Annotated in this window: 49 protein-coding genes and 1 riboswitch (2 of these 50 running past the window's edge); of the genes, 14 read left to right on the top strand and 35 right to left on the bottom strand. The window is 55.5% G+C overall.

All coding sequences use genetic code 11. The annotated features are described in order from the left end of the window. Nucleotides 1–895, bottom strand: the 5' portion of a protein-coding gene (locus AC27KL_RS20010; protein WP_487170816.1) for a sensor histidine kinase. 482 nt of this gene lie to the left of the window's left edge; only the first 895 of its 1,377 coding nucleotides appear in the window; the start codon lies at nt 893–895; the stop codon falls past the left edge of the window. Continuing rightward, a complete protein-coding gene (locus AC27KL_RS20005; RefSeq protein ID WP_487170771.1) occupies nt 895–1,572 on the bottom strand; it encodes a response regulator transcription factor in 678 nt (225 codons plus the stop codon). Before AC27KL_RS20005 ends, AC27KL_RS20010 begins: the two co-directional genes overlap by 1 nt. A 315-nt stretch (nt 1,573–1,887) precedes the next feature. Here AC27KL_RS20005 and AC27KL_RS20000 point away from each other — a divergent pair, with 315 nt between their 5' ends. The 5 genes from AC27KL_RS20000 to AC27KL_RS19980 all read left to right on the top strand — a co-directional run bounded on the left by AC27KL_RS20000 (nt 1,888) and on the right by AC27KL_RS19980 (nt 8,369). Further along, nucleotides 1,888–2,637, top strand: a complete 750-nt coding sequence (locus AC27KL_RS20000) for a VTC domain-containing protein (RefSeq protein ID WP_487170770.1) — start codon at nt 1,888–1,890, stop codon at nt 2,635–2,637. After that, nucleotides 2,634–3,314, top strand: coding sequence for a DUF4956 domain-containing protein (locus AC27KL_RS19995; protein WP_339323944.1), 681 nt, complete (start codon nt 2,634–2,636; stop codon nt 3,312–3,314). Before AC27KL_RS20000 ends, AC27KL_RS19995 begins: the two co-directional genes overlap by 4 nt. Before the next feature lie 19 nt (nt 3,315–3,333). Beyond that, on the top strand, nt 3,334–5,709 hold the full coding sequence (locus AC27KL_RS19990) for a carbohydrate-binding domain-containing protein (protein WP_487170769.1): 2,376 nt from the start codon (nt 3,334–3,336) through the stop codon (nt 5,707–5,709). A gap of 439 nt (nt 5,710–6,148) precedes the next feature. Beyond that, complete coding sequence (locus AC27KL_RS19985) at nt 6,149–6,724, top strand: TetR/AcrR family transcriptional regulator (protein ID WP_487170768.1); 576 nt, start codon at nt 6,149–6,151, stop codon at nt 6,722–6,724. An 85-nt stretch (nt 6,725–6,809) separates the two neighbouring features. Then, the gene (locus AC27KL_RS19980; RefSeq protein WP_487170767.1) at nt 6,810–8,369 is read left to right on the top strand and encodes a serine hydrolase domain-containing protein; all 1,560 of its coding nucleotides are present in this window, start codon (nt 6,810–6,812) and stop codon (nt 8,367–8,369) included. A gap of 237 nt (nt 8,370–8,606) precedes the next feature. On the opposite strand, the gene AC27KL_RS19975 is transcribed toward AC27KL_RS19980, so the two are convergent. The 4 genes from AC27KL_RS19975 to AC27KL_RS19960 all read right to left on the bottom strand — a co-directional run bounded on the left by AC27KL_RS19975 (nt 8,607) and on the right by AC27KL_RS19960 (nt 13,721). Next, on the bottom strand, nt 8,607–9,770 hold the full coding sequence (locus tag AC27KL_RS19975) for an iron-containing alcohol dehydrogenase (RefSeq protein ID WP_487170766.1): 1,164 nt from the start codon (nt 9,768–9,770) through the stop codon (nt 8,607–8,609). A 176-nt stretch (nt 9,771–9,946) separates the two neighbouring features. Continuing rightward, the gene (locus AC27KL_RS19970) at nt 9,947–11,533 is read right to left on the bottom strand and encodes a UDP-glucose--hexose-1-phosphate uridylyltransferase (RefSeq protein WP_487170815.1); all 1,587 of its coding nucleotides are present in this window, start codon (nt 11,531–11,533) and stop codon (nt 9,947–9,949) included. An 18-nt stretch (nt 11,534–11,551) separates the two neighbouring features. Beyond that, nucleotides 11,552–12,541, bottom strand: a complete 990-nt coding sequence (galE, locus tag AC27KL_RS19965; protein WP_487170765.1) for a UDP-glucose 4-epimerase GalE — start codon at nt 12,539–12,541, stop codon at nt 11,552–11,554. Between the two features lies 1 nt (nt 12,542). Continuing rightward, nucleotides 12,543–13,721, bottom strand: a complete 1,179-nt coding sequence (locus AC27KL_RS19960; protein WP_339323940.1) for a galactokinase — start codon at nt 13,719–13,721, stop codon at nt 12,543–12,545. 181 nt (nt 13,722–13,902) lie between these two features. Between AC27KL_RS19960 and AC27KL_RS19955 the strand changes: the two genes are divergently transcribed. Continuing rightward, a complete protein-coding gene (locus tag AC27KL_RS19955) occupies nt 13,903–14,784 on the top strand; it encodes a helix-turn-helix domain-containing protein (protein ID WP_487170764.1) in 882 nt (293 codons plus the stop codon). A gap of 62 nt (nt 14,785–14,846) precedes the next feature. On the opposite strand, the gene mgrA is transcribed toward AC27KL_RS19955, so the two are convergent. From mgrA to AC27KL_RS19935, 4 genes are all read right to left on the bottom strand, one after another. Next, entirely contained in the window at nt 14,847–15,851 is a 1,005-nt protein-coding gene (gene mgrA / locus AC27KL_RS19950) for an L-glyceraldehyde 3-phosphate reductase (RefSeq protein ID WP_487170763.1), read from the bottom strand. 86 nt (nt 15,852–15,937) lie between these two features. Then, nucleotides 15,938–16,681 carry an NAD-dependent protein deacylase gene (locus tag AC27KL_RS19945; RefSeq protein WP_036711296.1) on the bottom strand — a complete coding sequence of 248 codons (744 nt, stop codon included), beginning with the start codon at nt 16,679–16,681 and terminating at the stop codon, nt 15,938–15,940. A gap of 202 nt (nt 16,682–16,883) precedes the next feature. Continuing rightward, nucleotides 16,884–17,546 carry a bifunctional 2-keto-4-hydroxyglutarate aldolase/2-keto-3-deoxy-6-phosphogluconate aldolase gene (locus AC27KL_RS19940; RefSeq protein WP_036711292.1) on the bottom strand — a complete coding sequence of 221 codons (663 nt, stop codon included), beginning with the start codon at nt 17,544–17,546 and terminating at the stop codon, nt 16,884–16,886. A gap of 59 nt (nt 17,547–17,605) precedes the next feature. Then, nucleotides 17,606–18,574, bottom strand: a complete 969-nt coding sequence (locus tag AC27KL_RS19935; RefSeq protein WP_487170762.1) for a sugar kinase — start codon at nt 18,572–18,574, stop codon at nt 17,606–17,608. Nucleotides 18,575–18,897: 323 nt separating this feature from the next. On the opposite strand from AC27KL_RS19935, the gene AC27KL_RS19930 reads away from it, so the two are divergent. Together AC27KL_RS19930 and ilvD are read left to right on the top strand one after the other, a co-directional pair. After that, on the top strand, nt 18,898–19,929 hold the full coding sequence (locus AC27KL_RS19930) for an acyltransferase family protein (protein WP_487170761.1): 1,032 nt from the start codon (nt 18,898–18,900) through the stop codon (nt 19,927–19,929). Between the two features lie 263 nt (nt 19,930–20,192). Continuing rightward, a complete protein-coding gene (gene ilvD / locus AC27KL_RS19925) occupies nt 20,193–21,878 on the top strand; it encodes a dihydroxy-acid dehydratase (RefSeq protein WP_339323936.1) in 1,686 nt (561 codons plus the stop codon). Nucleotides 21,879–22,008: 130 nt separating this feature from the next. Here the strand turns inward: ilvD and AC27KL_RS19920 are convergent, their stop codons facing one another. Next, nucleotides 22,009–23,424, bottom strand: a complete 1,416-nt coding sequence (locus tag AC27KL_RS19920) for a polysaccharide deacetylase family protein (protein WP_487170760.1) — start codon at nt 23,422–23,424, stop codon at nt 22,009–22,011. 263 nt (nt 23,425–23,687) lie between these two features. Here AC27KL_RS19920 and AC27KL_RS19915 point away from each other — a divergent pair, with 263 nt between their 5' ends. Further along, nucleotides 23,688–24,845: an AI-2E family transporter gene (locus AC27KL_RS19915; RefSeq protein ID WP_339323934.1), complete on the top strand. Its 1,158-nt coding sequence runs from the start codon at nt 23,688–23,690 to the stop codon at nt 24,843–24,845. On the opposite strand, the gene AC27KL_RS19910 is transcribed toward AC27KL_RS19915, so the two are convergent. Together AC27KL_RS19910 and AC27KL_RS19905 are read right to left on the bottom strand one after the other, a co-directional pair. After that, complete coding sequence (locus AC27KL_RS19910; protein WP_487170759.1) at nt 24,814–26,592, bottom strand: peptidoglycan D,D-transpeptidase FtsI family protein; 1,779 nt, start codon at nt 26,590–26,592, stop codon at nt 24,814–24,816. The two genes, AC27KL_RS19915 and AC27KL_RS19910, sit on opposite strands and share 32 nt — an antisense overlap. 148 nt (nt 26,593–26,740) lie before the next feature. Further along, nucleotides 26,741–28,918 carry a methyl-accepting chemotaxis protein gene (locus AC27KL_RS19905; RefSeq protein WP_487170758.1) on the bottom strand — a complete coding sequence of 726 codons (2,178 nt, stop codon included), beginning with the start codon at nt 28,916–28,918 and terminating at the stop codon, nt 26,741–26,743. A gap of 311 nt (nt 28,919–29,229) precedes the next feature. On the opposite strand from AC27KL_RS19905, the gene AC27KL_RS19900 reads away from it, so the two are divergent. Next, nucleotides 29,230–30,063: a hypothetical protein gene (locus AC27KL_RS19900; protein ID WP_487170757.1), complete on the top strand. Its 834-nt coding sequence runs from the start codon at nt 29,230–29,232 to the stop codon at nt 30,061–30,063. Between the two features lie 99 nt (nt 30,064–30,162). On the opposite strand, the gene mltG is transcribed toward AC27KL_RS19900, so the two are convergent. The 11 genes from mltG to cymR all read right to left on the bottom strand — a co-directional run bounded on the left by mltG (nt 30,163) and on the right by cymR (nt 39,523). After that, nucleotides 30,163–31,239, bottom strand: a complete 1,077-nt coding sequence (gene mltG, locus AC27KL_RS19895) for an endolytic transglycosylase MltG (RefSeq protein ID WP_487170814.1) — start codon at nt 31,237–31,239, stop codon at nt 30,163–30,165. A 78-nt stretch (nt 31,240–31,317) separates the two neighbouring features. After that, the gene (locus AC27KL_RS19890) at nt 31,318–31,629 is read right to left on the bottom strand and encodes a DUF1292 domain-containing protein (protein ID WP_339323929.1); all 312 of its coding nucleotides are present in this window, start codon (nt 31,627–31,629) and stop codon (nt 31,318–31,320) included. Then, on the bottom strand, nt 31,622–31,933 hold the full coding sequence (locus AC27KL_RS19885) for a DUF1292 domain-containing protein (RefSeq protein WP_339323928.1): 312 nt from the start codon (nt 31,931–31,933) through the stop codon (nt 31,622–31,624). Before AC27KL_RS19885 ends, AC27KL_RS19890 begins: the two co-directional genes overlap by 8 nt. 12 nt (nt 31,934–31,945) lie before the next feature. Continuing rightward, on the bottom strand, nt 31,946–32,362 hold the full coding sequence (gene ruvX / locus AC27KL_RS19880) for a Holliday junction resolvase RuvX (RefSeq protein ID WP_212951753.1): 417 nt from the start codon (nt 32,360–32,362) through the stop codon (nt 31,946–31,948). Nucleotides 32,363–32,372: 10 nt separating this feature from the next. After that, nucleotides 32,373–32,633 carry an IreB family regulatory phosphoprotein gene (locus AC27KL_RS19875; RefSeq protein WP_036711271.1) on the bottom strand — a complete coding sequence of 87 codons (261 nt, stop codon included), beginning with the start codon at nt 32,631–32,633 and terminating at the stop codon, nt 32,373–32,375. 160 nt (nt 32,634–32,793) lie between these two features. Then, entirely contained in the window at nt 32,794–35,415 is a 2,622-nt protein-coding gene (gene alaS, locus AC27KL_RS19870; RefSeq protein ID WP_339323927.1) for an alanine--tRNA ligase, read from the bottom strand. A 384-nt stretch (nt 35,416–35,799) separates the two neighbouring features. Then, nucleotides 35,800–36,858 (bottom strand): AI-2E family transporter, encoded by a 1,059-nt coding sequence (locus AC27KL_RS19865; protein WP_373316246.1) that lies wholly within the window; start codon nt 36,856–36,858, stop codon nt 35,800–35,802. Between the two features lie 200 nt (nt 36,859–37,058). Further along, nucleotides 37,059–37,265: a hypothetical protein gene (locus AC27KL_RS19860; protein WP_036711266.1), complete on the bottom strand. Its 207-nt coding sequence runs from the start codon at nt 37,263–37,265 to the stop codon at nt 37,059–37,061. Between the two features lie 13 nt (nt 37,266–37,278). Beyond that, nucleotides 37,279–37,800 (bottom strand): PRC-barrel domain-containing protein, encoded by a 522-nt coding sequence (locus tag AC27KL_RS19855; RefSeq protein ID WP_339323926.1) that lies wholly within the window; start codon nt 37,798–37,800, stop codon nt 37,279–37,281. Between the two features lie 137 nt (nt 37,801–37,937). Continuing rightward, complete coding sequence (locus AC27KL_RS19850) at nt 37,938–39,089, bottom strand: cysteine desulfurase family protein (RefSeq protein ID WP_487170756.1); 1,152 nt, start codon at nt 39,087–39,089, stop codon at nt 37,938–37,940. Nucleotides 39,090–39,103: 14 nt separating this feature from the next. Further along, nucleotides 39,104–39,523 carry a cysteine metabolism transcriptional regulator CymR gene (gene cymR, locus AC27KL_RS19845; protein ID WP_339323924.1) on the bottom strand — a complete coding sequence of 140 codons (420 nt, stop codon included), beginning with the start codon at nt 39,521–39,523 and terminating at the stop codon, nt 39,104–39,106. 383 nt (nt 39,524–39,906) lie between these two features. Here cymR and mnmA point away from each other — a divergent pair, with 383 nt between their 5' ends. Then, entirely contained in the window at nt 39,907–41,043 is a 1,137-nt protein-coding gene (gene mnmA, locus AC27KL_RS19840) for a tRNA 2-thiouridine(34) synthase MnmA (RefSeq protein ID WP_339323923.1), read from the top strand. Between the two features lie 174 nt (nt 41,044–41,217). Here mnmA and AC27KL_RS19835 read toward each other — a convergent pair whose 3' ends face one another. The 11 genes from AC27KL_RS19835 to AC27KL_RS19785 all read right to left on the bottom strand — a co-directional run bounded on the left by AC27KL_RS19835 (nt 41,218) and on the right by AC27KL_RS19785 (nt 55,776). Beyond that, nucleotides 41,218–42,540 carry a replication-associated recombination protein A gene (locus AC27KL_RS19835; RefSeq protein ID WP_339323922.1) on the bottom strand — a complete coding sequence of 441 codons (1,323 nt, stop codon included), beginning with the start codon at nt 42,538–42,540 and terminating at the stop codon, nt 41,218–41,220. Nucleotides 42,541–42,628: 88 nt separating this feature from the next. Next, nucleotides 42,629–44,056: an alpha-L-fucosidase gene (locus AC27KL_RS19830; RefSeq protein ID WP_487170755.1), complete on the bottom strand. Its 1,428-nt coding sequence runs from the start codon at nt 44,054–44,056 to the stop codon at nt 42,629–42,631. 381 nt (nt 44,057–44,437) lie between these two features. Then, nucleotides 44,438–45,391 (bottom strand): aminopeptidase, encoded by a 954-nt coding sequence (locus tag AC27KL_RS19825; RefSeq protein WP_487170813.1) that lies wholly within the window; start codon nt 45,389–45,391, stop codon nt 44,438–44,440. A gap of 86 nt (nt 45,392–45,477) precedes the next feature. Continuing rightward, nucleotides 45,478–46,149 (bottom strand): AroM family protein, encoded by a 672-nt coding sequence (locus AC27KL_RS19820; RefSeq protein WP_487170754.1) that lies wholly within the window; start codon nt 46,147–46,149, stop codon nt 45,478–45,480. A 117-nt stretch (nt 46,150–46,266) separates the two neighbouring features. After that, nucleotides 46,267–47,211, bottom strand: coding sequence for a DUF1177 domain-containing protein (locus AC27KL_RS19815; protein WP_487170753.1), 945 nt, complete (start codon nt 47,209–47,211; stop codon nt 46,267–46,269). Between the two features lie 51 nt (nt 47,212–47,262). Then, nucleotides 47,263–48,321, bottom strand: coding sequence for an S-methyl thiohydantoin desulfurase family protein (locus AC27KL_RS19810; RefSeq protein WP_487170752.1), 1,059 nt, complete (start codon nt 48,319–48,321; stop codon nt 47,263–47,265). A 9-nt stretch (nt 48,322–48,330) separates the two neighbouring features. Next, on the bottom strand, nt 48,331–49,941 hold the full coding sequence (locus AC27KL_RS19805) for an OPT/YSL family transporter (RefSeq protein ID WP_487170751.1): 1,611 nt from the start codon (nt 49,939–49,941) through the stop codon (nt 48,331–48,333). Between the two features lie 238 nt (nt 49,942–50,179). Beyond that, nucleotides 50,180–50,827, bottom strand: a complete 648-nt coding sequence (locus AC27KL_RS19800; RefSeq protein ID WP_487170750.1) for an aspartate/glutamate racemase family protein — start codon at nt 50,825–50,827, stop codon at nt 50,180–50,182. 299 nt (nt 50,828–51,126) lie between these two features. Then, complete coding sequence (locus AC27KL_RS19795) at nt 51,127–52,671, bottom strand: PucR family transcriptional regulator (protein ID WP_487170749.1); 1,545 nt, start codon at nt 52,669–52,671, stop codon at nt 51,127–51,129. Between the two features lie 299 nt (nt 52,672–52,970). Continuing rightward, nucleotides 52,971–53,273 (bottom strand): CD3324 family protein, encoded by a 303-nt coding sequence (locus AC27KL_RS19790; protein ID WP_487170748.1) that lies wholly within the window; start codon nt 53,271–53,273, stop codon nt 52,971–52,973. Nucleotides 53,274–53,610: 337 nt separating this feature from the next. Beyond that, nucleotides 53,611–55,776: a HelD family protein gene (locus AC27KL_RS19785; RefSeq protein WP_487170747.1), complete on the bottom strand. Its 2,166-nt coding sequence runs from the start codon at nt 55,774–55,776 to the stop codon at nt 53,611–53,613. 298 nt (nt 55,777–56,074) lie between these two features. After that, nucleotides 56,075–56,191: riboswitch (TPP riboswitch) on the top strand. Nucleotides 56,192–56,334: 143 nt separating this feature from the next. Here AC27KL_RS19785 and AC27KL_RS19780 point away from each other — a divergent pair. The 3 genes in view from AC27KL_RS19780 to AC27KL_RS19770 are tightly spaced (each overlapping or abutting the next) and all read left to right on the top strand, a layout consistent with a single transcriptional unit that may run on beyond the window. Further along, the gene (locus tag AC27KL_RS19780; protein ID WP_487170746.1) at nt 56,335–56,991 is read left to right on the top strand and encodes a YkoF family thiamine/hydroxymethylpyrimidine-binding protein; all 657 of its coding nucleotides are present in this window, start codon (nt 56,335–56,337) and stop codon (nt 56,989–56,991) included. Next, nucleotides 56,988–57,581: an ECF transporter S component gene (locus tag AC27KL_RS19775; RefSeq protein WP_487170745.1), complete on the top strand. Its 594-nt coding sequence runs from the start codon at nt 56,988–56,990 to the stop codon at nt 57,579–57,581. The genes AC27KL_RS19780 and AC27KL_RS19775 overlap by 4 nt, the downstream gene beginning before the upstream one ends. Then, nucleotides 57,581–57,671 carry the start of an ABC transporter ATP-binding protein gene (locus AC27KL_RS19770; protein WP_487170744.1) on the top strand. 1,688 nt of this gene lie beyond the right edge of the window, so only the first 91 of its 1,779 coding nucleotides appear in the window; its start codon is at nt 57,581–57,583; its stop codon lies beyond the right edge, outside the window. The genes AC27KL_RS19775 and AC27KL_RS19770 overlap by 1 nt, the downstream gene beginning before the upstream one ends.

Raw genomic sequence — 57,671 nt, 5'->3', positions numbered from 1 at the left:
CGAGGTACAGCAGATCGTTGGTGAGCGCCTTCATGCGCTCGGTTTCCGATTTGATATGGTGCAGCCATTTGGATTGGGACTTGATGGAGTCTTCGCTGTTCGCCAGCAGCACCTCGGCGTTGGTGTTGATGACAGCCAGCGGCGTTTTAAGCTCATGGGAGGCGTCGGCAATAAACTGCTGCTGCTTCTCAAACGCTTTGCGGACGGGTTCGATCGAACGATTGGCAAAATAGCGGCTCGTCAAATAGATCACGGCCAGCATCACCAAGGCCACCGCCAAAAAGGTATAGATCAGATTGGTGGTGATTTTGAGCTGCGCCGTCACGTCCAAATACACGACGGAATATCCGCTTGGCGTCGGCTGTACGCTATAAGCCCAGCGCGTCCCGTCCATATTGAAGCGGCCGCTCCGGACCGGATTTTGGACGGCTTGGTTTTTGGCCGCGTCATAGAAGTCTTGGCTCATTTCGAAGCGGGAATTGGTCTTGATTAGATTCCATTCCCGATCCGTTTTCAGCTCGAAGGAAACCGAAAGTTCGGGAGGCGGCACTTGGCCTTTCTCCATGGGGCGGGAAGAGCCTTCTGCAGATGGCCCAGCAACGGCGGCGCCGCTCCCTTGCGGCGGCGAGGATGGATCCGGGCTGCCATCGCCTTTCGCCTCGGCTTCCAAGCTCCCTTCCTGCGCTGACGGCAGCGCCGAAGCTTTTGCCGGATCTTTTTTGCCCGGTCCTCCCCCCTTATGATAAAACTCCGATACGCGCTGCAGCTCCATGCCGATATCGCGGCGGACGTTTTGGTACGTGATCATGTAAATTGCCGTAAAAGCGACCAGCATGATGAATGTAATGATAGCCATGTTCATCAGCAGAAACCGGTTGCGCAGCTTTTTGAACATCACGAAACCGCCTCCAGTACGTAACCGACGCCCCGGATCGTGGTGATCCGCACCGACGCACCCAGAAAAGCCAGCTTTTTCCGCAAAAACGAAATGTACACTTCGACGTTGTTATGTTCGGCATCGGAATCAAAGCCCCATAATTTTTCGATGATTTGCTCTTTGGAGGTGACCGCCTGTTTTCTCAGCATCAGCAGCTCCAGCAGCTCGCTTTCCTTCAAAATCAGCTTCAGTTCCTTGCCCCTGCAGCTCAGCTTCAGCATGGACGTATTCAGCTCGATGTCCCCGAATTTCAGGCCGTCCTCAGGCACGACCTCTCCTTTTCGCCGCAGAACCGCGCGGATTCGGGCCAAAAGCTCGCCGGTGGAAAACGGCTTGGCGACGTAATCGTCGGCTCCGCAGTCGAGCCCCGCGATCGTGTCGGAAATTTCCCCTTTAGCCGTGAGCATGATGACCGGCGTGGCGATGCCTTCGGCCCGGATCGTCCGCAGCAGCGTGATTCCGTCCATCTCCGGCAGCATGATATCCAGCAGCAGCAAATCGTAAATCCCGCTGAGGGCGTTATCCAATCCCGTCTGGCCGTCGTGAACGGCGTCCACGGAATAATGGTTTTTTTTCAAAATTTGCGTCAGCGCCTCCGCCAAAAGCACCTCGTCTTCAACGATTAATATGCGCATAGTCGTAATCTCCTTCATTCTCTCTGATGAATCGTCTATCCCTACGATAAGGAACGAACCTTTAACCAACCTTAATAAGCCGCAAAATGCTCCGGCCCAAGAACCTTCGTTCCGCTGCGGATGGCGGTTCGCTAAACGTCTTCTTCCTCCGGGTCTTTCCCGATCCCCCGCCGTTAGTGGCAAACGTTATATTTTCGCTGTGTAAACGGAATGTTATCGCCGTGTTTAAGTTTCGTTAAAGGTTGTGCCGTTAAGCTACAGACATGGAAGGGCGATGCCCCGCGAGGCGTTACTGACGAAAGGAGCGAAATGACGATGGCGATTGAAGTTTTTAACCGGTACGAAAACAAGTACCTGATGGACACCAAAGCTTTTTACGACATTTACAACGACCTGATGGCTTATATGGAACCGGATGAAAACAACAAGGACAACAAGTTTTACACCATCAGCAACCTGTATTACGACACCGAACATCACACGCTCATCCGTACCAGTTTGGCCAAGCCCAAATACAGGGAAAAGCTGCGGATCCGGTCGTACGGCGTGCCGGGCAGCGATGCCAAGGTCTATTTGGAGCTGAAGAAAAAAGTGTTCGGCCTGGTGAACAAAAGAAGGACCGCCCTCAAGCTGAGCGAAGCCTACGAATTCGTCCGTACGGGCACCCCGCCCGCCTTCCGGAAAGGCATGAACAAGCAGGTCATCGGCGAAATCGAATATTTTTTGAGCAGGTACGAGCTGCAGCCGATGGTCTATCTGGCGTACGACCGCATCGCCTTGTTCTGCAAGGGCAACCGGGATCTGCGGATCACCTTCGATACCCACATCCGCTCGCGCCGCCATGACCTTCGATTGGAAGCCGGCGATTACGGCGACCCGCTGCTGGAACGGGGCCAATGGCTGATGGAAGTCAAAGCCGAAAAAACGGTGCCGGTGTGGCTGTCCAAAATGCTGTCCGAGCACCGATTGTACCGCACCAGCTTTTCCAAATACGGGAATGAGTACAAAAAATCGATTCGAAATGCAAATGCGCAAGTCGTGGAAAGGGAGAGAGTTGTTTTATGATCGATTCCATTTTGAACGCGTCCGCCGCGGACACCGCTCTATCGTTACCCCGCGCGCTTTTGACCTTGGCCGTCGCCATTGTCCTGGGCGCCATCATCAGCTTTACGTACATGAAAACCCAGCCTGCTTTTTCGCAAAGCTTCACGCTGACGATGGTCATCCTGCCGGCGATCGTGGCGATCATCATCATGCTGATCGGCAGCAACATCGCCCGGGCGTTCAGCCTGGCGGGGGCCTTCTCCATCATTCGGTTCCGAAGCGCGCCGGGGGATGCCAAGGACATATCCTACGTGTTGTTTTCGATGGCGGCCGGGCTGTCCGCCGGGGTTGGGGCATTCGGTTACGCCGTTTTGTTTACTATCATTCTTTGCTTGCTGATGTATGGGCTGGGCAAAGCCAAGTTCGGCACAAGAAAGGATCATCCGAAAACGCTCAAAATCACCATCCCGGAAAATCTCGGTTACGAAGAAGCGTTTGAAGAGGTATTCCGCAGGCACCACGTCGAGTATGAGCTGAGAAAAGTCAAAACGGCCGAGCTCGGAAGTTTGTATGAGGTGGTATATTCGATAAAAATGGGGCCGCAGACGAACCAGAAGGAATTTTTGGACGCCATCCGGACCCGAAACGGCAACTTGGACATTACGCTGACGATGAACCCTGCAATGCAGGAATATTAAATTGAAAAGAGGTCGAAACATGAAACCATCCTATAAAACGAAATTTGCGGCAGTTCTGATCCTGTCCGCCATGCTGGCTTCCGGCTGTACGACCAGTGCCGCGGGCACGAAGGCGGCGACGGACGGCACATCAACAGACACGGCAGCGGCGGAAGCAGCCGTGGATGCAAGCAAGGCCAATGCCCAGCTGGCGAGCCTGAAAATAAAAGACCTTGTCCAATATGACGGCGACGATACGACCGTGGACTGGGAGGAGAGCAAGGCCACGAAGGTGACGCTGAACGGCGCCAGCGCGGCCGTTGACGGAACGGGCGCAAAGGCGAGCGGCGGCAAGATTACGATCTCCTCGGCCGGAACTTACGTAGTAAGCGGTAAGTTGACCGGAGGCAGCATCGCGGTTGACGCAGGCGAAGACGATGTCGTGCGCCTGGTGCTGAACGGAGCGCATATCGCGAGCCCGGACGGTCCGGCGATCCAGGTCAAAAAGGCCGGGAAAACGGTAGTGACGCTGGCCAAAGGAACGGAAAACACCTTGTCCGACGGAACCAAGTATGCGGATTCGTCGGAAGATGCCCCGACGGCGGCGCTGTTCAGCCAGGACGATCTGACGATCAACGGCACGGGGCAGCTGACCGTGCAGGGAAATTATAAAGACGGCATCACGAGCAAGGACGATCTCAAAATCGTCGGCGGCACGCTGAGCGTCAACGCCGCCGACGACGGAATCATCGGCCGCGACCTGGCTGCGGTCAAGGGCGGAAGCATTTACGTCAATGCCGGCGGCGACGGCTTCAAGACAACCTATGACGGCGACAAGGACAAGGGTTACCTGCTCATCGAGGACGGAACCTTCCGCATCGAAGCCGGCAGCGACGGATTTCAGGCTGCCGCTTCGCTCCTGATCGACGGAGGCACCTACGACGTGGTAACCGGAGGAGGCAGTGCGAACGCCGAGCCGCACGAGGAAGAAATGCCGATGGGACGCCCGGACTTCGGTGGACGGACGGAGCCCGGAGCCCAAGGCGAAAAGGCTGAGGCTCAAAGCAAGGACAGCGGAGATGCGGCAGCAGGCGCTACGAATAGCGGAAAGCCGTCTGCCTCGAGCAGCGGTTCCGCGTCCCAAGCGAATGAAAATGCCGCCAACAAGGACGGCAGTGCCTCAGCCGGAACGGAAGCAGCCCAGACGGCGGATGAGGAGAGCGAATCCGCCAGCATGAAAGGGCTCAAGGCCGAGGCAGGCATTGCGGTGTCGGGCGGAACGTTCAACATCGATTCGGCCGACGATACGGTGCACAGCAACGGCAGCATCTTGATTTCGGGCGGCGATTTGGATCTTGCCACCGGCGATGACGGTATCCATGCCGACGTATCGATCGTCGTTTCCGGCGGAAAAGTGAACATCAAGGAAAGCTACGAAGGCATCGAAGCCGCGGACATCACCCTCTCCGGCGGCGAAGTGCGCGTCGTGGCCAGCGATGACGGCGTCAACGCTTCCGACGGAAGCGGCAGTTCGGAAGGACCGGGCGGCATGTTTGGCGGCCAGCGGCCGGAAGGCATGCCGAGCCAGCCGCCGGCCGGCGATTCGGCGCAGAGCGGCGATCAGGCTCCGGACGGCACTTCTTCCTCGCAGAGCGGAAGCCAGGACACGGATAGCGCCGCAGGCACGCCGCCGCAGCCGCCGGCAGGCCAAGGCATGCCCGGCGGACCTGGCGGCAGCGCCGGCACCGCAAAACTGGCGATCAGCGGCGCTTACCTGACCGTGGACGCGGGCGGCGACGGCCTCGACGCCAACGGCTCCATCACGATGACCGGCGGCACGGTGCTGGTGAACGGCCCGGCATCTAACGGCAACGGCGCCCTCGACTATGACGGCAGGTTCGAGCAGTCCGGCGGCCTGCTGGTTGCCGCGGGAAGCGCCGGGATGGCCCAGGCTCCGTCGGAATCCTCGTCGCAGCGTTCGGTGCTCATGACGTTCCCGGGCACGGTGAAGGCCGGCACGCTGGTGACTTTGACCGACGGCAAAGGAACGCCGGTGCTGAGCTTTGCTCCGGCGAAAGACATTCAGTCCATCGTGATTTCCACGCCGGACCTGAAGTCCGGCGACACGTACGCCTTCTATACGGGCGGCCAATCCAGCGCTACGGCGAAGGACGGCCTTTACGCCCAGGGCAAGCTGACCGGCGGAACGAAAATCGTCAGCTTCAAGCTCGGCGAAGCGGTCACGTACGTCAACGAATCGGGCGTGACCACCGGAGGCGGCGGTTTCGGCGGCGGCCGCGGCCAAGGCCGCCCGGGCGGATTCCGGGGCCAAGAGAATTCGGCTGGTAACGGCGCGCCGGCGCCAAGCGACTCCGGCAGCATCCAAGACGAGAAGCCGGATTCTTCCGCGATTTGACGGTTAAAGCTCAGACAACATTTCCAAAAGCCCCTTGCCGGTGTCCTTCAGCCGGCAAGGGGCTTTTAATGGCCTGTATGTTCGCATCAGGTGCCGAAGAAAAAATCCCTACGCCGTTTCCACGCTGGCGTTGTCGCTGTGGAACCGCGAAATCGCCCCCTTGGCAGCCGTCGAAGGCTTGACGATCCGCAGCGCCAACCCCGGGGGGGGGGGGATAATACTGAACTGTGCAGGGCATTTACGAAAACGAATATGCCGGACGGACACAATGATCACAGGACGGGAATACACTTGTACTGAGAAGCTGAATTCAGATCTGTAACCACCCCCCCTTGTGGCAATATGGCCATATACCCAGTGGATATGTTTGACAGTCCGGGAAACAGTATGTTTTAATGTGAATGAATTTAAAAATATTCATTCTAAAGGTTGAGGGCTCATGGATATCAAATCGGACATTTTCAAACACGGAAAAGCGCTGTTCAGCACGAAGGGATTCAAAAAAACGAATATTAAAGAAATCGCCCAATCCGCCGGCATTGCCGTTGGAACGTTTTATAACTATTATCCGTCCAAAGAGCAGCTGTTCCTGGACATCTACATCCAGGAGAATGAGAGCCTCAAAAAACAGCTTATGGAATCGATCGATGTGGATCAGGAGCCGCTGAACGTCATTAACCAGCTGATCATGCGGAATATTGAGGCAGTTCATACGAACCCTATTTTGCAGGAATGGTACAGCAAGGACTTTTATAAAGAACTTGAACAATACTATAGAGCTGAAGGCAGTAAAAATATCGATTCCTTCCGTGCTTTTTACATGGAATTATTTAAAACCTGGAAGGCCCAGGGGAAGATCAGGGAGGATATCGACGAGGAGCTTTTGCCCGGTTTCCTGGATTCGCTGGTCTACATCGATATGCATAAAGAAGAAATCGGAATTCAATATTTCCCGAAAATCACGCAGTATTTGGCGGAATTTATTATGCAAGGACTAACAAAAGATCACCAATGATTGATGTTGGTCTTTTTTTTGCTCGAAATGAATGAATTAAAAAATATTCATTCACTAAAGAACATGATGAAAAGAGGACTGGGATATGATGAAAATGAGATTGAGAACGAGATTGGCAGCTCTAATTTTATGCGGTCTGTCCATCTTCCCCCTGTTCGCCTCAGCGCGTGATGGGGAAAGCACGAAAGTACAGCAACCAGGGGACGCCGTCTTTTCCGAAGTGGATACGTACATTGCCCGTGAAATGAAGCGGCAGCATCTTCCCGGATTGGCTCTTGGGATTGTGCAGGGGGATCGGATCCTTTACGTCAAAGGATATGGGCAGGCCGATTCATCCGGCCGCCCTGTAACGCCTGATACACCTTTCGGAATCGGCTCGATCGGCAAATCGCTGACGGCCATGGCCGTTCTGCAGCTTGCCGAATCGGGCAAAATCGACCTGGATGCGCCTATACAGCGCTATATCCCTACCAAATATAACGGTGTATCGTTCATTACCGTACGTCAGCTGCTTAATCAAACAAGCGGGTTCTCCCAAATCTCCACTTTCAGCAACACGCTGTCCAGCATTAACGACTCCAACCAAGACGCTCTGGAAAAAAACGCTATGTCTTATGCGGAAAAGTTTTTGAAGGAAGCCAAGCAAACCGAACAGCACTACAGATATTCGAACGCAAATTATGTGCTGCTCGGCTATATTGTGCAGCAGGTGTCCGGCCAGTCGTATGGCGACTACGTAAAGGAACATATTTTCAGCCCGCTGTCGATGGATCACAGCTACGCTACGCTCGATGAAGCAACTGCGCACGGACTCGCTGCACCTCACCGGCGGATATTCGGATACAATGCTGCCTACGACGGCCCTTATGTTTATATTCCAGGGGATGCGCCGGCGGGCTACCTCTATGCAAGCGCGGAGGACATGAGCCATTATTTGATCGCCCAAATCAACGGCGGCCGATTTGAAAATAAGTCCGTGCTCTCTCCGGAGGGAATTCGGCTTATGCAGACCGAGCCTGCTCCAGGAACGTACGCCATGGGTTGGATGACAACGCGTATTAACGGTTTGCCGGTGATCGGTCAGCCGGGCGGCTCGATCGGTTTCCAAGCCCAGGCTTATATCGTGCCGGAACAACAATTGGGCGTGATCGTGTTCGCTAACGTGCTTGACGCGATCGATTCCACATTATTCAAATCGCACGTCATCACGACGACCCACATCGCTGCCGGGGTCATCAGCATCCTGAATGAGCAGCCGACAGGCGGATCTTCTCTAAGCATTACGCAGAAATACCTGCTTGTTAACGGAATCATGATCCTACTCAGTGCGTGGTTATTATACACGGTCGCCCGAACCGCCAGGCGCTGCCTTGGACCATGGGGGCCTACCCCTTCCGCCTCGTCGGCAATATCTATCCAAGTGATAGCCAGCATTGTTCTGGAATTTGCGGGTCTGTCTATAATCCTGATCCTAAGCGTGACCCAAGTCGTGCCGGTATGGCATATTGCAGAAATTTATCAGCCGGACGTCATCCTTTGGCTGAAGATCGTTACCATCCTTCTGGCACTGAAGGGAATGATGAAGACGATTCGGTTGGTCCGGCTTCATTATCGGGTGCGGCGAAACCGCCACATAAACCATTGAGCGGTATATCCCCCGTCTGATTGCGTGATCCGAATGATTCCCTCGCTACGCATTCAATCGTCCGGTATAATCTCGTCAGAGGTGATGCAACTTACTCAATCCCCTCTGCCCCGGAAAAGCGGCGGAACGGCAAAAGGGGCTCTCCCGGGTCGGATCGACCTTGAGGAAAGCCCCTTAACTATGTTTGCGGAGGCAGGAAGGTTCCTGCTCACCGATCGCTGAATGACCGCTTACACCTTACAGCGACAGCTTGTAAATTTCAACGACATCTTCTTTATTGAGCGTTCTGAACTTGCCGAATGGCCCGAAACGGACCGTTTTTTCGGCCATGACCTCGATTTGGCTGTCGTCGATGCCGTAGTCCGCGAGCCGGCTCGGCGCACCGATGGAGCTCCAGAAATCGCGCAGCGCCTGAATGCCTTCCAGCCCGACCTCTTCATCGCTTTTGCCCGCCGGATCGATATGGAAGACGTTGACGGCAAGCTGTTTGAACCGGCTTGGATTGGCATGAAGGTTGTATTTCATCCAGTTCGGGAACAAAATCGCCAGCCCGCCGCCATGCGGAATGTCGTAAACGGCCGAGACGGCGTGTTCGATGTTGTGGGTCGCCCAGTCGCCGGCATACCCCATGTTCAAAATGCCGTTCAGCGCCATCGTGCCGCAGTACATGATCGTAGCGCGGTCCTCGTAATTTTGCAGGTCGTTGATCAGGCGCGGAGCCGTGTCGATGACCGTGCGCAAAATCGTTTCGCAGAAGCCGTCCTGTACCGGCGTGTTCGTTTCCGTATGGAAATAATGCTCCAGCACGTGCGACATCATATCGACCATGCCGTAGACCGTTTGGTCTTTTGGCAGCGTAAAGGTGTTCACAGGATCCAAAATCGAAAACGCGGGATACGCGTGCGGGCTGCCCCAGCCCATTTTCTCTTGGGTTTTCTCGTTCGTAATGACGGAGCCGCCGTTCATTTCCGAACCGGTCGCCGCAATCGTCAATACGGTGCCGAGCGGAAGCGCATCCTGCGGAACCGCCTTGCGCTCGACGAAATCCCACATGTCCCCGTCGTATTTGGCGCCGACCGCAATCGCCTTCGCGCAGTCGATGACGCTGCCGCCGCCGACGGCCAAAATCAGGTCGATGCCATGCTCGCGGCACAAATCCACGCCTTTATGAACCGTCGCCAAACGCGGGTTCGGCTCCACGCCGCTCAGCTCGGTCACCTCGGCGCCGATTTCCTTCAGCAAAGCATGCACGTCGTCGTACAAGCCGCTGCGTTTAATGCTGCCTCCGCCGTATACAAGCAGGACGTTTTTGCCGTATTTCGGAACTTCTCTTTTTAATGTATCAAGCTTTCCTTTGCCAAAGATCAGCTTGGTCGGATTATGGAATTCAAATGCATTCACAGCAAATTCGCCTCCCGGGTCAAAATGATTGTGCTTGTTTATTATACCTCTCTCTTCCGAAAAAAAACAAACCGCCCGGCCCCGAATACGAGGATTTAGGCGGTTTGACCCGTTTTGTTGTATGAATCGGTTCAGAAATTTCGGCACGGATTCAGCATGCCCCAAACAGCCCGGAATTATTGAACCGCCGTGCAACCCAGATGGGACACGAACCGGAAAAACGCTTCCTTCCCGGCTTCGGTTCTTTTGTACACTCCGGCATGGCCCAATATTTCGACGAAAATGTCCCCGACCTCGGACTGCACCAGCTTCCAGGCTTCTTCCTTGCTGCGGCCGATGCCGTATTTCGCCGCCATTTGCTCGATCCATGGCATATGCAAACGTAAAGGATGGTCTTCCTGCTCCTTCACGGCCTTGAAAAGCGCTTCGTCCCCGGCAAGGATGTCGGCCGTCAAATCGAGTTCTTCCTTCAGTCGTCCCGGCAAAATCGCAAGCCCCATCACTTCGATCAAACCGATGTTTTCTTTTTTGATGTGGTGCATTTCCTCGTGCGGGTGGAATATCCCGGCCGGGAATTGTTCGCTGGTCCGGTTGTTGCGCAGCACGAGGTCCATCTCGTATTCCCCGCCCGGCGTCCGGCGCACGATCGGAGTCACCGTGTTATGCGGCACCTGCTTCCCGCCTTCTTCGCTGAAAGCCAAAATATCCGCCGCCGGATCGCTGTACCGTTTCCACGATTCATACACCATGTCGGCCAGCTCCAGCAGCACGCCGCGGTCTTTTCCGGTCAGGCGCAGCACGGACATCGGCCATTTGACGATGCTGACCGTGATGCCGTCATAATCGGGATGCGCAAAAACCGCTTCCTTCGGCGCATTTTGGATCGGGAAGGTATGGCGTCCCCCTTGGAAATGGTCATGCGTCAGGATCGAACCGCCGACGATCGGCAGATCGGCATTGGAGCCGATAAAATAATGCGGATATTCGTCCACAAAAGCGAGCAACCGGCGGAACGTGTCCTTCGTCAGCTTCATCGGCACATGGTCGCGATGGAACACGATGCAGTGCTCGTTATAGTATACATACGGAGAATATTGGAAAAACCAGGGCTCGCCGTTTAGTTCAAGCGGAATGACGCGCAGGTTTTGGCGGGCCGGGTGATTGACCCTGCCGGCATAACCGACGTTTTCGCGGCACAGCTGGCATTTCGGATACACCGGAGGCGGCAGCAGCTTCGCCATGGCGATTTCCTTCGGGCTTTTCTCCGGTTTGGACAAGTTGATCGTGATCTCGATGTCGCCGTACTCTGATTCATGCCGCCAATAAACGTTTTTGTTCACGCGGTCCATGCGGATATAATTGGCATTCACCGACAGTTCGTAGAACCGGCTAGTCGCCGCTTCGATCCCTTCCATTTCCTTCAGCTTCAAAAATTCCCGGGTAACTTCGGAAGGCCGCGGCATGAGGCAGCCCATAATTTTGGCATCAAGCAAATCCCGGTACGTGTCCGTATCCTCCGGAATAAGCCCGATGCGGACGCCGTAGCCGATCAGGACGTCCAGCGCCGGCTGCGGGCCTTGAATCGGCTCCGGCTTGTCGTCCCCGAGGTACGGCTCGCTGAATCCGAACAGCTCCAGCAGCAGATTGCGGCCGTAATCTTCGTCGAGCGGCTCAAGGAGCCGGCGTTCGAGCGCAAAGCGGACAAGCTGTTCGATCGCTACGAGCGCCTGTTGTTGTTCCGTTGTTCCGTTTGCTTCGTTCATGTTCACCGCCGTGCCTCCTTATTCCTCGCCATAGCCGTTCGGACGGCTTTGGTGCCAGTTCCAGGCGCTTTGAATGATCTCCTCCAGCTTTTCCCGTTTCGGGTTCCAGCCCAGCACTTCCCTTGCCTTTTGCGAGGATGCGACCAGAACGGCCGGGTCCCCGGCGCGGCGAGGCTGCATGACGACCGGAATGTCGAGGCCCGTCACCTTTTTCGCCGTTTCGATCACTTCCTTCACCGAAAAACCTGTGCCGATGCCCAGGTTGAACACGTTGCTGCTTTCCCCTTTGCGAAGGTAATCGACCGCGAGCAGATGGGCGTCGGCCAAATCGCTCACATGAATGTAGTCGCGGATGCAGGTGCCGTCCTCCGTCGGGTAATCGTCCCCGAACACGGCGATGCTTTCGCGCTGCTTCAGCGCCGTTTGCAGCACGAGCGGAACCAGGTGGCTTTCCGGACGGTGGTCTTCGCCGATTTTGCCGCTGTCATGCGCGCCTGCCGCGTTAAAATAACGCAAAGCGACGTATTTGATGCCAAGCACCTGGTCGAACCACGACATCATCCGTTCCATCATCAGCTTCGTTTCGCCGTACACGTTGGTCGGCTGCGTCCGGTCGCTTTCCTGAATCGGCACCCGTTCCGGCTCGCCGTAGGTCGCTGCGGTCGAAGAAAACACGATGCGGCGGACGTCTGCGGCATCCATCGCCTCCAGCAAGCACAACGTCCCGTACACGTTGTTATCGTAATATTTCACCGGTTTCTGCATGCTTTCCCCGACAAGCGAATTGGCCGCAAAATGGATGACCGCGTCGATGTCGTTTTCGGCGAAACATTTCGCAAGGAGCTCCTTGTCGCGCAAGTCGCCTTCATACAGCTTGCCGCCGAGCAGCGCCCCGCGGTGCCCCGTCTGCAAGTTGTCGAGCACGACCACTTCCTCGCCGCGTTCCAAAAGCGCCGCTACCGTATGGGAGCCGATATACCCCGCTCCGCCCGTTACAAGAATCGCCATCTTATTTGTCCTCCTTCAGTTCTTTTACGCCGTCGCCCGTACCGCAAACGTAAAACTCCGCCTTCAGGCCCGTACGTTGTTCATAGGCTTGGCCCACCTGCCGCACGAACGTTTCCACGTCATCCTCATGGACCAGGGATACCGTGCATCCGCCGAATCCGGCGCCGGTCATCCGCGCCCCGAGCGTTCCGGGAATGCGCCGCGCCTCTTCCACCATGACGTCCAGCTCTTCGCAGCTGACCTCGTATAAATCCCGGAGCGAATCATGCGACGCGTTCATCAGTTCGCCGAACCGCTGCAAATCGTTGTTTTTGAGCGCCTCCACCGAATCCAGCACCCGCTGGTTTTCCTCCACGACATGCTGCGCCCGACGTCTCACCGTCTCATCGGCGATGCCGTTTTTGAGCGTTTCGAACCGCTCCGGCGTAAGCCCCGCCAAATACTCGAGCCCCCCTGCTTGCTGCTTCAAAATGCCGAGTGCCGTCTCGCACTGCTGCCTGCGCTCGTTATATGCGGAATCCACCAGGCCTCTTCGTTTGTTGGTATTGCCGATGACGATTTTATATGCCCCGGTCCTAAACGGCACATGTTTGTATTCGAGCGTGTCGCACATCAGCAAAATGGCGTGGTCGCGTTTTCCGTTCGCCACGGCAAACTGGTCCATAATGCCGCAGTTGACGCCGACGTATCGGTTTTCCGCACGCTGCGACAGCAGCGAGATGCTTACCGTGTCCGGATCGCAGCCCTCCAGCGTTTGCAGCGCAAAAGCGGTTACCACTTCGATCGATGCCGACGAAGAGAGGCCGGCGCCGTTCGGAATTTCGCCGTGATACAGCAGGTCGTACCCCGTCGTAACCGGGCAGCCCTCCTGTTTATTTTCAACCATGACGCCAATCGCGTAGTCGACCCATTCCCCCGTTTTTTCCCGGCCGATTTCGCTCAGGCTCAGTTCTTTTTCATACGGAAAATTGGTCGTGGCCAGACGGATGTGATCGTCTTCCCGCCGGCGCGCAAGCAACGTGGTTCCGAATTCCAGCGCCGCAGGCATCACGTATCCTCCGTTATAATCGATATGCTCCCCGATCAGGTTCACCCGGCCCGGTGCCAAAAATACGCGGATGTCCTGCGCGGATTCCCCGTATTTTTCGATAAACTGCTTTTTAAGCGATTCGATGTTCATTTGTGATGCACCCATCCTTTCCTTATGGTGACGTTCTGGTTTAAGTATAAAAAAACAAAGGCATCCCTGTTAATGCAATTATGTTTGCTCGCTATGGATTTTTGTGACTTCGAAATCTATAATAACATGTGAAGCGGAAGAATCCCGCAAAAAATTGAACCGTCTAAAAGGAGGTCCGGCCATGCCCGTTCAGGAAAGCTACAGCGTCGCATCCAATCCGGTTTATCATGAACAAAGCCCGCTGCGCGTGCTGTTTGCCGGCGAAAGCCAAACCAAACCGCAGCATATGGTCGGGCCTAAAATATATGATTATTATTTGTTGCATTACGTCGAAAGCGGCCGCGGCCAGTTCCGGTCGGAGCAGCACACGTACGAGCTGGGGGCCGGCAGCTGCTTCCTGATCCACCCGGGGCGCCTTGTCAGCTACGCGTCCGACGCAAAGGATCCGTGGCGCTACCGCTGGACGGCGTTTTCCGGAAGCGCGGCGAAGGCGCTTGTCGAGTCGGCCGGGTTTGCCGGAGGGCAGTCGGTGCTCGCAACGGGCGGCGAAAGCTTTATCCCCGAGGCGATCCGCCGGATTTCGCAAGCGTTTTACGGCAAGAAGGAAAGCGCGGATATGGCGGCGCTGGGGCATCTGTATCTTATTTTTGCCGAAGCGAAGGACCTGCTTACGGACGAAACGGGCCTGACCGGTACCGAATCCCAGGTGCGGCGCACCGTCAAGCAAATGATCCATTATTTATCGGCCCAATACGCGCATCCCGTGTCCATCGAACAGATGAGCGAAAGCTTGGGATATAATCGCGCCTATCTCTCCCGGATTTTCAAAAAGGAAACCGGCATGTCCCCCGTCACCTATTTGCTTAAGCTGAGAATCGATAAATCGCGCCAACTCCTGCGGGAACGCCCCGAGCTCTCGATCGAGCAAATCGCCGCTTCCGTCGGATTGACGGACGCCCTTTATTTTTCCAGGCAATTCAAACGGCTTTGCGGCTATTCCCCGAGCCACTACCGCGACCGGATCGCCGCTTCGCCGGGCGCCGGCCCGGAAAGCCGCCGTTAAGACCGGAATCCATCATGCAAAAACCCGCTGTTCCTCTAAAGGAAGCAGCGGGTTGCTTACATTCATGACTCGTTTTCCGTTTTCAGTATCGCCTCGATCCGGTCCAGCTCCTCTTGGCTGAAGTCCAGGTTTTTCAGCGCCGCCACGTTGTCTTCGATTTGGCTGACGCGGCTTGCGCCGATCAGCGCCGACGTCACCTTCCCGCCGCGAAGCACCCAGGCGAGCGCCAGCTGTGCCAGGCTTTGTCCGCGGGCAGCCGCAAGCTGGTTCAAGGCGCGGATTTTGCGCAGCGCCTCCGGCGTGATGTCCTGCGCGTTCAGGAACACGGACGAGCTGGCCGCCCGTGAATCCTCCGGAACGCCGTTCAAATATTTGTTCGTGAGCAAGCCCTGCTGAAGCGGGGTAAAAGCGATGCTGCCGACGCCGTTGTCCGCCAAAACATCCTGCAGGCCGTTTTCGATCCAGCGGTTCAGCATGGAATAGCTGGGCTGATGGATCAGCAGCGGGGTGCCCAAAGACTTCAGGATCGAAATCGCCTCCGCAGTTTGTTCAGCGGAATAATTGGAAATGCCGACGTACAAAGCCTTGCCGGAACGCACCGCATGGTCCAGCGCCATCATCGTTTCCTCCAGCGGCGTATCCGGGTCGAAGCGGTGGGAGTAGAAGATGTCCACGTAATCCACGCCAAGCCGCTTCAAGCTCTGATCCAGGCTCGACAGCATGTATTTGCGCGAGCCCCATTCCCCGTAAGGACCGGGCCACATATGGTATCCGGCCTTCGTGGACACGATCAGCTCGTCCCGATGCCCGTGCAAATCCTGCTTTAATATTTTGCCGAACGTTTCTTCCGCGGAGCCTGGAGGCGGCCCGTAATTGTTCGCCAGGTCGAAATGGGTGATGCCAAGGTCAAACGCGCGCGTAACCATACTCCGGGCATTTTCGAACGTGTTCACCCCGCCGAAATTATGCCAGAGGCCAAGGGAGATGGCAGGAAGCTTGAGGCCCGAACGGCCGCAACGGTTATAGATCATCTCGTCATAACGTGCTTCGTTTGGTGTGTAAGCCATAGCAATCCGCCTTTCTGTTATTAAGGTACATTACCGCTTGCTTTCAAAAGCATAGCTCTTTTGCATCGCGTCCGGCAAAAAAACGCTTAAATGCCCAACAACCGGCCCACCTGATCCATGACTTCGCCGATTTTATCGTTGATGATCAAATCCGCCCTTTTGTCGTACGGGGTCGGGTCCATGTTCAGCAAGACCGAGCGGGTCCCTTTAAAATAAGAAACGAGTTCGGCGGCCGGATGCACCGTCAGCGACGTTCCGCCGATCAGCAGCAAATCCGCATTCGCGATCGCGTCCATGGCGCTGATCAGCACTTGCTGGTCCAGCGCCTCCTCGTACAAAACGACGTCCGGCTTCACGATCCCTTGGCAGTACGGGCAGCGGGGAACCAGATGCTTGCTCGCCATCACCTGCTCCAGCCCGAAAAAACGGCGGCAGCCCATGCAGTAATTGCGGTGAACGGAGCCGTGCAGCTCCAGAACTTCCTCGCTCCCGGCCTGCTGATGCAAGCCGTCGATGTTTTGCGTCACGATGGCCTTCAGCTTGCCCTGCGCCTCCAGCTTGGCCAACAATCTATGGCAGCCGTTCGGTTTGGCGTCGGGATGAAGCATTTTGCTGCGGTAAAAGTCGAAAAAGATTTCCGGCATTTTCATGAAAAAAGAACGGCTGAGCATCTGCTCCGGCGGGTACGGGGAATGCTGCTCCGTTTGGTACAATCCCGCGGCGGAGCGGAAATCGGGGATGCCGCTCTCTGTCGAGGTACCCGCTCCGCCGAAAAAAACGATGTTGTCGCTTTGCTCAATCCAAGAGGCCAATGTTTCGATCTTTTGCACCCTTTGTGCACCTCCACACTTGATCGGATCCGTCCTTACGGGGTCCTTAGACAACGGTAACCTTTTTGCCCGAAAATGACGCAAAAAAGCGGACGAAAGACATGATCAGCCTGCCTCCTCCAGGGAAGGCAGGCTGCCAGAAGCCGCATGGAAAGCGGCGTGTCGCCGCTGCTTGCGGCCTTCGCGGGCACCGCGGGCCGTGTTAACGTTTCGCTTCGCGGTAAGCTTGCATATACTGCTCGGCTTTGCTGCGCACCAGGTCCATATTGCCCGTCTTGACGGCTTCGTTCGTCAAATCCGAACCGATCCCGACGGCCACCGCACCGCCTTGAATCCAATCCTTCAGGTTGGAAAGCGATACCCCGCCCGTCGGCATAAAGTTCGCCTGCGGCATCGGTCCTTTCATCGTCTTGATGATCCCCGGCTCGTACAGGTTCCCCGGGAACAGCTTCACGATGTCCACGCCCAGCTCGAGCGCGTGCTGAACCTCGGCGATGGTCATGACGCCGGGCATGATCGGCACGCGGTACAAATTGCATATTTTAACGGTTTCCGGGTTGAGCGACGGTCCGACCACGAATTCGGCCCCGGACATGATCGCGGCTCTCGCCGTTTGCGGCTCGAGCACCGTGCCGGCGCCGATGACGGCGAATTTATCCGGATCTTCCGTCTTCCAGCTGTACATGCGGCTCAGCTTTTCGATCGCCTGCAGCGCGCCCGGCACCGTCAAGGTCACCTCGATCACTTTGATGCCCCCGGCAATCGCCGCCTCGGCCATCGCAAACACCTGGTCGGCGGAATCGCCGCGCAACACGGCCACGACGCCGTTATCGATGATTTTTTGTAATATTTGGAGTTTTTTCACAATCATACGCTCCTTTTCACTCATTATATGGAAATCCTGTCACGATGTCTATGGAATGATTACCTTTCGATGTGCATCCTGCGCTCCAGTTTCGCCTCGACCTGCTCCCACGTTGGCAGCGCTTCCCAATCTCCGACGGCCTGGATGACCAGAGAACCGGTCAAATTTCCAAGACGCACCGCTTCCACCGTTGAATGCCCTTTCAAAAGTCCGGCGATGAAACCCGCGCAAAAGCCGTCTCCGGCACCGACCGTGTCCAGCACCTGGTCCGCTTTGAAATACGGAACTTCCGTCAGGGTACCATCCTCAAGCACGTAGGTCAAATCCGGACCGCCCTTGATTACGGAAACCGCGTTCAGCCGGGAAAGCCGCTCGAATACCGCCTTATCGTCCTCCGTGTCGTACAACAGCTTCAGCTCGTCCAGCCCGGGCAGAAAATAATCCGCCTTCTCCGCCAGCCTCAGCAGCACTCCGCGCGCTTCCTCCAGCGTCCACAGCTTCAGCCGCAAATTCGGGTCGAAGCTTACTTTGACCCCGGCGTCCCGCGCAAGATCCATCGCTCTGTCGACGCAGGCCAAAGCCGAAGGGCTGATCGCGGCCGTGATGCCCGTCACGTGAAGGATGTTGGCGCTCTGGATGTACGCCGCGTCCAGCTGCTCCGGCCGGAGCATGCTTGCCGCGGAATTTTTGCGGTAATAATATACCGACGACTTGCCCGCCGTGTTTTCGCGAATCATCAGTCCCGTCGGCGCCTCGCCGTTAAAAACGGCCCGCGACACGTCGACGCCCTCGCCGCGAATCGCTTTATGTATCATCGTCCCGATCGGATCGCGGCCCAGCGCCCCGAACCAGCCTGCCCGTCGGCCCAGCCGCGCGACCCCGATCGCCACGTTGCTTTCCGCCCCGCCGAACGATTTGTGAAGCGTCGACGCGTACTCCAATCCCCGGGTATCCTGTGCCGTAAAGAGTCCCATGCTTTCGCCGAAAGTAACCAGTTCAGGCCCCGCAAATGCTGTATCCTGCTGCATAATAGTCCCCTTCCTTATTGAAGTCGGGATTTTGCAAAATTCGTTTCCGTCCGCTCCTGGGTGCCGGTTAAGCAATATATAGACGAACCGAACCGCCCGCCCTAACGATTGCTGAATTTAAAAGCCGCTTTTGGGATTTTTGCAAAATCCTCAAGTCTGTACCTATTGTCGGCGCAGGAGGATGGGTTGTCAATACGTAAACCCTTTATCGGGTTGGCATATTTTAATGAAATGGCAGCGTTTTATATGTGAAATAAATCACGACAATAATCCGAAAAGCGTAGTACTTTTAAGGTGTCAACGATCTGGAGGGAGTCATCATCATGGACAACACGCTGCCCCGGGAAGGGGAAACCTATTTTCTGAATTTGCGGTTCATTCTGATCCTGACCGTCTGCATCGCCAATGCCGCCGAGCCGCTGATCCGCCAAATGGACGGCCTGCATGCGCTGTATTCATGGATTTATACCTATCATATGCCCCTGTTCGTGTTCGTCACCGGGTATTTTGCCAAAGGCGGGCTTGGCGGGCCGGAAGGCCGGAAGGCGCTGCTGCAGATCGGCCTGCAGTATGTCATTTTCCAAAGCCTGTATTCGCTTCTGGACGCGGCCTTGTTTAAGGTCCCGGACATTCGCCATTCGTTTTTCGTTCCCTACCTGATGCTCTGGTTTTTGGCCAGCCGCATGGCCTGGCGGCTGCTCATGCTTTCGATGCGCAGGTTTGCTCCCGCAGCCCAATGCTCCATCTCCTTGATCCTGGGCGTCCTGGTCGGTTATTTGCCGCTGGACGGGACCTGGTTAAGCATAAGCCGGACGTTCGTGTACCTGCCGTTTTTCGTGATCGGCTATCATTTTTCGTTTGCCGCATTCAAGCGCCGGGTTACGCCCCTCAAAAAAATCGCCGCCGCGGCGCTATCCGCGGCCTTGCTTGTCGTCATAGCTTTCCACGGACTCCGCTTGCCCGAGGGCTGGCTGTTCGGCAGCCAGACTTACCTGCAGCTGGGGCATCGAGAATGGTATGCCGGCGTCTACCGGCTTGCCCTGTACGGCCTGCAATCGGCGTCGGGGGCGGCATTTCTCGGCTGGATCCCGTTCCGCCATGGCCGCCTCACCGATCTGGGCAGGCGTACGCTGTACGTGTTTCTCCTCCATGGCATCATCGTCCGACTGGCCGCGGCTTTGGGGTTTTACGGCTATATCCGCCATCCGGCCGGGGCCGCCGTCCTCCTTACGGGAGCCGTGCTGATGGCTTGCGTTCTCGCCCAACCTTTCGTTAAAAAGGCTGCTTATCGAGTCATCGAACCCCAAGTGGGATGGATCTTGCGCCTGGAACGGATCGCCTTGGGGAAAACTTGATGCGGGCAAGCCTCAAATCAGCGAAATGTCCCGGTTTCGCCGGGATATCGGCAAAAAAAGGCATCTTCCTTCCGGCTTGCCGGGCGGGGATGCCTTTTTCGCCCTTTTTCGCCGCTGCGCCGCGGTTGGCTTCGGATTGACTGCTAGAAAAAGCTTTCATTTTGTGATAGACTCATATAAATCGTTTATTCGGGCACTTTTCTCAGTAACCGCGCTAAAGCGAGAAGCAGTCATATTTTTCTAAAGTAGGGGGAAGAGACACCATGGCACCTAAAAAAATGCGTTCAGACATGATCAAAAAAGGCTTTGACCGCGCTCCGCACCGCAGCTTGCTGCGTGCAGCCGGCGTCAAAGAGGAGGATTTCGGCAAACCGTTCATCGCCGTCTGCAACTCCTATATCGACATCGTTCCGGGACACGTGCATCTCCAGGAATTCGGCAAGCTGGTGAAGGAAGCGATCCGCGAAGCCGGCGGCGTTCCGTTCGAATTCAACACCATCGGCGTCGACGACGGCATCGCGATGGGACATATCGGCATGCGTTATTCGCTCCCAAGCCGCGAAATTATCGCCGACTCCCTGGAAACCGTCGTATCCGCCCACTGGTTCGACGGCATGGTCTGCATCCCGAACTGCGACAAAATCACGCCGGGCATGCTGATGGGCGCGCTGCGCGTCAACATCCCGACCATCTTCGTCAGCGGCGGTCCGATGAAAGCCGGCGTGGACAGCAAAGGCCGCAGACTTTCGCTGACTTCCGTGTTTGAAGGCGTCGGCGCCCACCAGGTCGGCAAAATCTCCGACGACGACCTGCTCGAGCTCGAACAATACGGCTGTCCGACCTGCGGCTCCTGCTCCGGCATGTTCACGGCCAACTCCATGAACTGCCTGGCGGAAGCGCTCGGCCTGGCCATGCCGGGCAACGGCACGATCCTGGCCGTCGCCGAAGAACGCAGGGAATTCGTGAAACAATCGGCACGCCAGCTGATGGAACTCGTCAAAATGGACCTGAAGCCGCGCGACATCGTGACGCTGGAAGCGATCGACAACGCCTTTGCCCTCGACATGGCGATGGGCGGCTCCACCAACACCGTGCTGCATACGTTGGCGCTGGCCCAGGAAGCAGGCATCGACTATCCGCTGGAGCGCATCAACGAAGTGGCGAACCGCGTGCCTCACATTTCCAAGCTGGCACCGGCTTCCGATTACTTCATCGAAGACGTGCATACGGCCGGCGGCGTGAGCGCGGTATTGCATGAGCTTCTGAAAAAACCGGGCGCCCTCCACGGCGATTGCATCACCGTAACGGGCAAAACGCTGGCCGAAAACGTGGCCGGCTGCGAAATTCTCGACAAAAACGTCATCCATCCGATCGACCAGCCCTACTCCGAGCGCGGCGGTTTGGCCGTATTGTACGGCAACCTGGCACCGGAAGGTTCGATCATCAAGGTCGGCGCGGTGGATCCGTCGGTCGGCGGATACCATAAAGGTCCTGCGATCTGCTTCGATTCCCAGGACGAGGCGCTGGAAGGCATCGCAAACGGCAAAGTCAAGGAAGGCATGGTCGTCGTCATCCGCTACGAAGGCCCGAAAGGCGGACCAGGCATGCCGGAAATGCTCGCGCCTACTTCGCAAATCGTCGGCATGGGCCTTGGCGCCAAAGTCGGCTTGATCACCGACGGACGTTTCTCCGGCGCTTCCCGCGGCATCAGCATCGGGCACATTTCTCCGGAAGCTGCCGAAGGCGGCCCGATCGCTTTCGTTGAAGACGGCGACATCATCGAGCTCGATCTCAACAACCGCAAAATCGAGCTCCATATCAGCGACGAGGAAATGGCGGCCCGCCGCTCGAAATGGAAAGGCTTCGAGCCGAAAGTCAAAACAGGTTATCTGGCCCGCTACTCCAAACTGGTAACCAACGCCAGCCAAGGCGGCGTCATGAAAATCTAATCATTCATACATGTTCAAGGGGCAGCGCTTCGGTACTTGATACCGGAGACGCTGCCCCTTTTTTGCCGGGCACAACCAAAACCCCCGCCGAGCCCATTGGCTCATTGGCGGGGGTTTGACGTTTCATGCATTAAATGGCCGGCGTCGAGCTTTCAAGCCCTTGCGCCGCTGCCAAACTTAGATCGCTTGGTTCGTTTGGCTCCGGCTGCTCGCCGCGTCTGCGTTTGGATTCATGATGGCGGCGGTGCGAGCCGCTTTCGGCATAACGCTCCAAAAATTCGCCGATCGGCATCAGCAGCATTTTCGGAACAAGCTGCTTCGACTGCTCCTTCAGGCGGGATTGTCCGGACGGGTGAATGACGCTAAGTAAAAATTTCAAATAAAGCCGTGAAGAGGTTGAAAAGAGCCCGTCCTTCAAATCCACGATCCGGAACCCGAACTGCTCCGGCCCGCGATTGACCATGGTCACGCCGTAAAGCGCCTTGGCATCCATGGCTTTCGGATCCTCCAAAATGCACTGGGCAAGCGCCGGAAATTCCTTTTCCATTGTGCGGATCAGATGAATGGCCAGATGGACCGGTGAACGCGATCTTACCCCGAAGCGGAACAGTTTTTCGTTGTCAAAATGAAGTTCAACGACCTGATCTCCCTTTTCGAGGACCATTCCATCGTCAAGCTCGATTCTCTGTCCGCCGTATTTGCGCACCCTGTAATGCAGCATTGGATCATATGGATTGACGGTTTTCAGCCGGAACATTTTGTGGAATACCGTTTCCCACACGAGCCACAGCTTGACGAGCACCAGTTTGGAAAACGGGACGCTTTTTTCCGGAGCGGTTTCCTTCGCTTTGATCATGTCGTCCACCCTGATGCTTTTCAGGCCTTGGCGTTTGGCTTCTTCCAGCACGCGCTCCAGCGCGATCAACATCTGCCGCGGCGCGTCGGGATTGGCCCCTGCGGTCGTGCCGCAATCGTGAAGCAGCAGGACTTCTCCCGGATGAAGCTTCTGAAGCATCCGTTCCGTCAGCTTGTCGGCACCGATCCTTTCCCTCCAGTCGCCGAACATCGCGGACCAGAGCACGATTTTAAAATTGCCGCTGCGTTTTTTGTTCAAATCGAAGAGGTTGACGATCCCCCAAGGGGGACGGTAATACGAGGAGCGCTCGCCGGTGATCGAATGGATGATCTTATCGGTCTTCATAATTTGTTTCGTGACGGTCGCAGGCCGCATGAACCAATTGGACTTGTGAACGTAGTTATGGATCCCGATCAGATGGCCTTCGTCGTACATGCGTTTCACCAGCTCCGGATTTTGTTCGGCATGAGACCCGACAACGAAAAAGGTTGCCTTGGCATCGTATTTTTTGAGCAAATCCAGCAGCTGGGGCGTGTATTGCGGATCGGGGCCGTCGTCGAAGGTCAGCGCGTATTCATGCTCGGTGGAACCTCTCCGAAAAACGCGGAACCCGAATATGCGGGTAATGAGTCCAGGGATGAACGCATAAAAAGATGAAATATAGAACAACCAAAGCAGCAAAGTCTGCATGTCATAATCCCCACTTTTCTCTGATTGACTTTGACTTGCCGAAAGGCAGGTATCTCTATAAAATGAATGTGAGCACCAGCTATCGCTGCCTAAAAAGAAATACGGACGATATTCGAGCGGAAGTGCTGCAAAATATAAAGGCGCTATCTTTTATTTTATCACAGCCGCTCAAGAAATAGGCATTTTTTTAACCATCGAATTGATATTTTTATTTTAGTTTAGTTGTCCCATCAAATACATATGCTTAGGAGTGATTTTTGTTCATGCTTCCGCTGTATAAAAAATATTGGAGGACCTTTCTCGACATCGGGATGATCGTGCTGACCGTTTTGCTCGTCATGTATGTCTTCAGCAAACTGTATCAGATCGCGGCGCCCGTTTTTTTATCCTTCCTCGTGTTTTTCATGATCGAACCTCTGGCCAAATTCCTGAACCGGAGAGGTCTTCCCAAAACGATTGCAGCGGCTGTTTCCGTTCTGTTGTTCGTGCTTGTCATCCTGGGGATTTTGTTCGGCATCGGACTGATCGTGGTTTCCCAAATCGCTCAAGTCCAAGATAATTTGCCCCAATACACGAAAATGATCCAAACGGCATTTGGAAAAACGACCGCATTCCTCCAGCATAAAATCGAGGCGCTTCCTCCGGACATCACCGACAAGATGAACGAAAACTTTAAAAAATTCACGGAGTATGCGACCGGATGGGCAACCAGCTTCTTAAAGTATATGGTATCGCTCTTCAGCTCGTTCTCCACGTTTATGGCCAATTTCGGCATCGCGATCATTCTCGCCTTTTTCCTCAGCACGGAGATCGGCGGCTGGCGCAAAATCGTGAAGGACAAGTCTCCAAAAACGTTAAAAAACGCTTATACGTTTATGAAAACGTACGTGCTGAAAGCGATCGGCTCCTACATCAGAGCGCAAATGCTCATGGTGTTGATCACGTTCGTATTGATTTACGCGGGCCTGCTGATTTTGGGCACGGGGAACGAACTTTCGCTTGCGCTCGTCTGCGCCATATTCGATATTTTGCCGCTTGTGGGCGTTCCGGTCGTTTTGATTCCGTGGATCGTGTACCTGTTTATCGTCGGCAACATCAGTTTGGCGATCGGTTTGTGCATCCTGCTGGTGGTCGTCCTCCTGACGCGCCAGCTGCTCGAGCCGAGAATTACCGGCAACTCCATCGGCATTTCGTCCGCGTTCCTCATGTTGTCGTTCATGATTATATCGCTTTCGATCTTCGGCGTCGCCGGCCTCATCCTTTCGCCGGTTCTGCTGATTTTGCTCAAGGAACTCCTGCAGCAGGGGTATTTACAGCGCTGGATCCGCTTGCCGCAGGAAGAATTCGACGTCTCCCCGTTCGAAATGAGCGCGCCTGCCCCGCAGGAAACTAAGCGCTCCGGGAAGCGAGCAGATTCATAATATCCCCGAACAGGGAGGTAGCTTGATTGCTGCCTCCCTCTTTCATGTTTTGAAACAGCACGGCCAGCGCATATCGGGGATGCTCGACCGGTCCATAACCGATAAACCACTGATTGTTGCGCGGTTGTCCCTGGACTTTGACTTGAGCCGTTCCGGACTTGCCTGCGAGCTTCCACTTGGCATGCATCAGCGATTTCCCCGTTCCGTCCGTCACGACCGTTCTCATCCACGCGGTGAGCAGGCGGGCCGTTTCCGGCCGGATGCTGCCGGCATTCGAAGGAGCAAAATGGGGTTTGAACTCCTTCATGAGCTGGCCGTTGGCGTAGGAGACATGATGGAGGAGCCGGGGCGCCCGGACTTGCCCGTCATGCAGCAGGGTGACCACGAGGTTGGCCGCCTGCAGCGGCGTTACGCGCACATCCCTTTGCCCGATCCCGGATTGCGCTCGGACCCCGCCGTCCGAAGCCGCCTGTTCGCTTGAAAATATCATCCCCTTCTCCTCATGATCAAACGGCCTCATGACAGGCATGCCAAGCATGTCTTTGGCTTCCCATCCGACCGTCCGCCCCAGTCCGAGTTTCCTCGCCGTCGACTCCAGCTCTTCCCCGGCCATCCGTTCCCCGAGCTCCGCAAAAACGACGTTGGAGGATTGGGCGAATGCCTGCTCCAGCGTCAGCGCCCCATGGCCTGTCGCTTTCCAACAAGACAACCCGTATCTGGCATATTTGCCCGAACAGTAAAAGGATTCGTCTACGCTCGTAACTCCGGCTTCCAATGCGGCCGCGGCCGTGACCGTCTTAAAAATCGAGCCCGGCGCGGTCGCCTGAACCGCCCGGTTATTCCATGCCCCCTGCTTCGGATCGACGGTCAGCGGATTGTAAAAAGGACGGGATACCATCGCAATGACGTCGGCATTGCTTGCATCGAGCAAAACGACGGCCCCTTCCTTCATCCCGGCTTTTTCCGTCAGCTTTTCGATGTCCCTCTGCAGCTCAAGGTCGATCGTGGACGTAAGACGCAGCGGATAATATGGATTGTTGGGCGATTTTAATTGGATGCCCGTGCCCGGAATCGCCCGGTTCAAGCCATCGACCGTATAATAGACGGTCGTCGGTCCGACGCCGCGCAACATCGGCTCCATCGTTTTTTCGAGTCCCGCAGCCCCCTCGCGGAAAGCATAACCGGTATGGGGCATTTGCATTTGCCCCGGCACATCCGTCAGGTATCCGAGCCACTGCATGCCGTTCGGCCGGTTTTCATACCGCTCCGTGTAGGGCAGAACCTCGAGACCGCTGAATTCCAGCGCCGATATCCGCTTGGCTTGTTGTTCCGTCAGGGCCAGCGGCGCGCCGCCGGACTCCCCTTTCCACAGCATCGGCACGCTTAGCCGTCCCCACAATGCCGCAAGCCGCTCCGAATCGACGCCGAGCGCCCGGGCCACGGGATTCAACCGGCCGTCTTTGTTTTCGAGCGACTTGCGGTCCACCGGGAACAACACTGCCGCCGAAACGGTTTTTCCGGTGAGCGGTTTTCCGTTGCGGTCATAGACGTTCCCCCTTCCGGAATCGAGCACGACGCCCCGTTCCCTTTGCAGCACGGACATTTCCTGCAGCGTGTACTTGCTGTCCGGCAGACTCGAAGCGCGGAACACGAGCTGGACATACGCCAGGCGCAAAATAAGCACGACCAAAATCCCCGTCAGGATGACCAATCCGTAAAAAATACGCTGTTTTTGTTTCAATAACATAGAGCACCGGTCCTTTTTCGACGTTTTTTTCCATTATGTCCTTATTCCATCGGTTCCAATCGGCCTTGCGGGAGGCTACTTCTGAATGCAAAAAAAAGCCGTCCCCTAAAGCCGGAAAATCCGGCGGGACGGCTTGCGCATAGACTCGTTACAGCGTAAAACGGGACAGCGTTTCTTTCAGCTCGAGCGAAACGTTCTCCAGCTTCGCCGAAAGCTGAACCAGATGGTCCCCGATGTTTTGCTGCTCATTGCTGAGCGAAGCGACTTCTTCCGAAGTGGCGGAGGATTCCTCGGCCACCGCGCTTACGTTGCTCATCGCCTCGGACAAAATGACCTGCGACTGATTCAACGTTTCGATCGATTGCGTCACGGAATCGAGGCGTTTCGTGAAATCGCCCATCTGCTCCTGTACGGAGACGAAAATATCGTTTGTTTCTTTTACCGAATCCATCTGCTGCTGGAATAACGGACGGGCTTCCTGCAGGGCCAGGACCGTTTCGTTCATTTCGTCCATGATTTTGCCGGTGATCTGGCCGACCATGTTAATGGACTGCCTCGATTGGTCCGCAAGCTGGCGGATTTCATCGGCCACGACCATGAAACCTTTGCCTGCGGCTCCTGCCCGGGCGGCTTCGATTGTAGCGTTAAGGGACAAAATGTTCGTCTGTTTCGTAATGTTTTGCAGCACGTCAAGCACCTTGTTGATCGATTGGGTCGATTGCTTCAGATTATCGACTTTCGCCATCAACGAACGGGTCATATCCTCCGTCTGATGCGTTTTTTCCATCAATTCGCCGAGATGGCTGGTTCCCCGCTGGCTGGACTGTTCGACATGATGGGCGGCGCTGCTCATTTCTTCATTGGCGGAGACGACGATTTGCATTTGCCGCGAAATATTTTCGGTCAGCTCGTTGCCGCGTTCGGCTTCGGTGGCCAAACTGCTGGCGCCGTTGGCGATTTCCTCCGTGGCGATGGCGATTTCCTTGGCCGAGATCGCGGTTTTGCGGGAGGCATCCGTCAGTTCGCCCGCCGTCTCCAGAACGGCTCTGGCCGTCGTGTTCGTCTGCTCCACGAGCTTGGTAATTTGGTCCATCATCAGGTTGAAGCTGGCTCCAAGCTCGCCGATCTCGTCCGAGGATTTATGGCTGGTGCGAACCTTCAGGTTGCCCTTGGATCCCTCGATCATGAGGTCTTTCAGGCCGCTGAGAGGTTTGGCGATCATCAGAACCATCCACCAGCCGATGAGAATCGCGATAATCACGACCCCGACCACAAATCCGAGCGTCATCAGCAAAATGCCCCGCGCATCTTTGACCAGCAGCTCGGTTGGAACGGTTCCTACGAGCCTCCAGCCGTTGACTTCCAGCGTGTTGTATACGGCCAGCATCTTATGGCCCTTGTCGTCTTTGGTATCGAGGCTTTTCGCCGCATCCTTTTGTTCCTTCATGAACGTAAACACGGAATCCAGGCCTGCTTCCCCGTCCTGGTTGGAAGCAACCACTTTGTTATCGCCCGAAATCAGCTGCAGCTTGCTGCCTTCGCCCATGTTGATCGCTTTGAACTGCTCTTCGAGCGTCGACGTTTTCAGCTCGACGACAACGACGTACGGCTTTCCGCCGCGGCTCAGGCTTTGCAGCGGGCGTACCAATTTGAAGTTCATGCCGCCGTCTTTTCCTTTTTCGGACGTCACCCACGTCGATTTATTTTCGTTCAGGACTTTTTTATACCAGGCCGTTTCGCGGATTTGAGTCGAGTCCGTGCCCGGGCTTCCGCTGACGATCGGATTGTGGCCTTCTTCCGGCGGGATCAGGTAAAGCGCTTTAATGGTATTGTTGCTGTTAACCTGATTGCTCAGTTTTTTGCCGATTTTTTCGTTCAGCACGAACAGGTCGTAAGCGCTCGCTTGGCCGGCAGACAAATCGGTCAACAGATTTTGCGTTTCCGGATCGAAAAAGATCTGCAGCGCGATGTCCTCGTATTGCTTCAGGATGATATCCAGCTTCTCGGACGTTTGGATGATCGTTTGTTTGTTCGAATTCGCGGCATTCGCCTGAATGGTGCTCCGGGCCTTGTTATACGACATAAGGCCTAAAATCAGGACAAAGGCGACGATGGCCGTGAAAAAGATCAAAAATAGCTTGACCCCGACGGATTTGGCCGGATTCATTCTGCCCAGCTGCGCTCCCGCGCTGCGGATGTCGAATTTAGGCTTGTCCGTTTGCGGCTGCCCCGCAACGCCCGATTCCCCCTGCTTCTCTTTCTTGCGCGGGAAACCCCGGCGTTTGTTTTTGCTTTCTTCGTTTTTCTTTTGCTTACCCTCTTCCATTTCCTCACCTACCATTATGTTTTCATACCTTACGGCTTATGTAAAAGAAACTTCTACTTTATTCTTCGACATTTTCCACCATTATCCTTTGGCTTTTTTCAAAATTCTTTATAACTATTTTCCTAAAGTTCATAATTTTTTCGTTCCTGTGCTACTAAAAAGGACGATTGGCAACCGCCCAGCAGCCTATTTGGCCCATTGTTCTTCATAAGATGCCGAAACCAGCCCGAATATGGAACGCGTTGATGACTGCATTGCATTGAAACTTGCGGGCCCTTCGGTTCGTCTATGACGATAAACGGAGGTGCAACATGAAACATACCGTCAAAATCAGTTCCATCGTGCTGGCCCTCGCGGTCGCCGTTTCCCTAAGCGGTTGCGGAAGCAAGCAGGAAGCCCAAACGATTGCGCCGGGAAAATCCGGCGAACAGAAGGATCAAAATAACCCGCCGGAAATCGGAATAATTCCTGAAACCGATCTGAAAGAAGGAGCGGGACATAACGCCGACGCCGGCCAACGCCAAAATGAAGACGATGCGGGGACAGATGGAGAAGGCGTAAAGCCTCCATCCACCGATCCGAACTCGGAGCCGGTGGCATCCAAGCCGCAAAGGTCCCCTCAAGTGAAGGGCCACCCGTCATCGGGCGATTCCAAATCTGCGGCTTCCGACGGCGGCGCGGCCGCAAGACCCGGCGATACCATGCTCGAGGTCACCGTCGAAGGCTCGAAAGAACAACGGCCGGCCAAGCTGGCCCAGGCCGAAGGTTACTCGCTTTATGTGCCGGAGCATCTTTCCTTTGATCCTGCGAAACATCTGATCTGCATGAACATCGATCCCCGCTATTCGGTCCGGATCGAAAAATTGCCTTCCGATTACAACCAAGACGAGCTGCTTCGCGAAGGAAAGGAAGCATTAAAAAAACACGGCAACATCCGGCAGCTTCATTCCGACGATTTGGCCGGCCCGATGAAAGACGCCGAACTGTTCCTGCTCGCTTCCGGTACGTCGGGAACCTATGAGTACATCGTGAAGGAGCTTGACGGCAGCGGTTTTGTGTTCCACGTCACCATGCCGCAAGGAGAGGCCTCCGAAGGATTTGGCCCGATGGCCTTTGCCGCTTTGAACAGCATTCAAAACGAGTAGCCGAATGCGATGCCATGAAAAAACCGCCCAACGGGCGGTTTTTGCTTGAAGCTTGCCGATATTTTTGTTGCCCCGGTCGATCGCATTCCCTTGCCGGGCTCAGCCTTTATTGGCGCCGCTTTTGCTTTTTTGGATGTTTTTCAGATGCTCCTGATACGTCTTCGCAAACAAGTGCTCATGGGAGCCGTCTTTTTTCGTGACGTAATACAGGTAATCCGATGCCTCGGGATTCAGCGCCGCTTCGATCGAGGCCAGGCTGGGGCTGCAAATCGGCCCCGGCGGAAGCCCTTCATGCAAATAGGTATTGTAAGGACTTTCGACTTTCAAATCCTTATACAGAAGCCGCTCTTTCGGCTCCGGCAGCGCGTATTGCACCGTCGCGTCGATTTCCAGCTTCATGTTTTTGTCGAGGCGGTTATATATGACCCCGGCCACAAGCGGCCGCTCCTTATCCACCACAACCTCGCGCTCCACGAGCGACGCGATCGTCAGCATGTCATGCAGCGTAAGGCCGCGGTCGCGCAGCTTTTCCTGCAGGTTCGGGATGCCGTCCAGCTTGCTTTGCGTTTGCTCCATCATCCGCCGGAACATTTCGGGTTCGGTCGTTCCCTTTTTAAAATCGTACGTATCCGGGAACAAATACCCTTCCGCCGCATGCTTCAGCTTGCCGTTATCCGGGACGTCCTTAAACGCGGCAATCGCTTCGTTCCCGGGGTGATCCGCCAGCTTCAGGAAAGAGTCGGCCGGAGCCCCCGTCGCTTCGCTGACCTTTGCGGCGATTTGCTCGACGGTGTAACCTTCCGGAATCGTAATCCGCACCATCTCTTCCTTCACCACGTCGCCCTTGTTCAGCTTGGCGATCAGCTCGTCCAACGTCGCGCCCGGCTTGGCTTCGTAAATGCCTGCTTGAAAACGCGAGCCTTCCCGTTTCCACTTCAGGTACCCTTTAAAAACCGCAGCATTTTTGATCAGTCCGTTTTGTTGAAGCACATCGGCTATTTTGGAGGTGCCCATGCCCGGTTCGATCGTGAATTTCACGGGCTCGTCCGACGCTTGAACCGGCTGGAGTCCGTTCCACACGTAATAGGCTCCCCCACCCGCTCCTAGCAGAAGAATAATCAGAATTACAATTACGACTTTGACAGCTTTCAAAAAAATCCAACCCTTCACAACCAAAAAGGACGGTCTGCACCGCCCTCTTTGTGTATTCATTTTGAAATTTTGTCTTCTCAGGGAAGCTGTAGATGCTCCGAATCAATTTTCGTCGTCTTCCGGGAACGTCATCTCGTCGTACAGCTCGGTAATGTTTTCCCATTCGTCGTCGTCATCGATGGTGGCCAGCTCCAAATCCCCGTCCGGCGACTTCACGACTTTCAAAATGTTGTATTCGCCGCTTCGGTCGTCAGGGCTTTGCAGCACCGCATAGGTTTGGCCGCCCACTTCAAATTCCGCTGCCAGGTCGTAAACTTCGGTGGAACCGTCTTCGTCCTGCAGCTCTACAGTCGGACCGAACGTTTCCTTCAGCACGGAAGTCCACACGGCCTGGTCTGCAGAAAAATCACTCATGCTCATTACCTCCATCAAGTTCAGCAACCAAGGTGTTGAAGGTTTCCTCGACGATCTCCCACTCCGCATCATCTTCGATCATGTAGAGCTTGAGGTCATCCCCGTCCTCTTCGTATCGGAACGCATACACCTCGTCCGAATCCTCGTCTTCTCCCGCTTCCAGAGGTACGACCATCATATACTTGTTGTCCGAGCCATCGACTTCAAATTTCATGATGACTTCGAATTCTTCTTCATTGCCTTCGTCATCGGGAATATAAATAATATCCGGTTCTTCCTCAAAAAGATTACGCTCATTGGCCATCTGTGATCACCCTCACCCTTTAGTCTTTGAGTCTAAATAATTTTGCAAAATCAAGCTTGCAGCCATTTTATCCACAACTTGCTTTCGCTTCTTCCGGCTGACGTCAGCCTCGATCAGCGTCCGCTCGGCAGACACGGTTGTCAGCCGCTCATCCCACAGGTGGACGGGTAATTTCAGCATTTCTTTTAGCTTGTCAGCGAAATCGATACAGATTTCACCGCGGGGACCGATGCTGCCGTTCATGTTTTTGGGCAGTCCGACGACGATCTCCTCCACCTCGTAGTCGCGGACCAATTCCGCGATCCGCGATACTTCGGAACCGTCGCGCCGCCGTTCCACCACTTCCAGTCCCTGCGCGGTCCATCCGAATAAATCACTGACGGCAACACCAATTTTGCGGTCGCCGTAGTCCAACCCCATGATTCTCATTAAAGCTCTCCTATCGGTGATTGGCTAAGTAGAACCGGACCAGCTCTTCAATCAACTCATCACGCTCTTTTTTTCTGACCAAACTTCTTGCGTTGTTATGGCGGGGGATATATGCCGGATCTCCGGATAGGAGGTAACCGACGATCTGGTTGATCGGATTGTATTCCTTTTCAACCAATGCGTCATACACCATCAAAAGGATGTCTTTGGAAGACGCTTCCTTTTCGTCGCCTTTAACGCTAAACTTCATCGTTTTATCCATGGAGTCCATATTGTGACACCTCGCTTCTTCAACGGCGTGCCGAAGCACGCTGTTGACGAATTGATTCTTTAGGCTTCATATCTTCTTCTAATATAACATAATCATCCCGCAGTAAGGAAACTCCAAGGACAAATTAAACAAATTTTTCTTTTCAGAACCTTCACGCATCTTATGCGTTGGCGACCAATTCCTCCGCCAGCTTCAAAGCATCATCTAGCTTGCTTGCGTCTTTGGCGCCCGCTTGGGCCATGTCCGGACGGCCGCCGCCTCCGCCGCCGCAAACAGCCGCAATTTCTTTCACGAGCTTGCCTGCGTGCAGTCCTGCTTTGGTCAGCTCTTGCGGAACCGAGACGACGAAGTTCACTTTGTCTTCGATGGCTGCCCCCAGGACGAGCACGGCCGACGGCAATTTGTTTTTCAGTTCATCGGCAAGGGTGCGGAGCCCGTCCATGCTGCCGACCGTAACGCGAACCGCGAGCAGTTCTTTTCCGCCGACCGTTTTTACCTGGTCGGTCAGTTGTCCCGCTTCGATCATGCTCAGCTTGCTTTGCAGCGATTCGTTTTCGCGGCTCAGCTCTTTCAGCTGGGCATGAACGGATTCGATGCGCTTCGGCACGTCGTTCAGATTGGACTTCAGCATTTCGGCGGATTGCTTCAGCAAATCCAGCTGGCTTTCGACGAATTGGTACGCCGCGCGGCCCGTTACCGCTTCGATCCGGCGCACGCCGGAACCGATGCCGCTTTCGCTCACCAGCTTGAAGATGCCGATCTCCGACGTATTGCCTACATGGCAGCCGCCGCAAAGTTCCAGGCTGTAATCGCCGACCTGGACGACGCGCACGATGTCGCCGTATTTTTCGCCGAACAGGGCCATGGCGCCCATCGCTTTGGCTTCGTCGATCGGCTTGTATTCGATGTTTACGTTCACGGCGTTCCAAATCTGCTCGTTGACGCGGCGTTCGATGTCCGCAAGCTCCTCGGCCGAGATGCTGCCGAAATGGGAGAAGTCGAAGCGCAAACGCTGCGGCTCCACCAAAGAGCCGGCCTGGTTGACATGCTCTCCAAGCACTTCCTTCAGCGCCTTATGCAGAAGGTGGGTTGCCGTATGGTTTTTGACGATATCGCGGCGTTTGGCCTGATCCACTTCGGCTTTTACCGTTTCGCCCACTTTGAGCTCCCCGGCTTCTACAGTTACGATATGCACGTGCTGCCCGTGAGGCGCCTTGTACAAGCCCTCCACTTTTGCGGTCACGCTGCCGCCGCGCAGAAGCCCTTGGTCGCTGACCTGGCCGCCGCTTTCGGCATAAAACGGGGTTTTTTCGAGAATGACCTGGCAGGTCGCGCCTTCGCCGGCACTCTCCACCATGGCTTCATCCACGATGATCGCCAAAATTTTGGACTCCGCTACGGTGTCATTATATCCAACAAATTCGCTTTTAACCGTGTAATCGGAGAGCGCGCCTCCCTGCACCTTCATGCCGCCGCTTTCCTGGCGGGCCGCACGCGCGCGGTCGCGCTGCTCCTGCATGGAAGCGTCGAACCCTTCCCGGTCGACCGTAAGGCCATGCTCCAGGGCGAAATCTTCTGTCAGGTCAAACGGGAATCCGTAAGTATCGTACAATTTGAACGCATCCTGGCCGCCGATGACTTTCGTGCCGTTTTCCAGCGCCTTTTTGCTGATGTCTTCGAGAATCGCCAAACCTTCGGACAACGTTTCATGGAAACGCTCCTCTTCGGTGCGGATCACCTTTTCGATGAATTCGCGTTTCTCGACGACTTCCGGATAGTAGACGCCCATGATGTCCCCGACCGTTTCGGTCAGCGTGTAAAGGAACGGACGGTCGAGTCCGAGCACCTTTCCGTAACGGACGGCGCGGCGGAGCAGACGGCGGATGACGTAACCGCGGCCTTCGTTGGACGGCAGCACGCCGTCGCCCACGGCGAACGTCACGGTTCGGATATGGTCGGCGATAACCTTCAGCGCAACGTCTTTTTCCACGCTGTCATTGTAGTTCACGCCGGCAAGCTTGGCGGTTTGTTGAATGATCGGCTGGAACAGGTCCGTGTCGAAGTTCGAATCCACGTTTTGCAAAATGGAAGCAAACCGTTCCAGGCCGGCGCCGGTATCGATGTTTTTATTCGGAAGCGGCGTATAGGAGCCGTCTTTGTTATGGTTGAACTGCGAAAATACGAGGTTCCATACTTCGAGGAAACGCTCGTTTTCCCCGCCGGGATACATTTCGGGATCGGACAGGTCGCCGTAAGCCTCGCCGCGGTCGTAGAAGATTTCGGTACAAGGTCCGCAAGGGCCTTCGCCGATATCCCAGAAGTTATCCTCCAGCTTGACGATGCGCTCGGCAGGCAGTCCGATTTTTTCGTTCCACAGCTTAAATGCTTCTTCGTCTTCCGGATATACCGTGACGGAGAGGCGCTCCGGATCGAAGCCGATCCATTCCTTGCCGGTCAGGAACTCCCATGCCCACGTGATGGCTTCTTCCTTGAAGTAGTCGCCGATCGAGAAGTTGCCCAGCATTTCGAAAAACGTATGGTGGCGGCGGGTTTTGCCGACGTTTTCGATGTCGTTGGTGCGGATGCATTTCTGGGAGTTGGTCAGGCGCGGATTTTCCGGGCTGATCCGTCCGTCGAAATAAGGTTTGAGCGGCGCCATGCCCGCATTGATCCATAGCAGGGACGGGTCGTTATGCGGCACGAGCGGGGCGCTCGGTTCGATTTTATGCCCTTTGCTTGCAAAAAACTCAAGCCATTTGGAACGTATTTCGCTTGCTTTCATGGTTATACAGCCTCCAGCTTCAATTTATGGGAAAACAACATAAAAACGCCCCTGAAAAATTTCAGGGACGATCATATCGCGGTACCACCCTGGTTATCGCCCGAACCGTCCTGTTGCATTCCGCAGAATGCCCGTCCGTCGAAGCGATCTCCTCGTATAGCCTGTAACGGGGCCAGCCGGCGGGGTTTGCCCGCACTCCGAAATCAGCTTTCCGGCAGCGCCCGCATGCGGATTCTTCCAGCCATCCGCGCTTCAGCGCGAAGGAATCCGTTCTCTGTCCAAGGAGCCTCTCAGCCGTACTTCATTTCATCGCCGTTTTGTCCATTTTGAACATATTCTACACAAGTATATCGGCGCAGCGGGGGAATGTCAATCCAGGGCGGTTCAGGTCGTTTTGCGCTTGATGTAATAGGCGAAAAAATGCTGCAGCAGCACCTTGAGCACCGCAAACACGGGAACGGCGAGAATGAGGCCGACGATGCCCGCCATTTCCCCTCCGACAAGCAGCGCAAAAATGATGACGATCGGATGGAGATGCAGCTTTTTGCCGACCACCTGCGGAGAAATGACGTTGCTCTCCAAAATTTGGCATATCCAATTGACGACGATGACCAGCAGAACCATTTTCCATGAAATCGTCGAAGCCATGACGACCGCGGGAGCCGCCCCCAGAAAGGGGCCGAGATACGGCACGATGTTAAACACGGCGACGATGCTGGCCATCAAAAGCGCGTACGGCATCCCGACGATCATATACCCGATATACGCCAGCACGCCGATGATGAAACAGACGATAAACTGCCCCCGTACGTAATTGCCGAGCGCCAGGTCGATCTCTTTCAGCACGCTTACGGTCGCTTTGCGCCGGGAACGGGGAAGATACGAAACGATCGCCCGCTCAAAAACGTCGAAGTCCTTCAAAATATAAAAAATGAGGAACGGAACGATAAAAATGTTCAGCACCAGATTAATCGTCGTACCGATGTTGTCGATAAAATCGGAGATCCCCGCCGCCAGCCGGTCTTCCCATTGCAAAAACCAGCGGTCCACCCCGGCCATCACCCCGTCCGGGAGCAGCTTCTGGTCCAGCCGGTTCATGAGGCTTTGCGCATGCATCGTCATTTCCGGCAGGTGTTCGTTCAGCTCCTCCATTTGCTCGATCAGCACCGGAATCATATTGATGAGGATGACCGCCACGCAGGTGATGAACACGGCGTAAATCAACAGCACGGCAATGCCCCTCGGCACTTTGCGGTCGGCCAGCAGGCAAACGATCGGGTTCAGCACGTACGAGATGATCATCGCCACGATAAACGGCGCCAAAATCACTTTGAAAAAATGGTATATATTCATGAACATCGGGCGAAGCAGCCAAATGAAATAAAGGGCGATCAGGCCGAGAATAAACCAGATGAGCAAACGGAACCACTTGTTTCCGGTCATGTTCTCCAAGGAAGCTTTCCTCCTTTCGGACTTGCTGTACACGTTATTATATGTACGAAAGGAAAAAATTAACCTTGAAAGACCAGCCCGCCCCGGCCAAGCGATAAAGCAAAAGAAACCCATCACTAACGCGCGTCTTTCGAGCGAACGCTAGTGATAGGTTTCTTTTTTGCCGAAAAAGCATGTTCATAAGTTCACTTTCAATTGGACGCGTGCAGATGCGGGAATTCCTGAGGAATTTCCTCGAAAAACAGATCGTCCAGCGAACTAAGCGTGCCGTCCTCTTCGACTTGATAGACGGACATTTTATCTCCGTTGACCGTCAGTTCGATAAAACAGCCCCAGCAATAAAATTGGTGCGAACCGATTTTACCGATATCTTTGGAATTGCAGTTGGGACATCTCATATTCATAGATCACCTATCCGTTAACAGAATGAATGGTTTTTCCGAGGCGCTCTTCGCTCATCGGCGGCACCATGATTGCGTTTTTGCCGATGGACATGCCCTCCGCAAGCGGCAGCCATTTCCGGCCTTCCAGCAAATCCGAGACGAAACCGTCGCTGATTTCTATACCTAGTATTGTATTTCCCATTTCCTGGTCAAAATAAACATCCGTCGCTTTTCCGAGCAGAACGCCTTCCTCGGTCAGCACGTCCATGTCCTTCAGTTTATTTTTGCCCGTCAGGAACGTGTATTGTATATCGTCGGCCTTTGTCTTTCGAACAGCCTGTTGATTCCGAATCATCACAGCGTCTTCGCCGTAAGCCACGATATCCTCCCAGGATACGGACTTGGCCGAACTGGAAAACAGGCTTCTGCCTTCAAGCTCCAAAGCTTGGATCCTCCAGTCCCCGCTGACCCAAACATCGCTGATTTTGCCGATCTGCCTGCCTTCGTCCACATCGAACACGGCAAGGCCGATCAATTCTTGAAACTTCATGCCAGGACCCACCTATCGTCATGAGTATTGAAACGAAGGCATCCCGCGAGAGGCGGGACGGATGCCCCTGCGGGCACCGATCCTTGTTCCGGACGGTATGGAAGCACGCCTCCCTCCTTGTCCATGCATAGAGAATCCTAACTTCTAATACGTAAACGACGAAGAATGGTTGCAATTTTTTGGGCGGTGTATTCCATATCTTCCGTAGTATTACCCAAACCGAAGCTAAAACGAATCGCGGAGCGCAAAACATTTTGTGGAAGTTTCATAGCTTGAAGCACATGGGACAGCTCAAGGGAACCGGAGGTGCATGCCGAGCCGCTGGCCGCAGCAACGCCTTCCATGTCCAGGTTCATCAGGAGCGTCTCCGTGTCTGTTTCCGGGAAGCTGATATTCAGTATGTGAGGTAAAAATTCAGAGGGATGTCCGTTGACGACAAACGCGTCTTGTCCAATTTCCTGTTCCAGCAAACGGATAAACGTATCCCGGAGCATGAGGTCATGCTCTCTGCGCGGCTCTAGTTGTTCCGCCGCAATTTCGACGGCTTTGGCGAATCCGGCGATGCCCGCCATGTTTTCCGTGCCCGCGCGGCGTTTTTTCTCCTGAAGCCCCCCGTGCAGTCTCGGCGCAAGGTGAACGCCGCGGCGCACGTACAAAGCCCCGATCCCTTGCGGGCCGTTAATTTTATGAGCGGAAAAGCTCATCAGATCGACCGGCAAATCGCGCAGGGAAATCGGAATCGCTCCCAGCGCCTGAACGGCGTCCACATGGAACAGGATGCCGCGGCTTCGGGCGAGCTCGCCGATTTCCCGGATCGGCTGCACCGTGCCGACTTCATTGTTCGCGTACATGATGCTGATCAGCGCCGTATTTTCCGTCAGCGCTTGTTCCACATCCTCTACCCGCACCCGCCCCGTCCCGTCCACCGGGAGATATGTGACGCGGTAGCCCTGCCTTTCCAGCTCCTCGCAGGCATGCAGCACGGCATGGTGTTCGATGGACGAAGTAATGACATGCTTATCCCGGCCTTCCATCGCCTCCAACGCGCCGAACAACGCAAGGTTGTCGCTTTCCGTTCCGCCGCCGGTGAACACGAGCTCATCGGGGTGGCAGCCCAAATATTTGGCGATTTTGTCCCTAGCCCCGCCCACCGTCCGTTTGGCGGAACGGCCGAAGGCATGAACGCTGGATGCGTTGCCGAATTGCCCCGTCATCACGTTCATCATTTCCTGCGCGACTTCGGGATGGACGGGCGTGGATGCCGCATGATCCAAGTAAATGGATTTCATTTTCGCATCTCCTTTTAAATGTAAAACATGTAGTTATCGGCGGCGTCCTGCTCCTGATAGGAGATCAGGTCAAGCAGCGTGGTCGAATCCAGCACGTTCGCGATGCCGTCGCGGATGCGAAGCCACAGGTTGCGCTTGGCAGGATCGTCTTCTTCCGTAAAATCGACCGGGGAAATCGGGCCTTCCAGCACGCGGATGACGTCTCCCGCCGTAATTTCCGAAGCTTCGCGGGACAACACGTAACCGCCGTACGCGCCGCGAATGCTTTTAACGAGCCCGGCGTTGCGCAGCGGCGCGATCAACTGCTCCAGATAATGCTCGGAAAGCTGGTTTTTTTCGGCGATGCTTTTCAGCGAGATCGGGCCCTCGCCGTATTTGGCCGCAAGCTCCATCATGATCGTCAGGCCGTAACGCCCTTTTGTCGATATCTTCAAAGGTGGCACCTCTTTCAAAAGTTCATGTTTTCTTTTATATATGTCGGGATCCGTTGCAGACACCTTAGATCCTGAGGATAATATCTGCGTATTCCGATCATAACCCTTTGCTTATGTTAACATATCCGGCGTTTTTTTGGTATGTTAACGTCAACCGTTGTACTTCCACGGAAGACAGGCACGCCTTTCCCCAATGGATTTGACGGCGCAAAAATCGGTTTCCCCCGGCAAAAACTTCTAAAACTCCATCATATATAATCTCAGGCAAAACTGCAAATTGTACTCCTGATGCGGACAAAGGCCATCCGGGTATGACCTCCGGCCCGTTGTGTGTTAAAATACGGGTATGGGCACAATTTCAAAATAGAAATGGTGAGTTAACTTTGGCAAACAACAATCAAAACACGCGCGTGGTCGTCGGCATGTCCGGCGGCGTCGATTCCTCGGTGACCGCGCTCCTGCTGAAGGAGCAAGGCTACGATGTCATCGGTATTTTCATGAAGAACTGGGACGATACCGACGAATTCGGAGTCTGCACCGCGGAACAGGACGCAGAGGATGTCCGGCGCGTTTGCGAGCAAATAGATATTCCTTATTACACGGTCAATTTCGAAAAAGAGTATTTCGATAAAGTATTTACCTATTTCCTCGACGAATATAAGTCGGGGCGCACGCCGAATCCGGACGTCATGTGCAACCGCGAAATCAAATTCGGCGAATTCCTGAACAAGGCGCTTGGACTGGGCGCCGATTATGTAGCCACGGGCCATTATGCCCGCGTCGTCGAAGAGAATGGCGTCTTCAAGCTGCTCCGCGGCGTCGACGGCAACAAGGATCAAACCTACTTCCTGAACGCGCTGAATCAGGAGCAGCTGTCGAAAGCGATGTTCCCGATCGGCCATCTGCCGAAACCCGAAGTACGCAAGATTGCCGAAGCGGCGGGATTGTACACCGCCAAAAAGAAAGACAGCACCGGCGTCTGCTTCATCGGCGAACGCAACTTCAAAGAGTTCCTTAGCCAGTATTTGCCGGCGCAATCCGGCGATATGGTGGATATCGCGACGGGCGAAATCAAAGGCCGCCACGACGGCTTGATGTATTACACGCTCGGACAGCGTCAAGGGCTCGGCATCGGCGGATCCGGAAACGGCGAACCGTGGTTCGTGGCCGACAAGGATCTGGAGCAAAATATTTTGTACGTCGTTCAAGGCGACAAGCATCCGAGCCTGTATTCGACGGGGCTGATTGCCACAGGCGTGAACTGGATCGCAGGCGAAGGGAACGTGCCCACAGAGCCTTTCAGCTGCACCGCCAAGTTCCGCTACCGCCAGCCCGACCAGGACGTTACGCTCGAATGGCTTGAAGACGGCACCGTACACGTGCGGTTCGCCGAGAAACAAAAAGCGGTTACTCCGGGACAAGCCGTCGTGTTTTATCAAGGCGACGTTTGCCTTGGCGGCGGCACCATCGACAAAGTGGAAAAGGTTCCGTTCAAGCTGCCGGCACTCCAAAAAAAATAAAGCACAGACGTTAAAGCCACCCGCCCCATGTTTCCGGCGGCGGTGGCTTTTTTTCATGGAACGCCCTGCATGCCGAACCTGCTCGGCGGACGTTTCATGACGCCTGTGCAAAACATTCTCTACGACTCCCGCGGAATCCTTCTCGTTGATGAAGATTTCCCCGTAATTCGATCATCATTCCCCGGAAAGAAACTGGTTTCTTCTGCGCTGCTGGTTGATCTGGATTTTCGCCTCGTTGCCCTGCTCCGTCGCCTGGTAGAAGACGCGGCGCGCAATCTCCTTCGGCAAATAATCCTGCTTCACGTAATGCCCCGGATAATCATGGGGATACTTGTAACCTTCATGGCCCAGCTTCACGGCCCCTTTATAATGCGTATCCCGCAAATGCAGCGGCACCTCCGCCGATTTCAGCTCTTCGATCGCCGACGTCGCCCGCGAAATCGCCGTATACACCGCATTTGATTTCGGGCTCTCCACGGCAAACAAGATGGCCTGGGCGATGTTCAGCTTCGCTTCCGGCCAGCCGTTGTTCCGGTAGGCCTCCAATGCGCTGACGGCCTGGACCATGGCCTGCGGATTCGCGAGGCCAATGTCTTCGCTGCTGGCGGCGATCAGGCGGCGGATGAACACCATCGGATCCATCCCCAGCTTCTCCACCGCGTACAAAAACCAGAACAAAGCGGCATCGCTGGAGCCGCGGATGCTTTTATGAAAGGCGGAGAGCACGTCGTATTGCGTCGACTCGTCCGCCCGCACGGTCGGACGGCGGATCGACTCCTCGGCGACGCCAAGCGTAATGTGAACGGTGCCGTCGTCCTCCGGCGGCGTCGTCATCGCCGCCAGCTCGAGCGCCGTCAGCGCCCGGCGGATATCCCCATTCGCCATCGTGGCGATATGGTCCAGCGCTTCCTCGTCCGCCTTCAGCTTCATATATCCGAGCCCTTTATCAGGGTCGGCCAGCGCCCGCTTCATGGCGGCAAGCGAATGGTCCTTCGTCAACGGCTGCAGCTGGAACAGGGTGGAGCGGCTCATCAAAGCCCCGTTGACGTAATGGAACGGGTTTTCCGTCGTCGCCCCGATAAAAATGATCGTCCCTTTTTCGACCGCCGGCAGCAGCGCGTCCTGCCGCGAGCTGTTGAAGCGGTGCACCTCGTCGAGGAACAGGATCGTTTTCGTGCCATACATCGCTTTGTTGCTTTGGGCGCGGTCGATGACCTCCCGCACGTCTTTGACGGAGGCGTCCACGGCGTTCAGCCGGACGAAGTCCGCCTGCGTTTTTTGCGATATGATATGCGCGAGCGTCGTTTTCCCGCATCCCGGCGGGCCGTACAGGAGGATCGAGGTGACTTGGTCCGCTTCGATCGCCCTGCGCAGCAGCTTGCCGGGGCCGATGATATGTTCCTGCCCGATATATTCATCCAAAGAGGTGGGACGCATCCGGTCGGCCAGCAGCCTTCCGCCCCGGTCCGACTCCTGCTGGAAAGAAAATAAATCCATGTTATGTTCACGTCCTTGAAAATGAAATGGCTTGTCTTTGCTCCCTTTCAAGCTCTCCCTCTATCATAACATACCGGGCAGGTACAGATCATGCGTTCCGGTCGCCGTGATACACTTCGAATGCGGAAAGGTTAGGCCACCATCTCGATTCCTGTATCGACAGGCGGATAAAGCGACTCGTCACGGCCGGGAAAGGGCAGATCCGCTTGTAGCCGATGACCGTGCCGTTATACGCCGTTTTCCACTCGCCGTCCTCCATATATTCCAGCGCAAACCGCTCCACCCGCTGACTGTAACGGTATTCCTGCAATACAACATGGTCGAAGGTTTGCTCCGTGCCGAGATCCACCGTAAGAACGGCCTGCTCCGTACCCTCTTGCGGAGCCCAGAACGTATCCCGGTTGCCGTCCACCGCGTATAAGGCTTCATGCCCTGCCATCGCTTCGCTCGCTTGGACCGGGGCGCCGGCGGCCAGGTTCGTTCCGAACGTTCCCCGGATCCAATCCCCCAGCTCTTTCAAGCGCTGCACGTCGTTTTCATGGAACAAACCGCGCGTATCCGGCGGAATATTGAGCAGAAACGTCGCATTGCCCCCGACCGATCCGTAATACACCTTGACCAGTTCCTCAAGCGGCTTCACCTGATCGTCCTGGGACGCATGGTAGAACCAGCCCGGACGGATCGAAGTGTTCACTTCCGCCGGATACCAGATCAGCTCTTTTTCCTTCAAAATGACGTCCCGGCTTCCCAGGTCCTCGTCCTCCGAGCTGTATCTCTTGGCAAATTCGCCGTCATCCTCCTGCTGGGAATTTTCCTGGATTTTTTCGTTATCCCGCAGCGATGCGGGAACGACGCTCCATTCCGATTCCCGACAGTGTCCCGCCTCGTTGCCGCACCAGCGGATGTCGGGGCCGCAGACGGAAATGGCCGCCCCCGGCTGCAGCTCCCGAATGAGCGCGTAATAGGCGTCCCAGTCGTACACCTGGCGTTTGCCGTTCGGGCCTTCGCCGCAGGCGCCGTCGAACCAAACGCAGAAAATGTCGCCGTATCCGGTCAACAGCTCCCGCAGCTGGTTTTTGAAATATTCGTTGTATGCCGGCGAATCGCCGTAGGTCGGCTCATGCCGGTCCCACGGGGACAAATAGATGCCGAAACGGATGCCTCCCCGGCGGCAGGCGTCCGACACTTCCTTGACGACGTCGCCGCCGCCGTTTTTCCACGGACTGCTTTTGACGGAATGCTCCGTATATTGGCTCGGCCACAAACAAAAACCGTCATGATGTTTGCAGGTCAAAATCAAACCCTTCATGCCGGCCGATTTGCACGCTTCCACCCATTGGTCCGCATCCAGCGCGGTCGGGTTGAAGATCGACGGATCTTCCTTCCCGCTTCCCCATTCCTGGTCCGTAAACGCATTCACCGAAAAATGAACAAAAGCATAAAATTCCATCTCCTGAACGGACAACTGCCTTTCCGTCGGCTGCACCTGTGCGGCGTGTTGAATCCTATCGTTCATCGCTAGCCCTCCAAATTTTCCTTATGCCGGGATCGTTCCCGTCTTTCATTGCGCAAAATCCACTCTATACATTCTTCTTCAAACGCAGGATACCTGCAAGAAAATTGCAAATATACTGCTATAAAATTTCACGTTATTTGTTCGGCGCTGTCCCGATCTTGCCGATGTCTTGTTGCCGGCCGCAAAATAGTGTTTACATTTTATGCTTTATCTTATATCTCCGGATTTCTCTTCGTCCATGAGTTCTTTTCATGCGCAAAAAAAGAAACACCCGCAGAGCAGGCGGTCGCTGCCGGCGCTCTGCGGGTCGTTCCAGTCCGCACACATGCTTTATTCCTCATTCGCCTCGTTTGGCCCTGCTTGTGGCGCCGCCTGCAGAAATCAGCTCTCCACCAGCTCGCCGTTTTTCATGATCAACCGGTCGTCCAAATAAACGTCCGGTTGGCCGACGACGCAATCGATATGGACGCCGGCCGCAACGACGCCGCCAAACGTATTGTTGCTGCCGAAAGCGACGTGGATCGTGCCGTATACCTTCTCGTCCTCCAGCACGACGCCCGTGATTCTCGCCTTGTTGTTGGTGCCGATGCCGAACTCCCCGAGCAGCCTTCCGTCGCCATCCCCGAGCATTTGCAGCAGCTTTTCGCCCTCCGCGCCGCCGTCGGCCGCTACGAGGCGGCCCTTCTCCACGGTCAAAACGACCGGACCCGCAACTTTGCCGACGCCGGCGATCGAGCCGTCGACGACGATTTTCCCTGCGGCGGAGCCCTCCACGGGCGCGATATACGCTTCGCCCGAAGGCAGGTTTCCCGATTGGCCCGGCTCCACGTACATGCCCGTGCTCGGCACCCCGTCGCGGCCGTCGATGGAAAACTCCAGCGCGTGTCCGTCCTTTTCGATGCGTACCTTGCGCGCTTTCGTGAGCATATCGGTCACTTTTTCCGTCAGTGCCTTCACTTCGGTATAGTCTGCCGCGATGGCTCCTTCCAGGAACATGTCCTCGGTAATGCCCGGCATCGTCGCAAGGCGGGCGCCGGCCGCTGCCGCTTGCTTCCTTGCTTGCGTATGCGTCAGCGAATGCTTCGTGATGCAGACGACGACCTGCGACGAAGCCATGGCGGCCGCGATCGGCGCCGGCGGTTCTTCGCCCGATTTGCTTCGCTCCTTGATCACCGTCAGCATGCTTTCGGCTCCGATGCGTTTTCCTGCTTCGTATAGCGATTCCGCGAGTTCCTTTCTCGAATCGTCGGAGACGATCAGAAACGTCTCCCCCGCTTTTAATCCGAGGCAATCTTTCAGCATGTTGATGCTGGTTTCAACGATTTTTTCCTGCATTTTGTCTGACTTCCTTTCAACCATTTTTTCGCCGTGTTCCGGTTTTTCGCCCATAGAGGGTCCCCGTCGGTCCTATCATTTCCGAATCAAATCATTTCCGAAACGATTTTCGCCATGATCGCATTGGACAGGATGACGGGCAGTCCGGAAGCTTCGGCCATCAGTCTCCTAGCCTCCTCCGTATACCCCATGCAGTCCAGCAAAAGGATATCCGCCTTGCCCTTGAGTCCGGCCGCCGCCGCTTGAAAATCTCCCGGATCGAAAAGATATGGCGAGGCGACCCCGTATACCGGGTACAGTCCATAAGGTTCGTATTTCGAGTTCATGGTTTCCTTCTGCTCTTCCAGAGGGACGATCACGCCCAGCCTCCGGTTCCCGACCATCGCCTTGACGGCCGGCGGAATCATATGATCCGGCTCGATCAAATAAGCCGTTCGGGTCGCAAGCCCCGGGAAAACGCCCGTGCAAAGCAGCAAAATATTGGCGACTCCTTGATTCTCCATGTCATAAATCTTCTGCTGCAATATGGGCTGGATTTTGCTGCGCCCCATGATGACCGACTCCCCGGTCGTCAGCCGGGAAGTGAGCGTGTAATCCCGGTCTTCCGGACATAAATTGGCGGCAATATACTCTTTCGACAAGCCGTCCAAAACGCCTGCCTGAATCATCTCCACCCGTTCCGGCAAATGCTCCCGCAAAATCGGGGCCACGTCTTTGCGCGGAGCCTGTCCGATCGTAATGACCCCAAGTTTCGTCATGCGATGATCCTCCTCCCCATGTTTGCCAAAAGCGCGTGTTGCGCCAAACGTAAATATCCCAAACGTTTTTTCCTGAGAAAAAAGGGAAAGAACTAAAAGCCCCTTCCCTGTCTCTTCTTATTTTCCTTCCGCGCTGCCTGCCGTTTGAAGCACCTTCATCGAGCCGTAAAGCTTCACGATCCGGTCGTATTCGGCCGCATCGTAAAACGAGCAGGTTCCATTCGTGAATTCCTTGGCAACCTCAACCGAAAAACGAACCGCGGCAGCGATGTCGATTTCGTGGCTGGCGCCCGTGCCGCAGCCCGGAACGACGCTTTGCGCCGTGACCGCGACGCCGACGACCGGAGCGCTCGTCGCAACGGCCGGCTGCAAAATCGAATTGATGTGGTACAGATCGTTTCCGTATGGCGTAATGTCCTGCATCGTAATCGGGAACGTCACCGGCAGCAGTCCTGTCGTCATCTCCATAATCCGCAGTAAATCATCGCTGACCCGCAGGATGTAGCCCTCTTTTACGGTCGGGGAAATCGCGAAACCTTTATGATTGATGACGCGGTTGCCTTTGGTCGTATCGATCGAAAGCACCGCTTCCATCTCCGGCAATACTTCATGCGCGTTCATCGCGCCGATGTCGACCGGCGAATCCATGAAATCGACCGGTTCATGCGGACGGGTCGGCGCATCCGGGCAAATATGGGTCGTCACGATAATGTCGCCTTTCAAACGGTCGCCTTTCACCTGCATGTCCGCGAGCTTCAGCGCCGCGGCAACGGCGGCCACTGCGCCGTCGGCATCGGATACGAGCCCGATGCGGCTTGGACGGGCACCGATTCCGCCCAGGCGGCCTACGATGCCGAAGGTCGGAGCGCTTCCGCCTTTCGTTTTGCCCTCGGTGCCGGGAATGACGATTTTAATGAAATCCGTGCTCCCTTTTTCTCCCGTTACTTTTTGCACCTCGATCGAAACTTCGGGGTAGCCGGCGAACAGCTCCTTTACTTTCTCTCCGGTTACATGGGCGTCGTCCATCGCTTCAAGCGCGGCCATCGTTTGTTTTAATGTCATCGAATCCGACCTCCAGTTAGATGTAAGTAGTATTTAGCAAGTCTTAGCGAATCAGAACAAGTAATCCAAAATCGGTTTTTTAATGATATCCTCGACAGGCTGCATCAGCGATTTGTTGCGCATCGTGCTGCTGAGCAGCAATTTGGCTTTCGGCACCGCGATGACGGCGAGCTGCTGCCCTTTCTCCAGGGCGGCCGTGACGACCGGTCTAGCCGTTTTGGCGTCCAGCGTCATGATCAGGTCCGGGAACGTCGCGTAACGCTCCCCGTCTTTTTCCAGCGTCATATATTCGTTCCAGAAGGTCATTTCGAAGCCGTCGATGGTCACTTTGCCCACGTCGAATCCGCCTGTCGTTTCCATTTCGAAGGCAGTCACCTCGCCGGCGGCGACGACCTTTCCGCCAAGCTTGTCCACGACGGCGGCAATGGCCGCCTCGCCTTTCGCCCCAAGCAGCGCTTCGCCGACCTCGATCGCCTGCGTGATGGCGCCCGGGGCGCCGTTTTGCTTCGCGTAGGCAGCCGTTACCGGATTTCTGGCCACCGCGACGAGCCCGCCGGCTTCAACCGAAGCTTTGCGGACCATCGAAGCGGCCTTGCCCAGCGATCCGGAAACGCTGAACTCCAGGTAATTGTCGCCCTTGCCGCCGATGGCCGTTTGATAGGACACGTAATCCTCGACTTCCGTCAAATTCAGTGCGCCCATCGTGCCGGTTGGATGCGCTCTGCCGTTGCAGGCGAAGTCGACGAGCGGAATGCCCGTCATGACCGATTGCAGCCAGCCGTTCACCGTCGTTCCGGCCCCGTTTTCGTTCGTATGGATCGCCGAAATCGGTTTGCCCAGCCCGCGTGCGAGCATTTCCAGCGATCTGGCGTAATAGATCGGTTTCAAATATTTATCTTTCGCTCCGGGCGCGCCGACGAGCGAAACAGTCACGAACGTATCGTCGTCCGCAAATTCGTCGATCGTGCGCAGCTCGGGTTCGCCAAGCTCCAAGGCCAAACGGCCGATCTGAAGGCCCTCTTCGATCCAGCCGCCTCCGCCGCCGCCCAGGACGGCGCCGCCGAACACGGCGCTTTCCACCATTTTTTCGTCCAGTTTGATTCTAGCCATGGAATGCACCTACTTTCTCATTTTGAACATGGAGTTAAAGAAGCTGTAAATCGCGTCTCCCGCGATAAACCCTGCCGCCAAAATGCTCATCGGCGTTTCGGCTTCCTTGCCCTTTACTTTCAGCACGACGATCCGGATCAAAAGACCCGCCAGAACCGCCCAGCAAGCGTTTGGCGTAGAGATCAGCAAACCGGTCGCGAACATGACGCCGATCTGGCGTTTCGCTCCGCCAAGCCATTGCAAAATGGCGCCCGGGATGGCCCACAGCAGCAGCTTCATCGCAACGTCCGGGGAAGCCCCCGCTTGGATCGTCGACACGTATACCGTATCGATCGGCGGAACGAGATTTTGGCCGAAATACGAACGGTAGGTCAAAGCGACAACGATGACCGCTACGCCGAACGCGATCATGCCTGTCATGTACTGCTGTTTTCTGCCGCGCAGCTCAAACTCTTTGTCCTCCCCGTTCCCGCGGAGGATATAACCCGTTTTGAGGTCGTAGCCCATGTCCGCAAAAGCCGGGCCCGTAGCGGCGCTAAATCCTGCGAGCAGCGCCAGCGCCACGGTAGGAAAACCGATCAGCATGCCGAACAGGAGCGTGATGAAAGCGACGGCAAAGGCTGGAAACCAGCCGGAATGCATGGCTGCGATGCCGACGATAATTTCGTGCACGAACGCGGCAAAGGCCGCAAAGACAAGGAATCCGATCAGCATGCCGATAGACATTTTCGTAATGAGACCGCCAATGAGGGCGATGATAAGGGCGATGACGAGGTAAGCGACAAAACCAAGCCCGAGGGCGCGTCTGGCTTCGCCTTCCGTACGCGTGTATTTCTCGGCGTCGGCGGCTTGGTCTTCCTTTTTCGGACGTTTCAAAATGAGGATGGCCGCCTGCACCAGCGCGACGATCCCTGCGCCGATCATGACGCCGTGCGCGATATACAGCTTGTCGACGTCGATGCTGAACAGCGGGTTCGAATACTGGCGGATCAAAAGGCCGATCCCGAACATGCCGAGCGCCCAGATGTTGCCGATAAACGCCACGCCGAACGCGGACATCGAAACGTGGAAATAAGATCCGATCAGGCCGATGACGGTCCCGACCCCGAGCAGCCCCGCGCGTTTGCCGCCTTTATCGCCGGCAATGATCGATTCGGCGGTCGCCACGCCCGGCGCCCAGGTTCCGGAAGCGGGGAACAGCTTCGAGTCGAACAGCTTGTACAGCAGCGCCGCATCGACGAACATCGCCAGCGCCGCGCCAATCAGCATCGGGATGATCAGTTTCGTCTCGCCCATCACGAACGGGATCCCGATCGGTATGAACAGGCTGTTGGCCGCGCCGAACGTCGCGGAGGAGATGGACGTCTGCACCATGTTTTGGCGATGGATCGATTTATACTTTTTGAATACCGCTACCGGAATTCTTGCGATCAGCATCGCAACCAGCGCGCCGATGATTGCCGTGTTCGGCGTCACGCCGAGCGTGGTCACGATCTGAATGCCGACGATCGCGCCAAGAACGCCGGTAATTACATTGAGGAACAAGCCAAAAGGTTCGAATATGCTGGGATGTTTCTCTTTTTTCTCCGTCTGTCCGATTTCATTCTTGATTTCGCTCATCCATATGCCTCCAATTTGTCTAGGTTGATCACTCGTTTGCAAGCCATCGTCATCAGGTTCGTAACGCTTCGGGCGTCAAGACCTGCTGCCGATGGCCGAATCGAGGGGATTTCAAAGAAAAATAACGAGTGCCCTCCTCCCCCTTAAAAGCGGGAAACATAGATATTGCCGACTTTCAACATTGAAGGCCGATAAAATTCATATCGTTTGTCATCCCCGGAATACGGGGCCCCCCTTTTTAAAAAGCGACGGCTTGTCTATAATAATTCGCGGCCATCAAACCTTCCGATTCAACCGTGTCGATCACCGGTACCTTCAATTCTTTGCGGAGCGTTTCGGCAAATCCGATCGTGGCGAGGCCCGTGCAAGCGAATACAATCGCTCCGGCGCCTTGGGATACGAGGGATTTCGCCGCTTCCAGCGCCATGCTGCGGCCCTGTTCCGTCATCAGATCCGTCGTGTTCGTCACGCCTTCGGGACGCCGGTAACCTACGACGAGATCGCCTAAAATATCGCGCATCACCGGAGGTACGCCTTCGGTGATTCCCATCACCCCTACGGGCAAACCGAGCGAACGGGCGACATGCGCCGCGGCGCTTCCTCCGCCGATGACCGGAACCGTGACGCGGCTTCGAAGCTCGTTAACGGCAGGGTCTGCGGCGCAGCTGATAATGATGGCCCGGCAGCCTTCCTGCTCCATCCGGACGCCCAGCTCCACGATTTTCGGTATCGCGATCCTCTCGGTTTCGTCGTCATAGATACCTAGCGGCTGGTCGGGAATGCTTCTGCTTAAAACAGGGATATGAAACTGCTCTTGAATCCGTTTTCCATGCGCTTGAACCACTTCATTATCATTTGCGGTAAATACGCGAATTAATCCGATCAAGCCGGTCACCCTCTCGTCCCTTTTGATTGATGTCAGGATCGATTCCATCCTCCAGGATTTTGCGAACAAATCCCCTTAAAAATTTTTATTAAATAAGATTTTAATTGTTTTACCCGCGGTGCAACAATGTACCCGGCCAACAAAACTAAAAACGCCCCTTTGTGCTCAGAGCACAAAGAAGGCGTTTTATTCATGGGATCACGCAACGATTTTCGTCATGGAAAGATGACGGCGCCCATCATAGACAATCCTTGGCATTACAGGAACCCGCTGAGAGCTGACATCGGGTGGCATCTCTGTTATGCATGGTTAACCAAATAATACGCTGAGCACAAATAAAGCTCAAACCGGCTTTGGGCGCTGTTCAAGTCGAGACCCGTCATCGTTTTGATCCGGTCGATCCGGTAATTGACCGAATTGCGGTGAATATACATCCGGTTCGACGTCTCATTCAAACTGCCGCCCGTCGCCAAGTAATGATACAGCGTGCTGACGTAATTGGTCCCGTTCTCCCGGTCGTGCTCCGCCAGCTTGCCGATTCTTTCGTCGACGAACCTGCTCAGCCAAGTTTCATCGGTGGAATCCAGCAGCATTTGCAGCATCTCCACTTCCGAGTATAAAAACAGCTGCCGTCTCCGGTTCAAGCGGAAGCCGATCGATACGGCCGTCCTTGCCTCATGGTAGCTGCGATTCGTTTCAAACAGCCGAACCTGGCGGCCGATGCCGATTCGGACCGAATCCCACTGCTGCAGCCAGGATTGCATTTTCTCGTTCCACGGAATCTGCCTGCCTTTGCCGTTGTCTTGGCGGCTCTCCGCGCCGGAGGATGGAAAGGAAGGCAAAAACAATACGATTTTCCCCCCGTGAATCTGCAGCTGGGGGCGGACTTTCCGGACCGCGGATTCTTCGGCCAACAACGATTGAATCGTTTCGGCGATGGGAGAATCCTCGTTATAAAACGGCTCGTCCGCTTCGATAACGGCAACCTCCCATAACCAACTGGGGGACAATCCAAGCTGCAGCCCTTTCGAAGCGGTGATCCTTTCGTCGGCCGGCGGATTCAATAACAGCTCTTCAAAAAACGTCCCCCGCAGCCTGCTTTCGGTGTCGAAGGCGATCTTTTCCCGCATCAGCTCCAGCGAAAACACCAGGCGCGCCTGCTCGATCAGCATCAGGTCCAGCTCGTCCAGCTTCCGCTTCTCCACCACGAATTTTCCGAGCATTTTATTATCGACGTTCACTTCCCACTGCCGATGGCTGTCGGAAGGGACATACGGGCTGCCTTCCGGGGAGGAGGCAAGCACGCCGCCGGTTTTATCGACGATCCATATCCGCGATTCGATCAGCTGGGAGACGCTGTCGGCAACGACCTGAATGCCCTTGTTGTTAAGCACGAGTCCCGTCAGCGCCTTGTTGACCTCCTCGGCACGTTTGAGCAGCACGGCCTGCCTGTTCAAAATTTGCTCCATGACGTTATACGTAATATCGATGTAAGCCATTCGCACCGGGAGCTGAATGATCGGGACATGGTATAAATTGCTTTTATCGATCATTTCCTGCGGGATTCGGGGAATGAACCGTTCGGGTTTGATGGCAATGCCCGCCCCGTTGACTTTGGCGAGCTGCTCGATCATATCGGTGAGGAGCGATAGGTTGTCGCGCGCGGGATACCCGGCGGTGAGCACCATTTCGCCTTCCCGGAGCCAGCTCCCGATATCGGGAACCTCCCAAATATCGATATACTGCACGATCCGGTCCAGTCCCTTTTCCCCGCTGATCAGCTTTGCGTTTTGCATGACGGGAAGTTCAAGCATTTCTCTTACGGTCAAGCCTTTTAAACTCATTTCCTCACCTCTCACGGTTCACGGTTATGATGGGATGAAGCTGACGCGCCGCTCCATGACCGCGTGATGTCGTTCCTGCCTTCATTGTACCTTACCTTCCTGCCTTCTTGCCATGAAACGAATCCCGTATCCAGAAGAAGGAAAGAAGCTTTTGCGCCCAAAGGCAGGAGCTTTGGGAAACGAACGCAAACGAAAAAGGGAATCCCTAAGTTTCTCGTAAGAACCGATCGGGATGCCCTTTCGCAAACGAGGATGTTTCAAATCCCCGCTCCATATGATTTTGATGAGCCCGGCGGCAATCAACGGCGTACCGGCACTGTTTCCGCGCCATGCTCCGCACGCTTTTTGAAGATGACCTTCCGGATGCTTTCGACGGACAGATGGAAAGTTTTCGTCAAATATTCGAGCGAGTGTCCGCTGCAATGGAGATTGTAAATCTCCTCGTTTCTGCGCTCGATCATCTGTCTGGTGCCGCTGTTGACTCCCCAGCCGACACGTTCGCTGCTTCTTTTGGGAATGTAGATCAGCTCGCCCTCAATGTGCTTCTGCAGCTCTTTCAGCAAACTAGGGGGAAGCACATCCCTCCCGTTTCGGTAATTCACGATAAACGTCCTCCTTCATCAGATGTTGGTTCCGATTTGCGAATTTTGCGTTGAACATTTTATCGCTCCCTCCTTTCTGTTATGTAGGATATATTTAAAAAAGGTAATTAGGGAGGCCTGCTTCCGGCCCCCCTGAACTTTGCGATTTCCGCTTAGGCGGAAACCACCTCGTTATTTGTGATCAAAATTGCATCAGCTCCTTTCTTTAGGAAGTTGTCGGCCGTCCGACACCTTTATTAACTCATATTTGGAGCTTCTCTTCAAGCGAAAGAATAAGTATATACGTTTTTTACCAGGATTTTTTTACCTGCGGATGCCAGGCGCACGGATCTTGGCCCTACCAGCCCGTCACCGCGATCTCTTCATCCATGTTTTGCAAATAATCCGGCAGCGGGCCGCCGTGCATCAGCCACAGCTCGTGCAGCGCGCGCGTGCACCCGACGTACAGCAGCTTCGCATCCCAAGCCGAAGCGCCGTAATGCTCCCCGTCCGCATCCGCCACGATGACCGCGTCAAATTCGAGGCCTTTCGAGAGGTATACGGGCAGGACGGATAAGCCGCCCTCGTACGCCTGGTCGCCGCCGTCGATCAAGTGAAGATCAGGCAAGTCCGGCTGCAGCCGTTCGTGCAGCGCCCTTGCGTCCTTCAGCGTCCGCGTCAACACGGCCACCGTTCGGTAATCGCCCGACGAAAGCTTAAGCAGCCCTTCGCGCAGGCCCTTTAAGCGCTCGTCTTCGCCGCTTCCATAGGCGATCATGCGCACCGGGTTCCCGCTCCGAAAAACGGGCACCGCAAGCAGTTCGCTGCTTACCCCTTGCTCGAGGATGCGGTTGGCGAATTCGATGATTTCCATCGTGGAGCGGTAGCTCCGCGTAAGCGCAAAATACGCCGTGTCTTCCGGCTTGAACCAGGCCCTCATTTCCTCCCAGCCATGAACTCCCCGGTAGGCATGGATGCCTTGGGACAAATCCCCGAGAATGGTAAAGGAGTGGCCTTTCACGAACAAATCGAGGACCGCGACCTGAAATGGCGAAAAATCCTGCGCCTCGTCGATGACGATATGGTCGAACCGCTGTTCTCCCGTGATATCGTTGAGCAAATAATGGATGTACAACAGGGCAGGCAGGTCTTCCTCGCGCAGGATATCCTTTTTCAAATCCTTTTGCGTCGATTTCAACACGGCGTCCGGAATGCCCGCCAGCCGTTCTTCCGGCCAGCCGGCCTGCAGCTTCAGCGCTTTGAACATTTGCTTGTACAGCACGAGCGGCTCGAACTTCGGCCACTTGGCGGCATATGATTTTTCGCGCTGGGACGCTTTTTTCTTCCGTTCCTTCATCGCGGCGGCCGAAGGCGACTTTTTCAGCTCCATCTCGACCCACCGGTGGATTCTCGCCATCACCCGTTCTTTCCGCTTGGCGAGCGGATACGGCTTATATTCGTCGTTGAACCAGTGGAGAATCGTATCGCGCGCAAGCACGGCGCCCTCCCAAGGCATAAAGTCCGCTTGGGGCACCGAAGCGTCTTCCATCGCCTCGATGCAGGCGCGGATCATCTCCATGAACCGGATCGAGCCCTTGAAGCGTCCGGGAACCTCGTCCGTCACCTCCGGCATTCCCCCGTCCGATTCGAACCAGTAGGAAAGCGTCTCGGACGGATCGGCAAGCGGAATCTCGATGCCGAGCTGCTTCATGGCCCAATCCGCGAACGTGCTCTGCTGGATGTCCCCGACGCCGAGTTCGGGCAGCACGTCGGAAATGTAATCGAGGAACATATGGTTCGGGGCAAAAATGATCATCTTCTCTGCCGTGACCTGCTCCTTGTACTGATACAGCAAATAGGCGAGGCGGTGCAGCGCCACGGTCGTTTTTCCGCTTCCCGCCACCCCTTGGATGATCAGCGCCGTATTTTTTGCCGCGCGGATGATTTTGTCCTGCTCCGCCTGGATGGTGGAAACGATGTCGCGCAGCTTGTTGTCCTTGTTTTCGCCCAGCCGGTATACCAGAAATTCGTCGGATACGGCCGGCTGGTCGCCGTTCCGGTCATACGTGTCGGACACCCGCTCCAAAATCTGCTTCCGGATGACGAGGTTCCGCTTTAAATACACCAGCCCTTCAATCGTTCCTCCGGGCGCTTCGTACGAAGCCGGTTCATCCCCGCCCGTGAAGGAATAAAACACGCTGGCGATCGGGGCCCGCCAATCGATGACCATCGGCTGCTCGCCGACCTCCTCGTGATCGACGCCGATTTTGCCGATGTAAAGCGGTTTGGGCGCCGCATCCTTTTTTTCCTGAAAATCAAGCCGTCCAAAATAAGGGGCCGCCAGGCTCTTGGCCAAGGACTGCCTTTTTTCCTCGCGCCCGGCCTCGAGCACCTGCTCGGTAAAATCATGCCCGGTATACACCGGGATCGCGCGCAGCCGCTCCAGCTGCTTGTCGATTTCCGCTATCGTTGCATTCAGCCTTCGCTCTTCCTCTTGATAGGCACTTTGAAAAGTTTGCTCCAATTTCAGTTACCTCCTAAAAGTTTTTCCGCCAGCCCAAAATGGCCGCGGGAGCCGTTCGTGCGCCGTTCGCTGCAACCCTACGATATGTACGGGGCGAACGCCGCGAACCACCCTGCCCTGGTAAGCTGATGCTTAGTCGTGAGCCATAAGCCCGCTTAGAAAGGATATTCAGTATATCACAATGAAGGCGCATTCTCCAGCGCGGCCCGTTTTGAAAACGGCGCTTTCAAAAGACTCGGGTCTTTACAATCTTTTTCGAAGCTGTATAATGGGAACCAGCAAAAAACTGCATACGGATAGATAGCACTAGGGGTGCCTTTCTGGCTGAGAGACAAGTAGCGAATGCATGCGCGAACGTTAACCCTTTACACCCGATCTAGGTCATACTAGCGTGGGGAAGTGCGGTGAAACGACTGCTTCGAGGCCCTTCGATCCGAACGACGGAACCGGCCTTCGAGCCGTCCGCGAGCTGCACTCTTTCGGGTGCGGTTTTTTTGCGTGCCGGCCGGCTTGAAGTTGAAAATCGATCAGCGTTCGATGAAGGAGGAAACGAAGGTTATGACTGAAAATTTGCATAACGGCATAGAAGCGTGCGGGGGATCCGCCGGCGCTTGCGGGACCAGCCGCATCGCGGGCTGCCGTTTTTCGATTTATCCGATGAGCGGCCGTTTTGCCGAAATCATCGAAGAGGCTTTGAAACGGACGAATACGTCCAAAGTATGGATGTTTACGGACGATGTCAGCACCTGCGTCCGCGGGCGGATGTCCCATGTGTTCGACGTCGTGCAGTCGATGTTCGCCCATGCGGCGGAAAGCGGGGAGCATGTCGTGTTCAGCGGCACGTTTTCGATCGGCTGCCCGGGCGACTCCAGCGGCGACGCGTACATGTCGGAGGATGACGTCCGTTTGAACGCTGCCCCCTCGGGGGTCGACACGTCGGCGCAGTTCGCCCTTTATCCGATGAACGCGCCGGGATATATGGGCATGATCGCGGAGGCGGTCCGGACGGCTCAAACGCTGGGCACCTTCTCCGGAAGCGTTCATTATGCAAGCCGCCTCGACGGGACTGCCGGCGACGTGTTCCGGACGCTGGAGCAGGCGTTTGCCAACGCTGCGGAGGAAACGTCCCATTTGGTGATGACCGCAACCCTGTCGTGCAACAGCCCTTCCCCGAAGCCTGCGCGAAAACAAGCCGGGGAGGCGCAGATCCGATGAAAAACTGGAAATTGCGCGACATTATCGTGCTGAGTTCGCTGTCGGTCGTTTTTGCCGTCGTATACGTTCTTTTCCTGCAGGTCGGCAACGTCCTGGTCGGCTTGATGGGGCCGATGGGATACGAGGTCATTTTCGGGATCTGGTTTATCGTATCGATCATCTCGGCATATATATTGCAGCGTCCGGGAGCCGCGCTTTTGTCGGAAACGGTGGCCGGAACCGTCGAGCTTCTGATCGGCAATACGACAGGGCCGGTGCTTATTTTGTCGGCCTTTATCCAAGGGCTCGGGGCCGAAGCCGTCTTTGCGGCGCTGCGTTACCGGAACTATTCCGCCCCGGCCTTGATGGCCGCAGGCGCCGGTTCGGCCGTCTTCAGCTTTGCCTGGGGTTTCATCCACTCGGGGTTTGCCGCGTTGTCCCCGGGCCTGCTGCTGGCCATGTTCATCACCCGCATCCTCAGCTCCGTGCTGCTCGCCGGCCTGCTCGGCAAATGGATCGCCGACGCGCTGGCCAAAACCGGCGTGCTCCGCAGCTTCCCGATCGCCAAAACTTCGCGCGGTCAGCTGAGTTCCAAGGCGGAGGTGTCCTAATGGCCGCTGTAGACCGCCGACCGGTGCTGGAAGCCGACCGGATTTCCCTGAAGCTCGACGACCATCTTGGGGATGACGTGCTGTCTTCGG

This window comes from Paenibacillus sp. YAE3 (assembly GCF_057546105.1).
Note: the sequence above shows the minus strand (reverse complement) of the source record. Positions and strands in the feature narration are given on the sequence as shown.

Bases quoted from the DNA above. Each gene is read 5' to 3' on its own strand.
- AC27KL_RS20005 (WP_487170771.1), bottom strand. From the start codon at position 1,572: ATGCGCATATTAATCGTTGAAGACGAGGTGCTTTTGGCGGAGGCGCTG.
- AC27KL_RS20000 (WP_487170770.1), top strand. From the start codon at position 1,888: ATGGCGATTGAAGTTTTTAACCGGTACGAAAACAAGTACCTGATGGAC.
- AC27KL_RS19995 (WP_339323944.1), top strand. From the start codon at position 2,634: ATGATCGATTCCATTTTGAACGCGTCCGCCGCGGACACCGCTCTATCG.
- AC27KL_RS19990 (WP_487170769.1), top strand. From the start codon at position 3,334: ATGAAACCATCCTATAAAACGAAATTTGCGGCAGTTCTGATCCTGTCC.
- AC27KL_RS19985 (WP_487170768.1), top strand. From the start codon at position 6,149: ATGGATATCAAATCGGACATTTTCAAACACGGAAAAGCGCTGTTCAGC.
- AC27KL_RS19980 (WP_487170767.1), top strand. From the start codon at position 6,810: ATGATGAAAATGAGATTGAGAACGAGATTGGCAGCTCTAATTTTATGC.
- AC27KL_RS19970 (WP_487170815.1), bottom strand. From the start codon at position 11,533: ATGAACGAAGCAAACGGAACAACGGAACAACAACAGGCGCTCGTAGCG.
- galE (WP_487170765.1), bottom strand. From the start codon at position 12,541: ATGGCGATTCTTGTAACGGGCGGAGCGGGGTATATCGGCTCCCATACG.
- AC27KL_RS19960 (WP_339323940.1), bottom strand. From the start codon at position 13,721: ATGAACATCGAATCGCTTAAAAAGCAGTTTATCGAAAAATACGGGGAA.
- AC27KL_RS19955 (WP_487170764.1), top strand. From the start codon at position 13,903: ATGCCCGTTCAGGAAAGCTACAGCGTCGCATCCAATCCGGTTTATCAT.
- mgrA (WP_487170763.1), bottom strand. From the start codon at position 15,851: ATGGCTTACACACCAAACGAAGCACGTTATGACGAGATGATCTATAAC.
- AC27KL_RS19935 (WP_487170762.1), bottom strand. From the start codon at position 18,574: ATGCAGCAGGATACAGCATTTGCGGGGCCTGAACTGGTTACTTTCGGC.
- AC27KL_RS19930 (WP_487170761.1), top strand. From the start codon at position 18,898: ATGGACAACACGCTGCCCCGGGAAGGGGAAACCTATTTTCTGAATTTG.
- ilvD (WP_339323936.1), top strand. From the start codon at position 20,193: ATGGCACCTAAAAAAATGCGTTCAGACATGATCAAAAAAGGCTTTGAC.
- AC27KL_RS19920 (WP_487170760.1), bottom strand. From the start codon at position 23,424: ATGCAGACTTTGCTGCTTTGGTTGTTCTATATTTCATCTTTTTATGCG.
- AC27KL_RS19915 (WP_339323934.1), top strand. From the start codon at position 23,688: ATGCTTCCGCTGTATAAAAAATATTGGAGGACCTTTCTCGACATCGGG.
- AC27KL_RS19910 (WP_487170759.1), bottom strand. From the start codon at position 26,592: ATGTTATTGAAACAAAAACAGCGTATTTTTTACGGATTGGTCATCCTG.
- AC27KL_RS19905 (WP_487170758.1), bottom strand. From the start codon at position 28,918: ATGGAAGAGGGTAAGCAAAAGAAAAACGAAGAAAGCAAAAACAAACGC.
- AC27KL_RS19900 (WP_487170757.1), top strand. From the start codon at position 29,230: ATGAAACATACCGTCAAAATCAGTTCCATCGTGCTGGCCCTCGCGGTC.
- AC27KL_RS19890 (WP_339323929.1), bottom strand. From the start codon at position 31,629: ATGAGTGATTTTTCTGCAGACCAGGCCGTGTGGACTTCCGTGCTGAAG.
- AC27KL_RS19885 (WP_339323928.1), bottom strand. From the start codon at position 31,933: ATGGCCAATGAGCGTAATCTTTTTGAGGAAGAACCGGATATTATTTAT.
- ruvX (WP_212951753.1), bottom strand. From the start codon at position 32,362: ATGAGAATCATGGGGTTGGACTACGGCGACCGCAAAATTGGTGTTGCC.
- AC27KL_RS19875 (WP_036711271.1), bottom strand. From the start codon at position 32,633: ATGGACTCCATGGATAAAACGATGAAGTTTAGCGTTAAAGGCGACGAA.
- alaS (WP_339323927.1), bottom strand. From the start codon at position 35,415: ATGAAAGCAAGCGAAATACGTTCCAAATGGCTTGAGTTTTTTGCAAGC.
- AC27KL_RS19865 (WP_373316246.1), bottom strand. From the start codon at position 36,858: ATGACCGGAAACAAGTGGTTCCGTTTGCTCATCTGGTTTATTCTCGGC.
- AC27KL_RS19860 (WP_036711266.1), bottom strand. From the start codon at position 37,265: ATGAGATGTCCCAACTGCAATTCCAAAGATATCGGTAAAATCGGTTCG.
- AC27KL_RS19855 (WP_339323926.1), bottom strand. From the start codon at position 37,800: ATGAAGTTTCAAGAATTGATCGGCCTTGCCGTGTTCGATGTGGACGAA.
- AC27KL_RS19850 (WP_487170756.1), bottom strand. From the start codon at position 39,089: ATGAAATCCATTTACTTGGATCATGCGGCATCCACGCCCGTCCATCCC.
- AC27KL_RS19835 (WP_339323922.1), bottom strand. From the start codon at position 42,540: ATGGATTTATTTTCTTTCCAGCAGGAGTCGGACCGGGGCGGAAGGCTG.
- AC27KL_RS19830 (WP_487170755.1), bottom strand. From the start codon at position 44,056: ATGAACGATAGGATTCAACACGCCGCACAGGTGCAGCCGACGGAAAGG.
- AC27KL_RS19825 (WP_487170813.1), bottom strand. From the start codon at position 45,391: ATGCAGGAAAAAATCGTTGAAACCAGCATCAACATGCTGAAAGATTGC.
- AC27KL_RS19820 (WP_487170754.1), bottom strand. From the start codon at position 46,149: ATGACGAAACTTGGGGTCATTACGATCGGACAGGCTCCGCGCAAAGAC.
- AC27KL_RS19815 (WP_487170753.1), bottom strand. From the start codon at position 47,211: ATGACATTAAAACAAACGATGGCCGCGCTTGAAGCGATGGACGACGCC.
- AC27KL_RS19810 (WP_487170752.1), bottom strand. From the start codon at position 48,321: ATGGCTAGAATCAAACTGGACGAAAAAATGGTGGAAAGCGCCGTGTTC.
- AC27KL_RS19805 (WP_487170751.1), bottom strand. From the start codon at position 49,941: ATGAGCGAAATCAAGAATGAAATCGGACAGACGGAGAAAAAAGAGAAA.
- AC27KL_RS19795 (WP_487170749.1), bottom strand. From the start codon at position 52,671: ATGAGTTTAAAAGGCTTGACCGTAAGAGAAATGCTTGAACTTCCCGTC.
- AC27KL_RS19780 (WP_487170746.1), top strand. From the start codon at position 56,335: ATGACTGAAAATTTGCATAACGGCATAGAAGCGTGCGGGGGATCCGCC.
- AC27KL_RS19775 (WP_487170745.1), top strand. From the start codon at position 56,988: ATGAAAAACTGGAAATTGCGCGACATTATCGTGCTGAGTTCGCTGTCG.